Here is a 56,126-nt window from a genome sequence, read left to right on the forward strand (position 1 = left end):
CTCGCCGACGGTGCGGTCTCGCTGTTCGAGTACTGCCTCACGCGCACGGTGCGCACCACCGTGCAGGACGCGGCCGACCCCGCGTCCCGCAGCCGACCGGGCAGCACCACGGTGCGCCGGGCGACGGACGAGATCGTCACGGTGCTGGCGGCGCTGGCCACGGCGGGCAACCCCGACCCGGTCGCGGCCCGGCAGGCGTTCTCCGGTGCGTTCGCCCATCTCCGGACCGGCGCCCCGGTGCCCGACATGCCGGCGGGCGGCAGCTGGCGCCGGCTCGACGCGTGCTGGCCAGCACTCGACGGGCTGGCCCGCCTCGAGAAGCGGCTGCTCGTGGAGGCGATGGTGGCCGCCGTGCTGGACGACGGCAAGCTCACCACCCAGGAGGCGGAGCTGCTGCGGGCCGCGTGCGCGCTCGTGCACGTTCCGCTGCCCGCGCTCGTCGCCTGACGGGCCCCCGAGGCGGCGCTTCGCCCGTATCGTCACCCGGGCGCAGGCACCACACCTCGGGCCCGGTCGTCGACAGGCCGAGACCGCCGGCGAAGGAGAGGACCCCATGTCGTCGCCGTACGAGCCTTACGAGCCCTACCAGCGCGATGCCGACACCACGCCGGTCCCGGCACCCTCGGCGGGCAGCCGGGCCGGGGCGATCCTCGCCCACCTGTCCGCCCCGATCGCGGCGCTGCTGAGCGCCGGATCGCTCAGCCTGCTCGGGCCGTTGCTCGTGTGGCTGGCGATGAAGAACGACCCGTTCGCCCGCCGGGCGGCCGCGGGCGCGTTCAACTTCAACCTCAGCTTCTGGGTGCTCTTCCTGATCAGCTGGCTGCTGATCCTCACCGTCGTCGGGGCGCTCATCGGCATCCCGCTGATCGTCGTGCTGTTCCTGGTGTCCGCGTGGTGCCACATCAAGGGCGCTATCCGCGCGTCCGACAACCGGCCCTACGACTACCCGTTCCAGATCCGCGTGCTGTCCTAGCCGAGCCCGATTCGTAACAGCCCGAACGCCCCCGGCGCGCCCCCGGACCTGCCATGCTCCCGGGGCTAATTCATGACGTGGGGGGAGTCACGATGACAGATCCGCAGAACTGGGCCGCGCCCGGAGCAAACCAACCCGGGGCGCCGTATCCGCCGCAAGGCACGCCGCCGCCGGGCGCGCCCCAGAATCCCGGGTACCAGAACCCCGGGTACCAGCAGCCGGGATCGCCGTATCCCGGAGGCCAGTACCCGGGAGCCCAGTACCCAGGAGCCCAGTACCCAGGAGCGCCGGGCGGGCCGGGGACGCCGCCGGGACCGGGGGCGGTCGCGCCGAAGCCGGGCGTGATCCCGCTCCGCCCGCTCGGGGTCGGCGAGATCCTGGACGGCGCGATCGCCTACATCCGCGCGAATCCCGTGGCCACGCTCGGGCTGGCCGCGATCGTCGTCACCATCACGCAGCTGGTCGAGGTGCCGCTCGGCATCTTCGCCCTGGGCCAGCTCGCCGGGCTGACGGCGGCTCCCGGGGACCCCGCCGATCCCACGGCGATCGCCGGTGTGCTCGTCGGCTCGGTGGCCGGCAGCGCGGTCGGCGCGCTCGTGTCCTTCGTCGCGATCACGGTCCTGAGCGGGATGCTGATCGCGGTGCTCAGCCAGGCGGTGCTGGGGCACAAGATGTCGATCGGGGCGGCGTGGGCGGCCGTGCGGAGCCGCATCCCCGGCCTCGTCGGGCTCACGCTCCTGATCGCACTGCTGCTCGTGCTCGTCGCCGGGGTCGGTGTCGTCCCGCTGGTGGTCCTCGCGGTCATGCAGGCCAACGCGGCGGTCGTCGTGCTCGTCGGGGTGCTGTTCGTGCTCCTCTCATGGGCGGTCGCGCTGTTCCTCGGGGTCTCCTGGGCACTGGCCGCCCCGGCCTACGTGCTCGAAGGCGTCGGGGTGACGGCCGCGATGCGCCGGTCCTTCCAGCTCGTCCGGAAGCAGTGGTGGCGCGTCTTCGGGATCAGCCTGCTCGGCGGCATCATCGCGGTGATCATCGGGGCCATCCTCTCGCTGCCGTTCAGCTTCGCCGCCGACCCGATGAGCGACCCCATCGCCGGGGTGAGCATCGTCGGTCTCCTGATCACCAGCGTCGGCACGATCGTGGCGACGACCGTGACGGCGCCGTTCAGCGCGGGGATCACCGGCCTGCTGTACTTCGACCAGCGGATCCGGCGGGAGGGGCTCGACATCGAACTGGCCCGCACGGCCCAGCAGGGATGATCCGCAGCGGGGACCTCCCCGTCGACCTGGGCCGCGACGAAGCGCGGCAGGCCGCGGAGCAGGAGCTCGCGAAGCCGGAGTACGCCGCGGCTCAGCCCTCGCCGCTGGTCCGCGCAGTGGCGTGGCTGCTGGAACGGATCGGTGACCTGCTGGACGGGGCGGCGCAGCACGCGCCGGGTGGCCACGTCGGCCTGGTGGTGCTGGTACTGCTCCTGGCGCTCGGGGTGCTGGCCGTGCGGCTGCGGATCGGCCGGATCGGGCGGACCGTCGCGGGCGACCACGGTCTGTTCGACGCGAAGCCGGTACCGGCCGAGCACCACCGCCGCAGCGCGGACTCGCACGCCGCCCGCGGCGAGTGGGCCGAAGCCGTGCGCGAACGGCTCCGCGCCGTGGTGCGGGACCTCGAGGAGCGCGACCTGCTCGACCCCCGTCCCGGGCGCACCGCCGACGAGGCCGCTGCCGACGGTGGGCGCGCCCTCCCGGCGTGCGCCGAGCAGCTCCGGGCGGCGGCGCGCACGTTCGACGACGTCTGGTACGGCGGGGTACCGGCCACCGAGGCGATGGACGCGCAGCTGCGCGCCGTCGACGAGGCGGTGCGGCGCGCGCGGCCGGGCGTGCCGGCCGGGGCGGTGCGGTGACCGGCGTCGTCGCCGATCGGGGGGTGCGGTGGCGGGCGGTGCGCGCCCCGATCGTGATCGGTCTCGTCGTCGTGCTCGCCGGGCTGCTGCTCGCCCTGCTCGCAGGGCCCACGAAGCCGGGGTGGCTCGACCCGGGCTCGGCCGACCCGAACGGCAGCCGCGCGGTGGCCGAGCTGCTGCGCGGCCAGGGGGTCGCGGTCGACGTCGCGGGTACCGCGGCGGAGGTCGCGGCGGCCGGTTCGGACACCACCGTGCTCGTCCCGTTGGGCGGGTGGCTCACCCAGACCCAGCTGGCGGCCCTGCGGGACACGCGGGCGGATCTGGTCGTCGTCGCCCCCGGCCGGGAGCTGCTCGCGGCGCTCGCCCCGACGGCCGCGATCACGGCGGTGAACGAACCGGTGGACGTCCGGGAGCCTGCGTGCGACCTGGCCGAGGCGCGCGCGGCCGGCCCGGTCGAGCTGGGCGGGGAGCTGTACCGCGCCGCTGGCGCCGTCGGCTGCTACCCCTCCGAGGGAGGGGCGGCGCTGCTGCGGGTCACCGGGAACCGGACCGTCACGCTGGTCGGCGCGCCGGGCATCCTCCAGAACGGCGCGCTGGCGCGCGAGGGCAACGCCTCGCTCGCGCTGGCGCTGCTCGGCGCGAACCCGCGGCTCATGTGGTTCCTCCCCCGGCCGGAAGGCCCGGCCGCGGGTGAGGAGCGCTCGCTGGGCGAGCTCGTGGACCCCGGCTGGGTGTGGGCCGCCCTGCAGCTGGGGGTGGCGGCGGTGCTGGCCGTGGTGTGGCGGGGCCGGCGGCTCGGACCGGTCGTCACCGAGCCGCTCCCCGTCGTGGTGCGGTCCGCGGAGGCGGTCGAGGGCCGCGCCCGCCTCTACCGCCGGGCCGACGCCCGGGAGCACGCCGCGCTGGTGCTGCGCGAGGCCTGCCGAGCCCGGCTGGAGCCGGTCCTCGGGCTGCCGCAAGGCGCGGATCCCGCCGCGACGGCCGAGGCGGTCGCCGCCCGGACCGGGCGGCCGGCGGGCGCGGTGGCCGCGCTGTTGTACGGTGCGGCGCCCGCGGACGACGCCGGGCTGGTCGCACTGGCCGATGAGCTCGATCGCGTGGAGAGGGAGGTACGCCTGTCGTGACGCAGGACCTCACCCGGTCCCCCGCCCCCGCCGGCGGCCCGGACGCTGCGGCCGCCCGCGCCCGGGAAGCGCTGCACGCGCTGCGGCAGGAGGTCGCCAAGGCCGTCGTCGGGCAGCACGCGGCCGTCAGCGGCCTGGTCGTCGCCCTGCTCTGCCGCCGGCACGTGCTCCTCGAGGGCGTCCCCGGCGTCGCGAAGACGCTGCTCGTCCGCGCGCTGGCGCGCAGCCTCGCGCTGGAGAGCAAGCGCGTGCAGTTCACCCCCGACCTGATGCCGGGCGACATCACCGGTTCCCTGGTCTACGACGCCCACAGCGCCGAGTTCTCCTTCCGCCCGGGACCGGTGTTCACCAACCTGCTGATCGCCGACGAGATCAACCGCACGCCGCCCAAGACCCAGGCCTCGTTGCTGGAGGCGATGGAGGAGCGCCAGGTGTCGGTCGACGGCGTGGCGCGGGCGCTGCCGGAGCCGTTCGTGGTGGTCGCCACCCAGAACCCGGTGGAGTACGAGGGCACGTACCCGCTCCCCGAGGCGCAGCTGGACCGGTTCCAGCTCAAGCTGTCCGTCGCGGTGCCGGAACGGGACGACGAGGTCGCCGTGCTCGCCCGGCACGCGGCCGGTTTCGACCCGGGCGACCTCGACGCGGCCGGGGTGCGGCCGGTGGCGGGGCCGGCCGACCTCGACGCGGCCCGCGCGGCCGTGGAGCGGGTGACGGTGCGTCCCGAGGTCCTCGGGTACGTCGTCGACGTGTGCCGCGCCACCCGCTCGGCGCCCGCGGTGTCGCTGGGGGTCTCCCCGCGCGGCGCAACCGCCCTGCTCGCCGCGAGCCGGGCATGGGCATGGCTGTCCGGGCGGGACTACGTCACGCCCGACGACGTCAAGGCGCTCGCACCGCCCGCGCTGCGGCACCGGCTGCGGCTGCGCCCCGAGGCCGAGCTCGACGGCGTCACCGCCGACGGCGTCCTCGACGGGGTGCTCGCGGCCGTCCCCGTGCCGCGCTGAGGCCGCCACCGTGGCGCTCACGGGACGGACCGTCCTGCTCGCCGCGCTCGGCGCGCTCGTCGTCGGGCTGCTGCTCCCCAGCGCGTGGGGGCTCGCCGCGGTCGGGGGCGCCCTGCTCGCCGGGGTGCTCGCCGACCTCGCCCTCGCCGGGAGCGTGCGCGGGCTGGTGCTCGCGCGGTCCGGTGACACGGCCGTACGTCTCGGAGGCACGGCGCGTGTCGAGCTGGTCGTGCACAACCCCGGGTCGCGGACGCTGCGCGCCGTCGTGCGCGACGCGTGGCCGCCCAGTGCCGGCGCGACCCCGGTGCGCCACCGCCTGGTCGTCCCGGCCGGGGAACGGCGCCGCCTCGCCGTGACGGTGCGGCCCACCCGCCGGGGCGACCGCCGCGCCTCCCGCGTGACGGTGCGATCGTTCGGCCCGCTCGGGCTGGCGGCCCGCCAGGGCGCGCACGAGGTCGCGTGGACGATCCGCGCCCTGCCGCCGTTCACGTCGCGCAGGCACCTGCCGTCCCGGCTGGCCCGGCTGCGGGAGCTGGACGGCCGCATCGCGGTGCTCGGGCGCGGGCAGGGCACCGAGTTCGACTCGCTGCGGGAGTACGTCATCGGCGACGACGTCCGCTCCATCGACTGGCGAGCGACGGCCAGGGCGGCCGACGTGATGGTCCGCACCTGGCGCCCGGAGCGGGATCGGCACCTGCTCCTCGTCCTGGACACCGGGCGCACCGCGGCCGGCCGGGTGGGCGACGCGCCGCGGCTCGACGCGGCCATGGACGCGGCGCTGCTGCTCGGTGTGCTCGCCTCCCGGGCCGGTGACCGCGTCGACCTCCTCGCCTACGACCGCACGGTGCGCGCCGCCGTCGCCGGGGCCGGGGCGACGGAGCTGCTGCCCGCGCTCGTCGCCGCGATGGCACCCCTCGAGCCCGAGCTGGTCGAGACCGACGTGCGCGGCATGGTCTCCGCGGTGCTGGCCCGGACCGCGCGGCGGTCGCTCGTCGTGCTGTTCACCGGGCTGGACGTCGCGGCGGTCGAGGAGGGCCTGCTGCCCGGCCTGCCGTTGCTCTCCCAGCGGCACCAGGTCGTCGTGGCGGCGGTGGCCGACCCGCGGGTCGCGGAGATGGCGGCGGGCCGGGGCACGTCAGACGCGGTGTACGAGGCCGCGGCCGCGGAGCGGGCCCGCGCCGAGCGCCGGGGCGTGGCGCGGCTGCTGGACCGGCTCGGGGTGGTCGTGGTCGACGCGACCCCCGAACGGCTCGCGCCCGCCGTCGCCGACGCCTACCTGTCCCTCAAGGCGGCCGGGCGCCTGTAGGGACCGGTCAGCCCGCGGTCGGGGCGTGGTCGCCCGCCTCGCGGACCCGGACGTCCCCGGTCTCGCCTGCCCGTACCGCGCGCCGCCCCAGCACGGCGACGTAGGCGAGGAACGCCAGCTCCGCGAGCCCGCCGATGCCCACCCGGGCCCACGTCGGCAGCCCGGACGGGGTGACGAACGCCTCGATCACGCCGGACACGAGCAGGACGGCGGTGAGTCCGAGCGCCATCCCCACCGTCGCCCGCCCGCAGGCGGCGACGGCCTGCACCCGGGGCAGCGGACCGGGGTCGACAACCGTCCAGCCCAGCCGCAGGCCGGCGCCGGCCGCCACGAACACCGCGGTGAGCTCCAGCAGCCCGTGCGGCGTGATCAGGCCGAAGAAGAGGTCGAGCCGGCCGGCCGACGCCATCAGGCCGGCCGCGATGCCGAGGTTGAGGACGTTGGCCCACAGCACGTAGAGGACGGGCACGATGAGGATGCCCGACACGAGGCACACGGCCGCCACCCACGCGTTGTTCGTCCACACCTGCGCCGCGAACGAACCGGCGGGCGCCGACGAGTAGTACGCCTCGAAGTCCTCCTCGACCAGCCTGCGGATCTCCTCGGGCGCCGCGATCGCCCCCTGCACCTCCGGGCTGCCCGCCACCCACGTGGCGATCAGCCAGGCCACGCCGAGGCTCACCGCGGCCGCGCCCGCCGACCAGTACCTGCTGGCGTGGACGGCCGCCGGGAAGCCGACGGTGAGGAACCGGGCGGCGTCGCGCCACGCCGGGGTGTGCGTACCGGTGACCGCCGAGCGGGCGCGCGCGACCAGTGCGGAGAGCCGGCCCACCAGCGCCGGGTCCGGCGAGGAGGATCGGATCACCGACAGGTGCGTCGCCACCCGCTGGTAGAGGGCGACCAGCTCGTCCGCCTCCGGCCCGGACAGCCGGTTGCGCTTCAGCAGCAGCTCCAGCCGCTGCCATTCGCCGCGATGGGCTGCGGCATACGCGTCGACGTCCACGCTGGTCCTCCTGGTCCCCGGACCGGCACAATATCGAGATGAGCGAGATGATCACCGGGGACGCCGTCGTCCTCGAGCTGCGGCTCGCCCGGCTCGCCAGCCGGGCGGTGGCACTCGCCATCGATCTCGCGGTGATGGTGCTGGCGTTCCTGCTGGTGCTCGGGCTGGCCGCCGTCACGGGCGCCCTATACCCCACCGACCCCGCGCTGGCCGCCGCCATCGGCCTGGTCGTCACGATCGTCGTGTTCGTCGTCTACCCGGTCACCCTCGAAACCCTGACCAGGGGCCGGTCGCTGGGGAAGATGGCGCTCGGGCTGAGGGTGGTCCGCGACGACGGCGGCCCGATCCGGTTCCGCCACGCGCTGTCCAGAGGACTCGCCGGGTTCGTCCTGGACTTCGGGGTGTTCAGCGCGTTCACCGGCGCGGTGGGGCTCATCTCCTCACTGCTCTCGGAGAAGGGCCAGCGCGTCGGGGACCGCCTCGCCGGCACCGTCGTGGTGCGGGAGCGGGTGCCCGAGGTCCGCCCTTCCGAGGTGCTGGTGCCCCCCGCGCTGGCCGCGTGGGCGGCGTCCGTCGCCCTGTCGCAGCTGCCCGACGCGCTGGCGCTGTCGGCGCGGCAGTTCCTGCACCGCACCCGCGACCTCGACCCGCAGGCCCGTGCCCAGCTCGGCATGCGGCTCGCCGGTGAGGTCGCGGCGCACGTCAGCCCACCACCGCCCATCGGCACCCCCGCCGAGCACCTCCTCGCGGCGGTTCTCGCCGAGCGCACCCGGCGCGAAGGGGCGCGGCTGGGCGCCCACGGGTACCAGGGCGCACCGGACCACCAGGCCGCACCGGACCGGGAGCCCCCGCAGCACGTTCCCCCACCCGCGGGTGACCCGCCGCACGACGGGTTCGACCTTCCCCGCTGACGGAGCGGCGCTCACTCCTCCGTCGAGATGAAGACGTTCTTCGTCTCGGTGAAGGCGCTGACCGCGTCCGGGCCGAGCTCGCGTCCCAGCCCCGACTGCTTGAAGCCGCCGAACGGCGTCCAGTACCGCACCGAGGAGTGCGAGTTGACCGAGAGGTTGCCGCTCTCCCAGGCGCGGCAGACGCGTAGCGCCCGGCCGATGTCGCGGGTCCACAGCGACCCGGACAGCCCGTACTCGGTGTCGTTCGCGAGCGCGACGGCCTCGGCCTCGTCCTCGAATGCCATGACGGCGATGACGGGACCGAAGATCTCCTCCCGCCACTGCCGCGCGTCCCGGGTGACGGGCGCGAGCACCGTCGGCGGGAACCAGTAGCCGGGGCCGCTCGGTGCGGAACCGCGGAACGCGACGGAGGCGGTGTCGTCGACGTACGAGGAGACCTTTTCCCGGTGCGCCGCGGAGATCAGCGGTCCCATCGAGGTCGACTCGTCGGCCGGGTCGCCGACCGCATAGCCCTTCACCGCGGGTTCGAGCAGCTCCATGAACCGGTCGAGGACGCTGCGTTGGACGAGCACGCGCGACCGTGAGCAGCAGTCCTGCCCCGCGTTGTCGAACGCGGAGCCCGGAGCCGTGGCGGCGGCGCGTTCGAGGTCGGCGTCGGCGAAGACGATGTTCGCGTTCTTCCCGCCCAGCTCGAGCGTCAGCGACTTCACCTGGTCCGCGCAGTGGCGCATGATCCGCTTGCCGACCGCGGTCGAGCCGGTGAACACGACCTTGCGCACCAGCGGGTGGGTCACCAGGTGCTCGCCCGCCTCGCCGCCCGTGCCCGGCACGACCTGCAGCACGTCCTCGGGCAGCCCGGCCTCGGCGGCCAGCTCCTGCAACCGCAGCGCGGTGAGGGGCGTGTACTCGGCAGGCTTGAGCACGACCGTGTTGCCCGCCGCCAGCGCGGGCGCGAACCCCCACGCGGCGACCGGCATCGGGAAGTTCCACGGCACGATCACCGCGACGACACCGAGCGGTTCCTGGAAGGTGATGTCCACCCCGCCGGGAACGGGGATCTGCCTGCCGGTCAGGCGCTCCGGCGCCGCGGAGTAGTAGGCGAGGACGTCGCGGACGTTGCCCGCCTCCCACCGCGCGTTGCCGATCGTGTGGCCGGAGTTGCGCACCTCCAGCCGGGCGAGGTGCTCGATGTCGGCGTCCACGGCCTCCGCGAAGCGGCGCAGGAGCCGGGCCCGCTCCCCCGGCGCGACGTCGCGCCACCGCCCGAACGCCCGGTGGGCACGCGCGACGTGCGCGTCCACCTCCTCGCGCCCGCAGAACTCGACGGTCGTCAGCACCTTCTCGTCCACGGGGCTGATGACGTCGTAACTGCTCATCGTCATGAGCACACCTTCCCCCGAACGCTCCCGACGCCACTGCGGGGGCCCTGCCTGCGTCAGTCGAGGACGGCGATCGCCTCGACCTCGACGAGCACGTCCGGCTCGAACAGGTAGTCCACGCCGATCGCCGACAAGGGCGGCAACGGCTGCGGGATCCCGAGCTCGTCGACGACGCGCGCGATCCCCTCGACGAAGTCGTCGTACTTGTCCGGGCTCCAGTTCGTGACGAAGAACCGCAGGCGCACGACGTCGGCGAAGCTCGCTCCGGCGCCTGCGAGGCCGCGCGCGGTGCTGCGCAGCGCGTGCGCGAGCTGGCCGGCGAGGTCACCGGTCGCGACCGGGTTCCCCTCGGCGTCCCGCGCGATCTGACCGGCCACGTGCACCTGGCGAGTGCCCGTGCCGACGGAGACGTGGTGGTACGGAACCGGCGCGAACATGCCCTCGGGGGTCAGCAACTGCACTGCCATTGGTCATCCCTTCGACTCGATCAGGTATCCGATGTCTACCTGGTGTCCGAAGGGAACTTCAACGAGACTAGGTGTCATGGCCGAAACCGCTCCCGCCAGCCCCCAGCTCACCGAGCACCACCGCGAGCTGCTCGACCAGGTGCTCGACAAGTGGTCGCTCCAGATCCTCGACGCACTGTGCGGGCGGCCGTTGCGCTTCAACGACCTGCGCCGGGAGATCCCCGTCGTGACGCAGAAGTCGCTCACGGCGGCACTCCGGCGCCTCGAACGCAACGGGATGGTCGAGCGCGTCGTCACGAGCACCCGACCCGTCGCCGTCGAGTACCGCATCGCCCCGCTGGGGAAGTCGCTGCAGGACCTCATCGACGCGCTCCTGCACTGGACCGCGGAGACGCTGCCCGAGGTGGAACGAGCACGTGCCCGCTTCGACGATCAGGCGTAGCGGGGTGGCCAGGCGATGGCCCGGGCTGGTTCCGGACCGCCGCTAACGTCTCGGCGTCGCTCGCCGAGTTTCCCGTGGTGGTAGGCGCGACCAAATCCGCGCCCGTCTGAACGGCGCCCCGCCGCTACCCCCTCCAGCGGCGGGGCGCCCCCACCACTGAATTCCCGTTTGTGATCCGGCCGTCGGCCCGCCATTCTGGGCAGGTGAGTCGGTGCATGATCGTGGACGACTCCGAGCAGTTCCTATCGGTCGCCACCAAACACCTCATCCGCGGCGGATTGGACGTCGTGGCCACCGCGACCAACCACGGGGAGGCGTTGCAGCGGGTCGAAGAGCTGCAACCCGACATCGTGCTCGTCGACATCAACCTGGGCGCCGAGAGCGGCGTCGACCTCGCCCGCCGTCTGGTCGAACGGTTCCCGGACCTGCACTCCCGCGTCGTCCTGATCTCCAACATGGACGAGGACGACGTCGCGGACCTGATCGCGGACACCCCCGCCGCCGGCTTCCTGCCCAAGACCGTCCTCTCCGCGCAGGCCGTCGGTGATCTCGTGGATCGGAACCACGGCGGCTCTGCGCGCAACTAGGACGTCGTTCAGCCGTGTCGTGGCCGCGGCAGCCCGGACGGACGCGCCACCGGGCCCACGTCCGACTCGCGACCGGACCGCAGCGCCGCATGCCGCTGCCCCGGACCGGGGCCCGACCGGGCCGCGAGAGCGTCGGCGACCGCACCGGTGGCGAAGCCGTAGACCGCCTTGTGCAGCAGGTCCACGAGGAGCTCCGGCCGGGGCCACGTAGGCGGTGGTGCACCCACCCCCGTGGCGTTCTCCAGGATCTGGTCGTTCGTCAGGCGCACCACGGTGAACATCGCCGAGGCCACCGGCCCGCGCAGCCCCGCCTGCGCCATCACGCTGCGCAGCACGCCGACCAGGGCGGCCTGCCCGAAATGCATCGCCAGGTTCACCGGCACCGGCTGCCGGCGGGGCCGCTCGGCCGCCCCGGTCAGCCGCTCGAGGACGCGTGCCGGAACGTGCGAGTCAGGGCGCCCGCTGAGCCGCTGCTCGACCTTCTCCCCCACCGTCATCACGATCGCACCGATGGTCCCGGACACCAGCCCTTGCCACACCGCACGCCTCCACATGCCCGCCGGTTACCCGTCCCCCTCGGATCGTCACAGCACGAGACGGGAGTCGAACCCGCCACCGACGGCCGGCAACCGGCAAGTTCTGTGTCTGATCATGGTTCCGCGGGTAACTGTGCCTCGTGGAACCGTTCTTCACGCTGCGCCGGCTCCGTCGGTGACCGCGAACACCGATCCCGTGATGGCCGTCATCCGGCTCGAAGTCCCGGACGACGCCGACCCGCACGTCCTCGAGGCCGTGCTCACCCGGGCGATCTGCGGTGCCGCCAAGCTGCCGCTCACCGCCGAGGTCACGCTCGTGCCGAGTTGGCGCCGGAAGGCCAGGTGCGGGATGCGCCGGCACGCGTTCGTCGCCCTCCTGGGCTCGTCGGCCGCCGCGGATGCCGGTGATCTGATCCGCACGGCCAAGAAGGCGTCACGTGCCGCGGTGCGGGAACGGTTCGGATCCACCGCCTCGGCGAAGGTCCGGCCGGTCAGGACCGGCCCCGAGCTGCTCGCCTCCTGGTGCAGCGTCAGGGGAACGCCGCACCGGATGCAGCAGTAGGCCGGGGGCCGGGTGTCACTTGCGCCCGGTCACCGACGCCCAGAACCCGCAGCGGTGCTCGCCCTCGAGGTCGACCGGCCCGATGCCACCGGGGCCCGTGCCCAGCGACTGCACGTGCTCGCCCGGCGCCCCGAACCGCGGCCATGCGGGCAGCCCTTCGCCGTTGGGGTCCCCGCTGTGCGCGAACCGCGTCCAGTAACCGATCATCCGGTCCGAGAGTTCCTGCTGGGCGGGCGGGAGTGCGCCGCCCGCGTAGGCGCCCGAGAACAGGTACTGCAGCTCGCCGGCGTGGTAGGCGCCGGTCGGGTAGCCGGGGGTCGGTGTGTCGGCGAACCACGGGGCGTCCGCGTCGGCGAACTCGTAGGCGTAGGTCGGGCCGCGCCGGGCGAGCATGCGGTCGGCCTCGGCGGTCGGGCAGGCCCAGGCCCAGTCGGTCAGCACCGTCGCGAGCGCCCACGCCGTCGAACCGGCGTAGTCGCTGATCGGGTACTCGGTCGCCACGCGCGCGGCGCCTCCCTCGTCCAGCCCGAGGAACTGGCCGATGACGGCCCGGTAGTCCGCGGGCGCCACCGGGCCCATGACCTCCTCGACGCCCGCCTGGAACGTGACGTGCTCGTCGCGCGTGGTGCCGTGCAGGACCGGGACGTCGGCCGTGTCGCCGGCAGCCAGCCGCTGTGCCGGGTCGTCCGGGATCACGCCCCCGCCGTACGTCGGGCCGTACCCGTGCTCACCGCCGTCGGCCGACAGCAGCTCGGCCGTCGACTTCGACCGGAGGCACACCGCTGCCGTCGCCGGGTCGGCGCACCCGGCCTTGGTGGCCACGTCGATGCCCTGCTCGACCGCCTGCTCGCGGGGCTTCGCCCGCCACGTGTCGGGGAACGGCCACCGCAACGTGCACGGCCCGCCCGCATCCCCCTGCGCGGGCTCGTCCCGCTGGTCCCGTGTCGCATCTCCCGATCCCTCCGCCGATGTGCTCTCCGCCGGCTCAACCCTCCCGGCGGCGGCGGTGCCGGGACATGGAGCGCGCCGCCGCGCGGGGGTCGGGAGTGCCCTACCGGGCGGGCGGGGGCGCGCTGCTCGGACGTCGCGCGATCATGACCGGAGGGCTCGCGGCGGTCCCACCGCACCTGGTGAGCCGGGCAGGCGAGCCACCCGCAGGACCGGACGCCCAGGCCGTGCAAGGGTGCAGGTCATGATCGCGCAGGTACGCACGTCCGCCGGGATCGTCCGTGGGCGCTGGGAGGACGGCGTCGCCGTGTTCCGCGGCGTTCCGTTCGCCGCTCCACCGGTCGGGCCGAACCGGTTCCTCGCGCCCCACCCGGTGGCGCCCTGGGACGGGGTCCGGGACGCCACCCGGTTCGGCCCGCCGCCACCGCAACCGGGCCGGGCGACCGACGGCGACGAGTGGCTGAACCTCGCCGTCTGGACGCCCGACCCGGGACGGTCCGGGCTGCCGGTCGTGGTGTGGATCAGCGGCGGCACGTACCTGAACTGCGACACGGCGAACCCGCACCTCACCGGCGGGGCTATGGCCGCAGCCGGGGCGGTGGTGGTGAGCGCCAACTACCGCACCGGGACCGAGGGCTTCGCCCGGCTCGACGGCGCACCGGACAACCGCGGCCTGCTCGACCAGGTCGCCGCCCTGCGCTGGGTGCACGACAACATCACCGCCTTCGGCGGCGACCCGGGCAACGTCACCGTCCTCGGCCAGTCCGCCGGGGCCGGCTCGATCGCCGCGCTGCTGGTGATGCCGGCGGCGGCAGGCCTGTTCGGGCGCGCGATCCTGCAGAGCCTCCCGGGCACCTACTTCACCCCCGGCCTCGCCACCGACATCGCGGGCGAGATCACCGCCGAGCTCGGCCGGCTGCCGCGAGCCGATGATCTCGCGGACGTCGCGCCCGATGATCTCGTCGCAGCGGCCGCGCGCGTGACCGAGCGGTTGCCGCAGCGCGCGGAGCGGTGGGGGCCGGTGGCGTACACGCCCACCCCGTTCTCCCCGGTCGTCGACGGCGAGGTCCTGCCCGCACCCCCGTGGGCCGCGCTCGCGGGCGGAGCGGCCCGGGACGTCGACCTGCTGGTCGGGCACACCCGCGACGAGTTCGGCCTGCTCGCCCAGCGGCTCGGCGAGATCGACGACGCCGAGGTCGACACGTTGCTGGACGGACTGGCCCCGACACCGGGCGCGCGCCGTTACCGGGCGGCCTACCCGTCCCTCTCCCCCGACGAGCTGCGCGACACGGCGATGTCGGACTGGCTGTGGCGGATGCCCGCCCTCCACCTCGCCGAGGCGGCCCACGCCGGCGGGACGCGGGTGTGGCTCTACGAGCTCTGCTGGGGGTTCAGCTCCGTCGGCGCCTCGCACAGCCTGGACACCCTGCTCGTGTTCGGCACCACCCACATCCGGACCGGCCTCGTGGAGGCCGGCCCGCACGCCGTGGCCCGGGCCGACCGGCTGTCGGTGCTGATGCGCGCCGAGCACGTCTCGTTCGCCACCACCGGCGACCCGGGCTGGGCACGCTACCGGCCCGACCGGCGCGTCACCCGCGTGTACGACGCCGACCCCGCGGTCACCCGCTACCCGGAGGAGCGGTCACGCGAGATCTGGCGGGATCGCCGCTTCGGCGCCCTGGACCTGAGGAGATAGCGCCGGTCACGTCGCGGGCGTGGTGGGTGTGGCGATCTGGTGGTGGACGATCACGTCGAACCACTGCGCGGGCGCGCCGCCGTCGATGACGCCGTCGGGTCCGTGATCCGGCAGTCCGCGGAACGTGGCCGGGGAGTCCAGCCACTCCCGGACCGCGGGAGGCGCCGGCGCGCGCAGGTCGAGGGCGAACGTGGTGAGCCCCGCGTCCCTCAACGGGCGCTCGAAACGGTCGGAGCCGGGTTCGGGCAGGACCGCGTCCTGGCCAGGACCGAGGTTCGCCGCGCCGTGGCCGACGGTGCAACCGATGGACCGGTACTGCGGCCCGTACCAGCGGCGTAGGTGGGAACCCGCGCTCGCGAAGCGCATGTCCGGGCCGGGTGGGCCGCTGATCCGCAGCTGCGGCGCGTTGGCCGTGTGCGGGCTGGCCGCCCAGTAGACGGTCCGGTCGCCGGTGAGCTCGGTCCACCACCGCAGGTTCTGCGCCGCGTGCTCGTCGCGGTACCCGAGGCCGTCGGCGTCGGAGAGCTGGTAGTGCCGGTGGAACGAGACGATCTGCGCCGCGGTGTGGACGGCCAGCTGGTGCTCGCGGTCGGCCGGGCCGTGCGGGAGTGCGTCGACGATGTCGTGGGCCTGCTGGGCGTGGTCCACGTGGGGCTGCTTGTCGGGGACGCCCGCGTACCGCTGGATGTGCTCGTAGATGTTCGTCCCTGCGGGCCGGATCGCTGCGAGGTGATCGCGCAGGGCCGGCAGCCGCTCGGGCGCGACGCGGCCGACGTAGGTGTCGAGGGTGTCGTAGGCCTGCGCCGGGGTCGCGTAGTACTCGACCCCGACGAACTGCACCTGGTCGACGCGGTCGCTGTTGAACGCGCGCAGCCAGCGCAGCACGTCGGTGACCTCTCGGGACTGCCACTGCGGGCTCATCCGGCTCACCAGCTCCTCCACGCTGCCGGAGCCGGTGCGCAGGAATTTGTTGATCTCCAGGCCCAGCGTCCAGTCGTCCTCCCACGCCACCGAGCGGAACCCCAGCTGCTCGACCAGCAGGCGCAGGACCCGGTGCTTCAGGGTGATCTCCTCGGCCACACCGTGGGTCGACTCGCCGAGCCCGACGATCCGCGCGTCGCCGATCGAGCCGGCGAGCGGCGCGAGATCGGCCGGCTCGGGTCCGGGCACGACGCTGTCCAGCGGGACCGCGGTACGGGTGATCCAGTCGGTCACCGGCTCCTCGGCGGGAGTTGCGCCGCATCCGGCGAGCAACCCGACGACCGCGAGCACCGCCCCCGCGAGGGCCGGGAGAACGCGAAACGATGTCGAGGTCATGCGGGAAACCCTGGCGCGCGCCGATGATCCCGTCGTCGTGCCGGAGACGCGTCGTGGCCTACTCCCGGCGGCGTATCCGATGGGTGGTCAGACGCGCAGGAGCGCCTTGATCGCGCGGCGCTCGTCCATCGCCCGGTAGGCCTCGGCCGCGTCGTCGAGGGGCAGCTCCAGGTCGAAGACCTTGCCGGGGTCGATCCGCCGGTTCCAGATCAGGTCGATCAGCTCGGGCAGGAACCGCCGCACCGGCGCGGGCCCGCCGTGCAGGTGCACGTGGGAGAAGAACAGCTCCTCACCGGGGAGCTGGACGTCGTGGGCCACGCCGACGTACCCGACGTGCCCGCCCGGCCGGGTCGACCGGATGGCCTGCATCATCGACTCCTGCGTGCCGACGGCCTCCACGACCGAGTGCGCCCCGAGCCCGCCGGTCAGCTCCTTGATCCGTGCGACGCCATCGTCGCCGCGCTCGGTGACGATGTCGGTCGCCCCGTACTCGAGGGCGAGCTCCTGCCGCGGCTCGTGGCGGCTCATCGCGATGACCCGCCCCGCGCCGAGCTGCGTGGCGGCCAGGACCGCGAGCAACCCGACCGCGCCGTCCCCGACCACGGCCACCGTCCTGCCGGGACCGGCTTCTGCGGCGACCGCGCCGAACCAGCCGGTGCCCAGCACGTCCGACGCGGCCAAGAGGCTCGGGACCAGGTCGTCCGCGGGCACGTCCGGCGTGGCGACCAGGGTGCCGTCGGCCAGCGGGACCCGCGTGTACTCGGCCTGTCCGCCGGTCGCGGCTCCGGGCTGCCGCTGGACGCAGGAGGTCTGGTAGCCGGCCCGGCAGATCTCGCACGTGTTGTCCGACGCGAAGAACGAGCCGACCACGAACTGGCCCGGCTCGATCGTCCGCACCTCGTCGCCGACCGCCTCGACGATGCCGGCGTACTCGTGGCCCATCGGCGTCGGGCTCTCGACCGGGTCGATGCCGCGGTAGGGCCACAGGTCCGACCCGCACACGCACGTCGCGGACAGGCGGACGATCGCATCGGTCGGGGCGACGATCGCCGGGTCATCGCGCGTCTCCACCCGTACGTCGCCGGGGGCGTGCATCACGGCACCACGCATGGGGTCTCCTGTCGAACGGTCCCGGAGCGTCCGGGACGGATGGCCAGTTGATCGCGCAGTGGAGGGTGTACCCGCGGAGAACGCACCTCCCCTGGCCGGCGCGCTACTGCCGGCCGTCAGACGGCAACGGCAGGTCGTTCGCGGTGGCGATGGCCGCGACGAGCTCGGGCTGCTCGGCACGCAGGTGCTCGATCGCGGCGGTGAGATCGCTCGGCCGTTCACCCTCGCCGAGCATCCACCGCATCTCCGCGCGCGTCACCGGGATCTCGAAGCCGACGATCCTCGGCACCCGCCGCGCGATACCGGCGTCGCCGAGCTCGGTCATCCGCCACTCACCGGGCCGGCCCCGCTCGAGGTGCTCGACGAGCGCCCGGACGCACCGGAGCGTGTGCGCGTCGTCTCCCGACAAGGTGGGCCTGCCGTGCACGTGGACTGCGACGTAGCACCACGTGGGTGCCATGTCGCGTCCGTCGTACCAGGACGAGGACAGGTAGCCCTGCGGACCGTGGAACACCGCGACGCTCGGGGCGCCCGCGGCGAGCGCCTCCGTGTGCGGGTTGGCTCGCGAGAGGTGACCGATGACGACGGCGCGGTCCCCCGGTGCGGCCGACAGCAGCAACGGGAGGTGCGAGACGTGGATCGTGTCGCCGAACGGCGTGACCAGGGTGGCCAGCGGATGCCGGGCCACGAGGGCGGCCGCGTCCGCGTCGACGGCGAACGGGTCGAGGGCACGGTGCAACTGGGCCTCCCTGACGTTCCGGACACTACAGACGGCGGAAGCCGGGCCGCGCCGCCACGGCGACGGCGCCCGTCCAGGCCACGGTCGCGTTGCTCCAGAGCACGTAGAGCGCGAAGCCGCCGACGCCGAGCAGGCCGAGCACCGGCTGCGCCAGTACCACCATGCCCCAACCGGCCAGCACGACGAGCGAGAGCAGCGTCAGCGGAGCCCGCCGGACCGCCAGCCAGGCCGACGCCCGCAGCAGCGCGGGCAGCGGCAGGCCCGGCACCCCGCTGAGGCCGGTGAGCGCGAGGAGCGCGGTCGGCACGCCGAGCAGCACGAGCACGGCCAGGACGGGACCGATCACGGCGGCCCACGGCGTGCCCCAGACGGCGTGGACGTCCACGATCACGACGAGCAGCAGGGTGCACAGCAGCGCCCACACCGCGGAGGCCCGCCCGGCGTGGCGGCGCACCCCGTGCCAGGCGTCGCGGAACGGCGCGGGAACCCCCCGCTCCCGCGCCGCCGCGAACGCGTGGAACGCGGCGGCGATGCCGGCACCGAGCGGGAGCGCGGTGACGAGCAGGGCCGGCCACGCCGTGAGGGGGTCGGCGAGCAGCGTGAGCGCGGCGACGAGGGGCAGCACCGCGACGCCGAGACACGCCGCCGCACCCAGCCCGAGGTAGGCGACGGCGAAGACCGCGTCGTATGTCTCCGGCCGCCGCAGCACGGCGCGCAGGTCGTCCCTCACCCCTTGAGCCCGCTCGTCGCGATGCCCTGGATGAAGTGCCGCTGCCCGAGCAGGAACACGAGCACGACCGGGACCACCGAGATCACCGAGCCCGTCATGATCATCGCGTAGGCCGCGTCGTACTGCCCGACGAACGAGCGCAGCCCCAGCTGGACCGTCCACAGCTCGTTGCTCGTGAAGTAGATGAACGGGCCCATGTAGTCGTTCCAGGTCGCCACGAACGTGAGCAGTCCGAGGCTCGCGATGGCCGGGCGGGACAGCGGCAGCATGATCCGCCACCAGATGCGGTACTCGCTCAGCCCGTCGATGCGCGCCGCCTCGATCAGCTCGTCGGGGATCGACTGGTAGTACTGGCGCATCAGGAACACACCGAAGGCGCCGAAGGCCTGCAGCAGGATGATCGACAGGTGCGTGTTCACCAGGCCGAGCTTCTCCATGATCAGGTACTGCGGGATCATGTAGGCCTGCCACGGCACCGCGATCGTCGCGAGGTAGGCGAGGAAGAGCCAGTCCCGGCCGGGGAAGCGCAGCTTGGCGAACCCGTAGGCGGCGAAGCTCCCGGTGAGCACCTGCAGGAACGAGATGGTGATCGCGAGGAACGCCGAGTTGCGCAGGTAGGCGAGCATCGGGATCTGCGTCCAGATGTCGGCGTAGTTCGACCAGACGAACTCGCGCGGGATCCACTGCGTCGGGACCGTGAAGACCTGGTTGTCGTGCTTGAGCGACGAGGAGATCATCCACACGAACGGCACCAGCACGAGCAGGCACAGGCCCGCCAGCAGGACGGAGTGGACGGCCGCCCGGACCCGGGCCCGGCCGGGCGGGCGCCGCGGACCGCTCGGGGCGTTCGTCGTCGGCTTCCGCGCAACGGGTGCCGTGAGGTTCGCGGTCATCGGTCCTCCCGGTGTCGCTGGATCACGAACTGCAGCACCGTGAACCCGGCGACGAGCACGAAGAGCACGAGCGAGATCGCCGAGGCGAGGCCGAAGCGCCCCTCGCGGATGCCCTCCTCGTAGATGAGCTGGGAGAGCACCTTCGTCGCGCGGCCGGGCCCGCCGTCGGTCATCACCACGATGAGGTCGAAGACCTTGAAGCTCGCGACGGTGCACATGATCAGCACGAAGAAGGTGGTCGGTCGCAGCCCGGGCAGCGTGATGTTCCGGAACCGCTGCCACGCGTTCGCGCCGTCCACCCTGGCCGCCTCGTAGAGCTCGGTCGGGATCGTCTGCAGGCCGGCCAGGAAGAGCACCATGTAGTAGCCCATGTCCCGCCAGACGCTCGCGACGATCACCGCGGGCATGGCCCACGCCGTGCTCGACGTCCAGCCCGGCGGGTCGGTCACCCCGACGAACTGCAGGAACTGGTTGACCGGCCCCGAGGTGGGGTTGAAGAGCATGTTCCACACCACCGCGACCGCGACCAGCGACGTGACGTACGGCAGGAAGAACGCCGTGCGGAAGAAGCCGAGGCCGGACAGCGTGCGGTTGAGCAGGAGCGCGAGGCCGAGCGAGACCACGATGGTGAGCGGGATGTGCCCCGCCGCGTAGTAGGTGGTGTTCCAGAGCGCGATCCAGAACGTCGAGCTGCGGAACATCCGCTCGAAGTTCTCGAACCCGACCCATTCCGGGTCGCCCCACGGGCTCCACTCCATGAAGGACAGCGCGAGCCCGAACACCATCGGCACCAGCGTGAGCAGGGCGAAGCCCAGGAAGTTGGGCAGGATGAAGCTCCACCCGGTGAGGGTGGGGCGCAGCGAGCGGCGTCGCGTGCCGGCCGCGGGTTCGGGCGGACGTCGCTTCCGCAGGGCCGGTGCTGTGCTGCTGACCGTCTCAGGGGTCACCGTCATGGCATCTCCTCGGCGGGCCCGCCCCCTCGAACGGGCCCGCCCGTCCGGGTCAGAGGACCTCGTTCTTGACGCGGTCGCCTGCGTCCCGGATCCCGTCGGCGATCGACTTCTGGCCCGCCATGATCAGCTCGTGCTCCTCGTTGAGGATCGTGTCGATGTCGCTGGTCACGTCGCTGACCGGCATCTCGAGGACGACCTTCTTGTTCTCGGTGAAGGTCGTCCTCGACAGCTCGTCGGCCGGCAGCGCCGTGAAGGCGGCCGTGACGGCGTCGGAGCCGTAGGCGGGCACGACGCCGATCCCGGCGAGCACCTTGGCGCCCTCCTCACCGGTCGCGAACCTGATGAACTCCTTCGCCACCTCGACGTTCTTGGCCTTCTCGTTGACCGCGAACGCCGTCGGCGAACCGAAGGTCGCCGTCTCACCGCCGGAGCTGATCTGCGGCATGGGCGCCATGCCCCACTCGACAGAGCTCGTGCCGCCCTCGATCGCGGCCTTGATGCCCGCGATGTACCAGGTGCCCATCGGGAGCATCGCGGTCTGCCCGGTCTCGAACATCGACCGGTAGTTGACCTTCTGCGTCTTGGCCGTCCCCCAGTCGAGAGCGGCACCGGCGTTCTGCAGGTCCAGCGCCAGCGCGTACTGGTCGGAGAAGAACTCGTAGTCGCCGCTGAGCTGGTCACCGCCGGTCTGCGCGGCCGCGGTCGCCTGGACGACCGAGCGCCAGATGTGGTGGTAGGTGCCGTAGACCTTCTGGCCGTCGGGGGTGGTGCCGCTCGTCAGCTTCTTCGCGAGCTCGCTGTACTGGGCCCAGGTGAGGTGGTCCGGGTAGGGCAGGCCGGCCTCGTCGAAGAGCTTCTTGTTGTAGTAGAGCACCCAGAAGTCCTGGCGGTAGGGCACCGCGGCGTACTTGCCGTCGATGTCGAACGGCTCGAGTCCGGCGATCTTGTCCTTCTCCAGCCCGCCGACGAAGTCGGTGAGGTCGAGCAGCTGGCCGCGGTTGGCGTAGCGGGCGTAGTCGATGACGTTCTTCATCGTCAGCACGTCGGTGGTGTCACCACCGGCGAGCATCGTGGCGACCTTCTCCGGGTAGTCGTCCGCGAGGATCTCGACCGGCTGGATCGTGACGTTCGGGTGCGCCGCCTCGAACGCCTCGAACAGGGCGTTGAACTCCGGGGTCTTGTCCAGGTTCCAGGCCGACACGGTGAGGGTCACCGGAGCCGACGGGTCCACCGTCTCGGAGGCGGGTGACGAGCAGCCCGCGAGGGCGACGGCGCTCGCGGCCGCGATCGCGGCGAGGGCCGATGGGTAGCGCTTCATTGCGTCTCCTCTTGTCTGTCGGAGGCGGGTGCGGGGTCTCGGGGAGCGGGCGGGGCTCAGGAACCGTGGCCCACCTCCGGCAGCTCGACCCGGCTCGTGACGCCGTCCGGCCAGGTCACGGCCGCGTGCCCGGCCTCGAACGCGACGGCGGGTGGCGCGACCGCAGCGGGGTCGCGGGACAGCAGGACCCCGGCCGCGTACCAGCGCCCCGCCTGCGCAGCACCCGCGCTCGCGCGCCACGGGATCTCCGTGGTCGCGGAGATCGGCGTCGCGTCGGGGATCGTGACGACCCCGTGCTCCGGGAGCCCGCCCAGGTCGACGACGTGCGAGATCGCACCGCCGGGTGCGACCGGCCAACCCGTCACGCGCAACGGACCGTTCGCGCCCGCCCCCTCGACCCGGGCGAGCCGCACCTCCCACGGACCACGCACGATCGAGCCCACCAGGATCTCGGGTCCGGCAGTGATCTCCCCGATGCGCCCGGAGCCGTGGTCGGGCTGACCGGGGGTGGGCACGACCCAGTGCGCCCGGCCGATCGAGAACCCGTGGGCGGCCCCGTCGGTCGCACCGATCGCGAGGGTGCGGAACCCCGCCCGGTGGGAGGCGCGTCCTTCGTGGTCGAGGAGGCTCACGCTGGAGTCGAGCGGCTCCTCCCAGCCCGCCGCCGACAGCACGGGGCTCGTGGCGGTGGAGTAGCCGATGCGCGCGTAGAGCGGTGGGTCGGAGACGAGCACGCCCTCCCGGCCGTGGTCGGTGCCGTGGTTGACGACGCGGACGATGCCGTCGGACCGGGTCCCGGCGACCAGCCATCCCGGCGCCGGCATGACTTCGATGACGTCGCCGCCCTCGACCGGTAGTGGCTCCTCGCGCGCCGTCCACACCGGGTGGTCGGCGGGGAGGGCGAGACCCGCCATCCCCTTGAACGCCCAGTACGGGGAGCCGGGTCCGGAGTACCGCTGCGCGATGGGGCGCCACGCCCCGTGCCAGCCCAGCGGGAGCAGGCCCTGCTCGTCCGGCACGCCGCGGTCGAGGAAGTGGCGCAGGACGCCGCTCGCGGCGCGGCGCAGCTCGCCCGGGGAGAGCGCGGTGCTGCCGGCGATCGCCCCCGCCCAGAAGGGCGCGGCGGCCGCGAAGCGGTAGGTGAGGCTGCGGCCCTGGAACAGCGGCCCGCCGTCCGCCCCGACGAGCGCCGCCGCTTGCGGGAGGAACGCGTCGAGCCGGGCGAGGTAGCGCTCCCGCAGCTCCTCGGCGCGCTCCTCCCCCGCGGCCATCTCCAGCCAGATCACGGGGTAGAAGTGCAGGGCCCAGCCCGCGTAGTGGTCGAACGCCCGCTCGGGGCCGTCGGCGAACCAGCCGTCGGCCCGCACGAAGCTCTCGTGCACCGCGAGGTCGTGATCGAGGTCGGCCCGGCTCCAGGGGCCGCCGACGCTGCGGAGGAACGTCTGCGTGACGATCCGGAACCACACCCAGTTGATCGGTGGCACCGCGGCGCCGACCAGCTCGGCGAGGTAGTCGACGACACGGTCCCGGGTCCGCTGGTCGAGCCGGTCCCAGATCCGCGTCCTGGTCAGGTGCAGTCCGAGGGAGAGCGCCGCGGCCTCGACCTTGGCCTGGTCGTGCTCCCCGGGGCGGACCCAGCGCCCGGGGTTGCCCGGGTCGACGCCTGCCGCGATCCCCTCGGCGTACCACTCGGCGAGCTCGGTGCTCGTCGCGTCCTCGGTGCCCGCGATGCGGAAGGCCGCGCCCATGAAGCTGCGCGCGAACCCCTCGAGCCCGTCGACGCGCGTGCCGTAGCCACCGGGGTCACCGGGCGGCGTGATCGTCGCGTGGTCAGCGCTCGCCCAAGGACGCAGGGCGGTCAGCAGCCGGTCGGTGGTCGCCAGCCAGTCGGCGCGGTCGAGCCCGGTGCAGGGCGCGAGCCCGGTCATGCCGCCACTCCGAGATCGGCCATGGTCACCTGGGCGGTGAGGGCCTCGCCGCGCACCCACCGCTCCAGCTCGTCGAGCGCGGCGTCGGTGAGCCGGAGCGTCTCGCTGCCGAGCGAGCCGGAGACGTGCGGGGTGATCGACACGTTGGGGAGGTCGTACAGCGGGGAGTCCTCGGGGAGCGGCTCGGGCTCGGTGACGTCGAGAACGGCGTCCAGCCGCCCGCTCGAGCACTCGCGGGTCAGCGCGTCGGTGTCGATGAGCGCACCGCGCGCGGTGTTGACGACGGTCGCGCCGTCGCCGAGCAGGGCGAGCTCGCGCGCGCCGATCATCCCGACCGTCTCGGGCAGGAGGGGCGCGTGCAGGCTCAGCACGTCGACCGAGCGGAGCAGCTCGTCGAGACCCGTGAGCCGGGCACCGGCGCCGGCGACGGCGGCGGGGTCGGCGTACGGGTCGTAGACGAGCACCTCGGTGGTGTCGAGCTGTTGCAGCTGGGCCACCACCCGGCGCCCGATGCGGGAGTAGCCGACGATGCCGACGCGCCGCCCGTAGTTCGTGTACCGGTCCGAGTGGAGCTGGGCGCGCCACCCGTTGCGGAACAGCCGGGGGACGCGCGCGAGGTACTGGGCACGCTTGCCGGCCAGGACGATCTGGGCGTAGGTGAACTCCGCGACCGGGATCGCGTTGGCCTCCGCCGCGGATGTGATGACGATGCCGCGCTCCCAGAGCTCCTCGCTCACGAGGTCGCGGACCGTGCCCGCGGCGTGGAAGACCGCACGCAGCTTCGGCATCCGGCGAAGCCGCTCCGGGGTGAGGGTGGGCGCTCCCCACGAGGTCACGAGCACCTCGACGTCGGTGAGGCGATCAGCGAGCGCCGGGTCGTCGAGGTCTGCGGCCGCCACCGGCCGGCCGAGGCGACAGAGCGAGCCGATCCGTTCCAGGCGCTGGGCGTCGAACTGGGTGGTGAACGTGTCGGGCCACATCAGGAGGAGTGCGCACGGCCGCTGCGGGTCGCTCAATCGGTCGCTCCTCGTGTCCCGTCCGGATGCTTGCGCCACCGGTGGGATGCACCATTACGATCCGTTCGATCACGGTCAAGCTTCTCGAACAGAAACGAACATGGTCGCTCACAGTCGATCCACCGTCGGGCCCGCCCGCCTGTCCGAGCTGCCTGCGCAGGTGGTGCCGTGAGTGCCCGGCCGGGTCCGATGTTCGCCATCGCCCGCCAGGAACGCATCATGGCTGAGCTGCGCCGCACCGGATCCGTCGTGGTGCGCGACCTCGCCACCGAGCTCGGCGTCACCGAGATCACGATCCGCCGGGACATCACCGCACTCGCCAACCGCGGCCTCGTCACCCGCGTGCACGGCGGCGCGACCCTGCGCAGCGCGCTCGACACCACGGTCGCGCGCGTCCCCGACGCATCCGGACCGCCGCTCTACCGGATCGGCATGGTCGTACCGTCGCTCAGCTACTACTGGCCCCAGATCGTCAACGGCGTGCGCGCCGCGGCGGCGTCGGGGCGCATCCAGCTCGTGCTGCGCGGCGCCTCGTACGACCCGGTCGACCAGCGCAGGCAGATCGCAGCGCTCCTCGAGTCGGGCGTCCACGGCCTGCTCGTCGGGCCGGAGGTGAACGGCAGCGACGGGCTCGCGATCCTCACCTGGCTCGACGCGCTCGACGTGCCGGTCGTGCTCGTCGAGCGCCGCGCTCCGCACTCCGCGGCGTTGCGCAGGCTCGAGTGGGTGAGCACCGACCACGAGCTCGGCGCGAAGATGGCGGTCAACCACCTCTACGAGCAGGGCCACCGGCGGATCGGCCTCGCGCTCGCCCGGGACTCCCCCACCGCCCCGCAGCTGCGGCGGGGCTGGGAGCAGGCGCTCGCCGAGCTCGGGCTCGACACCGAGGTGGTCGCCGCGACGCTCACCGACGTCGAGGGCAGCGAGCGCGAGGAGCGCTTCGGGGAGATCGTCGCCGCGTGCCGGAACACCCGGACGACCGCGCTGATCGTGCACGCCGACCCGCAGGCGATCCTGCTCGAGCACTACTGCACGGACCAGGGGGTGGAGATCCCCCGGGACCTCGCGATCGTCGCGTACGACGACGAGATCGCCGAGAACGGAACGCCACCCGTCAGCGCGCTGCGTCCGGCGAAGGAGCACATCGGGCGACTAGCGCTCGAGACGATGACCAACCGGCTGCGCGAGCCGGGCCGCCCGATCCAGCGCACCGTCGTGCTCCCCGAGCTCAACGTGCGCGAGTCCTCGGCCTCGCGCCGCAGTGGGTGACCGCGGGAGTCACACCTGGTTGCCGACCTTGAACCCGCGTGGAGGCGTTTCGGTCTCCTCCGCGCGCGTGTAGGAGAAGCCGTCCGCGCCGACCGTGACGTCCGCTTCCCGGGACTCGGTGCGTCGGGTCAGGGGGCGGGGTCTGCCGTCCAGGTCGAGCACGGTCGAGGCCTCCGCGTACCAGGAGGGGACGACCGGGTTGCCCCACCAGTCGCGGCGCTGGTTGTCGTGGACGTCCCAGCGCACGACGGGGTTGTCGGGGTCGCCGGTGTAGTAGTCGTGGGTGTAGATCTCGATGCGGTGACCGTCCGGGTCGCGCAAGTAGAGGTAGAAGGCGTTGGACACGCCGTGCCGGCCGGGGCCGCGTTCGATCATCTCCGATCGACGGGCGGCCCCCAGGTGGTCGCACAGGTGCAAGATCTGGCTGCGCTCGTGGGTGGCGAACGCGATGTGGTGCATCCGGGGCCCGTCGCCACCGGTGAGCGCGACGTCGTGCACGGTCGGCTTGCGGTACAGCCAGGCGGCGTAGACCGTGCCCTCGGCGTCCGCGATGTCCTCCGACACCTTGAATCCGAGGTCCTCGTAGTAGCGCTGGGCGGCCGGGACGTCCGGCGTGACGACGTTGAAGTGGTCGAGCCGGCTGATCGCGCCCGCGCCGTGCAGGTCGTAGCGCTGGGTGAGGCGCTCGACGTGCTCGGCGTCGTGGAAGAACTCCACGGGGAAGCCGAGCGGATCCTCGATCCGGACCGCCTCACCGATGCCGCGGGTGGCCCCGGCGGGCACCCGCTCCACCCGCACGCCGAGCGCCCGGTAGTACTCCTCGGCGCGGTCCACCTCGGCCGCCGAACGCACCCGGTAGGCCAGCCGCGCGCACGCGGCCACGTCGCCGCGACGCAGCACGAGCGAGTGGTGCAGGTACTCCTCGAACGCGCGCAGGTAGATCGCCTCGGGCTCCTCTGCGGTGACGACCAGGCCGAGCAGGTCGACGTAGAACCAGCGCGCGGCGGCCAGGTCGGTGACCACGAGCTCGGCGTACGCGCAGCGGATCACGTCCGGTGGTGTGGGCACGTCAGCTCCCTCCGAAGCGGGGGGTGTGCACGTCGCCGAGCGTGACGTGCACGGCCTGCTCCTCCGTGTAGAAGTCGATGGAGCGGTGGCCGCCCTCGTGGCCGAGGCCGGACGCCTTCACGCCGCCGAACGGGGTGCGCAGGTCGCGCACGTTGTGCGAGTTCAGCCAGACCATGCCGGCCTCGATCGACTGGGCCACGCGGTGGCCCCGGGTCAGGTCCCGCGTCCAGACGTAGCCTGCGAGCCCGTACTCCACGTCGTTGGCGAGCGCGATCGCCTCCGCCTCGTCGGCGAACGGGGTGAGCGCGGCGACCGGGCCGAAGATCTCCTCCTGGAAGATCCGCGCGGTGGGCGGCACGTCGGCGAAGACCGTCGGGGCCAGGTAGTTGCCCTCCGGGAGGTGCTCGGGGCGCGCGCCACCGGCGACCAGCCGGCCCTCCTCCTTCCCGATCTCCACGTAGCCCAGTACGCGCTCGTGGTGCTCCGGGTGCACCAGGGCACCCACCTCTGTCCTCGGGTCGTGCGGGTCGCCGACGACGATGTTGCGCGCCCGCTCGGCGAAGCGCTGCACGAACTCGTCGTAGACGCCGCGCTGCACGAGGATGCGCGAGCCGGCGGTGCAGCGCTCACCGTTGAGGGAGAACACGCCGAACAGCGCCGAGTCCAGCGCCGCGTCGAGGTCGGCGTCCTCGAAGACCACCACCGGGGACTTGCCGCCCAGCTCCATCGAGAGCCCTTTGAGGTGCGCGGCGGCGGCGCGGAAGATCGTCTGCCCGGTGGTGGTCTCACCGGTGAACGAGATCAGCCGCGTGCCGGGGTGTTCGACGAGCGCGGCGCCCGCTTGCTCGCCGATGCCGTTGACGAGGTTGAACACGCCATGGGGCAGCCCGGCCTCGGTGAAGATCTCCGCCCAGAGGCTCGCCGAGAGCGGGGTGAACTCCGCGGGCTTGAGCACCACCGTGCAGCCCGCCGCGAGCGCCGGAGCGAGCTTCCAGGACTCCAGCATGAACGGCGTGTTCCACGGCGTGATCAGCCCCGCGACGCCCACCGGCTTGCGGTTGACGTAGTTGATCTGCCGGCCGGGCACCTTGTAGGCGTCGTCGGTCTGGCCGACGACCACGTCGGCGAAGAACCGGAAGTTCTCCGCGGCCCGCTGCGCCTGGCCGAGTGCCTGGGTGATCGGCAGGCCGGTGTCGAACGTCTCCAGCTCGGCCAGCCGCGCGTCCCGCGCCTCCACCAGGTCGGCGATCCGGTCGAGGACGCGCGCGCGGGCGCGCGGCGCCATGGTGGGCCACGGACCTTCGGCGAAGGCGCGCTGGGCGGCGGCCACCGCGGCGTCGACGTCCTCGGCCTGCCCGGCCGCCGCGGTCGCGTACGTGCGGTTGGTGACGGGGTCGAGCACGTCGAACGTCGCCCCGCCGACCGAGTCGCACGGCTTGCCGTCGATGAAGTGCTGCAGGTGGGCCGGGAGGCCTGCGGGGATCATGCAAGCACCTCGACCGGGGTGAGGTACTGCTCGGCGGCCGCGGCGAGGGCACGGACCTTCGCCTGGCCGCTCTCCGTCAGCGGGATCAGCGGCGGTCGGACGTGGTCGCTGCCGATCAGCCCGCGCTGCTTCATCAGCCACTTCGCCGGAGCCGGGTTGGTCTCGACGAACAGCAGGTCCACGAGCGGGTGCACGCCGTAGTGGATCTCCCTGGCGCGCTGGGCGTCGCCTGCGACCGCGGCGTCGTACATCTGCGCCACCGCGGCAGGTGCGATGTTGGCCAGCGCCGAGACGAACCCGGCCCCGCCCAGCGGCAGGATCGGCAGGCACAGCAGCTCGATGCCCGACCAGACGAGCAGGTCGGGCCCAGCGGCGTGCAGCACGCGGGAGAAGTGCTCGAAGTCCTTGGTGGTCTCCTTGACGCCGACGAAGTTGTCGTGGTCGCGGAACAGCCGCCCGACCGTCTCCGGCGCGATCTCCACGGCCGTCCGGGACGGGACGTTGTAGGCCACGATCGGCAGGTCGGGGAACTCCCGCGCCACCGTCGAGTACCACACGTACAGCGCCTCCTGCGTCGGTCGCGCGTAGTACGGGGTGATCACGAGGGCGGCGTCGGCCCCGGCGTCCCGGGCGGCCGCGGTGAGCTCGAGGGTCTCGGCGAGCTTGGCCGAGCCGGTGCCGGGCAGGAACGGCACGCGGTCGTCGACCTCCGTGGCCACGACGCGGATGGCCTCGGCGCGCTCGGCGATCGACTGCGCCGACGGCTCCCCGGTCGAACCACCCAGCGAGATGCCGTGGGAGCCGGAGGCCAGCTGCCAGCGCACGAGCCCGCGCAGGTCGTCGTGGTCGACGTCGCCGTCCTCGGTGAACGGGGTGACCAGGGGCGCGATCGAGCCGCGGATCTGCGCGGGGTCGGAGCGGAACCTCATGCTTCTCCGTTCGTGTGCTGGAGGACGGCGTGCAGGGTGGCCTCGCGGTGGGCCCGGGTGGCGGCGTCGATCTCGGCGGCCGGCGCGCCGCGCGCGATCAGATCGAGGATGGCGTCGTGCTCGCGCACGGCCTCGGCCGCCCGTTCGGGCACGAACGAGAACACCGACGACCGCAGGGCAGACACGCGCGTCCACCCGCGCTCGACGAGGTCGAGCAGGTGCGGGTTCGGGCACGGGTCGGTGAGCACGCGGTGGAACTGCTGGTTGAGCCGGCTGTGGCGGAGCGGGTCGAGGTCGTCGAGGCCGTCGCGCATGGCGTCGTTGAGCCGCCGCGCCTCGGCGAGGGCGGCGTCGGACAGCCGGCAGGCGGCCATGCCGGTGGCTGCGCCCTCGACGACGGCGAGCGTCTCCACCGTCCAGCGGTACTCGACCGGATCCAGCCCGCGGACGGTCGCGCCGACGTTGCGCACGACCTCGACCAGGCCCTCGGCCTCCAGCCGACGCACGGCCTCGCGCACCGGCACCGTCGACACGCCCAGCTCCTTGGCCAGCGTGCCGAGCACCAGGCGGTAGCCGGGGGTGTAGGCGCCGTCGCGGATGCGGCGGCGGATGAGGTCGTGGGCGAGGTCGACCTTGGACGCGGTCGGGATGGTCACCGGGACTCCTCGTAGCGCTGCCGCCACTGCCCCGCAAGGGGGTACAGGCCATCGAGCCCGGCACCGTCGGCCACCCGGCCTGCGATCCACGCCTCCTCGTGCTCCTGCTGCTCCGCCCCGGCGAGCACCTCCTCGACCAGTCCCGGCGGGATCACGACCGCACCGTCGTCATCGGCGACGATCACGTCACCGACCTGCACGGTGGCCCCACCACAGGCGATCGTCACGTCGGTCTCCCACGGCACGTGCCGCCTGCCCAGCACCGCCGGGTGCCGGCCCGACGTGAAGACGGGCAGGTCGAGGGCGGCGATCGCGGCGGCGTCCCGGGCGGCCCCGTCGGTGACGATCCCGGCCGCCCCGCGGACCTGGGCCCGCAGCGCGAGGATGTCGCCCAACGTGCCCGCGGTCGGGTCGCGGCGAGCCTCCATGACGAGCACCTCGCCGGGGAGGATCGTGTCCACGGCTCGCTTCTGGGCGTTGTAGCCCCCGCCGCGCGAGGCGAACAGATCGGGCCGGAACGGCACGAACCGCAGCGTGCGCGCGGTGCCGACCAGCCGACGGCCCGGCACGAGCCCGCGGACGCCGTCGATGCTCGCATCGTCGAAGCCGCGCTTGCGCAGCTGCACCGACAGCGTCGCGACGGCGACGTGGTGCAGCCGCTCGCGCAGCTCGCCGGACAGAACCGGCTGCGTCACGGGCGGGGCGCCCCATGCGTCGGCGCGCACGGCCTCGTCGACGTACGGCGGCGAGCCCCACGACGCGAGCGGGGGGCCGTCGACGACCCTGGTGCGCAACCGGCCGGTGTTCCGGCTCCCGTCGACGGTGCCGACCTCCACCTCGACGACCTGCCCGGGCGCGGCGACCGACGCTCCGGCCGGGGTACCGGTGAGGACGACGTCCCCCTCCTCCAGGGTCAGCATGCGGGACAGGTCGGCCACCAGGTGCCCGAAGCCGAACAGCAACGTGGCGCTGGTGTCGTCCTGCACGAGCTCCCCGTCCAGCCACGTGCGCACCCGCAGCCCGGCCGGGTCCAGCTCGGCCGCGGGCAGCAGCGCCGGTCCGAGCGGGGTGAAGCCGTCACCGCCCTTGGAACGCACGTTGGAACCCCGGTCGGCGGTGCGCAGGTCCTGCAGGCCGAGGTCGTTGGCCGCCGTCACCCAGCCCACGTGGGACCAGCCGTCGTCCGGCCGCACGTGCCGCGCGGGCCTCCCGATCACCAGCGCGATCTCGCCCTCGAACGCGAGCAGCTCGGTACCCCACGGCCGCTCCACGACCCCGGAGCCGGCCAGCGACGAGGACGGCTTCAGGAAGTACGAGGCCGCGTCCGGGGTTCGTCCGCGCTGCGCCGCGCGCGACGGGTAGTTGAGGTGGACCGCGATGATCTTGCCGGGGCGCCTCCCGAGCACCTCGGTCACCGCGTCCCGGCCCGGTCCACCCAGGCCGGCGGCACCCGGTCCGTCCATGTACGGACTCCTTCGCATGCGGCAGATCGTCTACGGGATCGTATATCTTCTCCGCATACGATGCGACCATCCCGTCGACAGGAAAGCCGATCAGCGAGCGGTTCTCATCCGGCGGCGGTGAGCAGCGCCGTCAGGTGCTGCACGGCCTCCGGGGAGCCGGTGAGCACCAGCGCGTTGTCGCTCACGGCGGCAGCGACCGTAGCCTCGCCGGAAATGATCGCGCCGAGGGTGGCGGCATCGGTCGTGGCGGTGGCAGCCGGGCCGTCGGCATTCGCGCGACGCAGACGCAGCCGCCCGTCGACGGTCTCGGCCGTGAAGGTCTCGTCGTCGACGCGGATCTCGTACACCTGGTCGTCCGGCGGGCCGCCGCCCGCGGAGTGCGCGGCCATGATGCTCAGCATCATGGAGTCGATCCCGAGCCGGCCGCCCTCGGGCCGAGGTGCCCGGGAGCCCCAGCGCCCAAAATGCAGCAGCACCGGCTCCAGTTCCCGACCCCACGGCGTGAGCTCGTAGACGTGCACGCGGAGCGGCGGGCCCAGCTCGCGGCGCTCCACGATCCCGTGGCCCTCGAGCTCGCGCAGCCGCTGGCTGAGCACGTTGGCACTCACCGAGCCCAGACCGGCCCGGAGATCGGCGAACCGCTTCGGCCCGAGCAGCAGCTCGCGGACGACCAGCAGCGCCCACCGCTCACCCACCACGTCGAGGCTGCGAGCCACCCCGCACGGGTCGCCGTAGCTCCGGCCGGCATCCACATCGGAATCCTAGCTCGGAACGCATGGTTGCCTTCCAGGATCAGCACTCCTAATTTAGGACCATGACGATTCCCGATCAGCTGCCGCAAGGCGATCTGCGGCTGCTCGACACCGAGACGGCCCGGTTCCTGCTGGCCGCGCCCGTACCAGCGCACCTGGCCTGGGTCGGCCGAGACGGCAACCCACGAGTCACCCCGATGAACGCGGTGTGGACGGGGGAAGAGCTGGTCATGGGCGCCTTCGCCGGCGCGTTCAAGGTCGCCGACCTCGCGGCACGACCGGACGTGGCCGTCAGCATCGACGTGAACGACGGGGCGCCGCAGGTGCTGCTGCTGCGCGGCCCGGTGACGCTCCTCGAGGTCGACGGCGTGCTGCCGGAGTACGTGGCGGCCGGGCGCAAGGTGCGCGGCAGCGCGGAGACCGATCCGTTCGTCGCCGCGATCGACCGGCCGGGCCTGCGCTCGGTGCGGATCGGACTGCGGCCGACCTGGGCCGGGATCGTCGACCACCGCAGCCGGTTCGCCGAGCGGACCCCCGCCCCCGTCCTCGCCGCCCTGCAAGGCAAGGCATGAGCGCCGTGGCCACCGGACGAACAGCGCTCGACGGACGCACGGTGCTGGTGGTCGGCGGGAGCTCCGGCATCGGAGCCGAGGTCGCCCGGCGGGCCGCCGCCGCGGGAGCACATCTCGTCGTCACCGGGCGCGACGAGGCCAAACTCGCCGCGGCCGCCGCCCGGATCGGGACCGAACGCACCGCAGCCTTCGACGCGCACGACGAGGACGCGCTCCGCGGCTTCTTCACCGATGTCGGCGCGGTCGACCACGTCGTGTCGATGATCGGCGACTCGATGTCCGGCGGGTTCATCGACACCACGCCGGAGACCATGCGTCACGTCGTCGAGTCCAAGTTCCTGACCAACTGGACGATCGCGCGTCTCGCCGCCCCGCTCGTGCGCGCCGGCGGCAGCGTCGTCTTCACGTCGGGAACCGGCGGGCGACCGCACGACACGTCCGCCTCCACCGTCGCCAACCTCGGGCTCGGCGCACTTGTGCAGGGTCTCGCCGTCGAGCTCGGGCCGGCCGTGCGCGTGAACGCGGTCGCCCCGACGTTCATGGACACCCCGTTCTGGAGCGGGCTGCCGCGCGCGCAGTTCGAGCAGATCCGGGCCGGGTTCGTCACCAAGGTCCCGCTCGGCAGGCTGGGGACGGTGGAGGAGGTCGCCGAGGCCTACCTCTACCTCATGACGGCCACGTTCGTGACCGGCCAGGTCCTCGCGGTCGACGGCGGGGTGTCCGTCACGGCATGACGCGACGGGTCGTGCTGCTCGCACGATCATCGGCCGCTGATCACCGGCAGTGGTGCTCCTCAGACCACTGCCGGCAGGCCGAAGCGCTCCACGAGGCCGGCATCGCCCACGGCGAGTATCTGGGCGATGCCGGACGCCGTGGGGGCGAGCACACCGATGCCGTAGGCGTGGTGCCGTCCGTCCTCACCGAGCACGTACGCCGCTGCGGCCGGCTGGCCGTTCGCCGTGGTCGGGACCATCTTCCAGGTCCCGGGCGCCCCGATGACGCGCTCGAGGAGCTGCATGCAGGTCGCCTTCCCCGCGAACCACGTCCCGGACGGGACCATCTCCAGTGCGGCGTCCGTCCGCAGCGCCTTCTCCAGCGCGGCCGTGTCGGCGTTCTCGAACCCCGTGACGTACTGGTCGAGCAGCTCACGGGCGCGCGGGTCGTCCGGCTCCAGCAGCGCCTCCCTGGTGGGCGCGACCTCCTCGAGGCGGGTCCTGGCCCGCTGGAGAGCGCTCTTGACCGCGACGGTGCTCATGCCGAGCATCTCGGCCACGTCGGACGCGGGGAACGCGAGGACGTCGCGCAGGATCAACACCGCTCGCTGCCGGGCAGGGAGGTGCTGCAGGCTGGCGATGAGGGCGAGCCGGATGCCCTCGCGCGACGCGACGATGGCCGCGGGGTCGCGGGACTCGGGCAGCGCGGCCTCGTCCGCGATCGGCTCGATCCAGGGCCCCGGACCGTCGGCGTTCGGCTCGGCGTCCGGGTTCGTGCTCGGCGCGCCGAGGCCCGAGGGGAGCGCGCGGCGGCCGCGCTGCTGGAGCGCGGTCAGGCAGGCGTTCGTGGCGATGCGGTAGAGCCAGACCCGGAGCAGGTCCTTGTGCTCGAGGTTGCGGTAGGCCCGCCAGGCCCGCAGGTAGGTCTCCTGGACGACGTCCTCGGCCTCCTCCCACGTGCCCAGCATGCGGTAGCAGTGGCCCATCAGGGCGCGGCGGTACGGCTCGGCGGCTCGGGAGAACTCCGCCTCCTCCGGCGCTGCGTCGACGTTCGCGCTCATCGGTGCCTCGATCCTGGACCACGGCTCATACCTGTCTAGACCCGACCGGGCGCCGGAAGGAATCGGTCCGCACCCCGCTCCTCATGCTCGCAGGGCAGCCCCGACGAAGCTGTCGGCGTTCTCCTCGGCGAACCGGGCGAACGTCGTCGGCTCGATGCCGAACGCCAGGTGCGTGGACAGGTCCACCACCGAGGTCGTGCACCTGCTGCGCTCCACGAACTGCTCCTCCAAGAGATCGACCACGTGGGCCGGCAGGCCGGCCGCCGCCATCGCAGCAAGTTTCTCGCCCATCGGGACGTCGACGTGCCGGAACCACTCACCGGTGGCCGCGGAGACCCGATCGGCCACCTCCGCCATGGTGAGCGCCTCCGGACCGGTCATCAGGAAGCTGCGGCCCTCGTAGCCGTCCCGTGCGAGCAGCTCGACGGCCGCCTTCGCGACGTCCCCCAGATCGACCGGTGCGAGCGAGCTCCTGCCGATGGGCATCGTCAATGCGCGATCACTCGGGTCGAACCCGGTGATCGAGCCCGGCAGGTAGTTCTGCATGAACTGGCTGGGCCGCAGGTGCGTCCACGCGAGCGTCGACCGCTCCAGGTACCTCTCGATCTGCCCGTGCCAGCGCGTGCCCCGGAAGACCTCCGGGTCGAACCCCTCCCCCGACTCCTTGCCGGAGAGTTTCACGACACGGGCGACACCGGCGACCTCGGCCGTGTCGATGAAGCTGATCTGGGTGTCCACCATCTGCTCGGTCGGCGAGGAGATCAGCAGGGCCCGCTCCACCCCGTCGAGGGCGGGCAGCAGCTCGCTGCGGCGACGCATGTCGCCCACGACCGGTTCGATCGTCGGCAACCCGGCGAGCGCGGCCGCCTTCCGCGCATCCCGCACCAGTGCGCGGGCCCGTACCCCCTGCCGCGCGAGCTCGCGCACGACGGCGCTGCCGGCCTTCCCGGCCGCGCCCGTCACCAAGATCATGATCTTCCCTCACCGGGCGCCGTCGAGTAGTTCAGCACCACCACACCGGACTTCCGCACGTGGCTGCCGATCAGCGTCAGTGGCGTCTTCGGGTTCTGCCGGAACTCGCCGTGAGCCCCACCCGCGATGACCGGGTGCACCGAAAGCCGCAGCTCGTCCAGCAGTCCGTGCTCGAGCAGGGTGTTGCCCAGCCGGCCGTGCCCGAAGAGGACCAGGTCCTTGCCGCCCTCCCCCTTCAGCTCGGTGACCTCGTCGACGACGTCGCCACGCACGACGACCGAGTTGTTCCACTCGGCCGCTTCGAGCTTCGAGGAGAAGACGTACTTGCGCATGCCGTTGATCGCGTCGGCGAAGTCGCCGGTCCGCCCCGGCCACACCCCGGAGAGGTTCTCGTAGATCCCCCGTCCCATCAGCATCGCGTCACACCGGTGCATCAGCTCGGCGGCCTCTTCGTGGAACTCCTCGTCGAAGTAGGGCAGCGCCCACCCGCCCGGTTCGTTCGTCACCCCGTCGGCCGAGATCAAGGTGGACTGGATGATGTTGCGCACCGCGCTCACCGCTTGAAGACGTAGCTGCCGTCGACAGCCGGGGAGAGGAACTCGGCCGCGAACTGCCGCACCCGCTCGGGGTCGAGGCAGTCGTGGAAGCTGACGAGCAGCTCCTGCACACCGGCGTCCTCGTAGGCGGCCAGCCGCCCGCGGATGGTCTCGAGCGTGCCGATCAGCCCGTAGGAGGCGAGATCTCCCGGGAAGACGGCGGGCGCCCACGGGGGGACCTGGGCACTGGCCTCCTCGTCGCTGTCGGCGATGATGCAGTAGGAGGTCGAGGTCCGGTGGATCTCCTCGTGGGGTCGGCCCACCTCCTCGCAGTGCCTGCGCAGGATGGCGTCCTTGCGCTCGAACTCCTGCGGTGAGGTCTGGATGTTGCAGGCGTCGCCGAGCTCGGCGACGGTCCTCAGGGTGACCTTCTCGCCGCTCCCGGCGATCATCATCGGCGGGTGCGGGGCCTGCACCCCCTTCGGCTCGTTGATCGCGTCGCGGACCTGGTAGTACCGGCCCTCGAACGTGGTCGTCGGCTCGGTCCACATCGATCGGATGATCTGTGCAGCTTCCTTGAGCCGGGCGAGGCGCTCGGGGGCGGCGGGGAAGTCGTAGCCGTAGGAGAGGTACTCGGCCTCGTACCACCCGGCACCGATCCCGAAGGTGAACCGGCCGCCCGACAGCACGTCGAGGGTCGAGGCCATCTTGGCCTGGACGGCGGGGTTGCGGTAGCTGACGCCGGTGACCATCTGGCCGATCCGGACCCGATGGGTCTCGCGCGCGAGTGCCGCGAGCGTGGTCCAGCACTCGAACATGTAGGCGGGCGTCGGCGGGAGTGTCACGAAGTGGTCCGGCGCCCACACGGTCTCGTATCCGCTCTCGTCCGCGGTCCGGGCCAGCTCGACGATGGTCTCGAAGGCTGCGACCGGGTCGGGGTGTCCGGCGAACTCGTGACCCAGACCGGTGGGCAGGTAGAGGCTGATCTTCACGGGCGTCCTTCTCCTGACGTAGGCATCGGGACGCACACGCGCACGTCCCTCCACCAAAGACCCGGGAGACGCGCCGGAGGAATCGGGCCGACGGCCGACCCTGCCGGCCCTGTGCTGAACCCGCCGGTGCTCAGGGGGCGACGGCAGGCAGGCGCAGCTCGTGCCGCCCGGGCCGGAGGGCGGTGTCCGCCAGCCCCGGCAGCCGCACCGTCGCGACGGCGGTCTCCGGGACCTCGACGTCCAGCTCCCACCCGCCGTCGGAGCGCCGCCAGGCCACCGCGGCCCGTCCGCGGACGGTCGTGTGGGCGATCCGCGCCCATCCGATCCGGTCGTCGACGATCGGCGCGACGTCGAACGTCGCCCACCCGGGGCCGGTCGCGCGCAGGCCGCCCACCGCCTGCTGGATCCACGCCGCCGCGGCGCCGAGGAAGTAGTGGTTGTGGGAGCGCGCCGTCTCGTCCCACGACTCCATCAGCGTCGTGGCGCCTGCGTCGCGCCACACGCCCCAGCCCGGCCGGTCCCGCTGGGTGGCGACGGTGACGGCGAGGTCGGGACGGCCGTGCGCGGCCAGCACCGGCATCAGGTGCTTCGCCGCGACCGCGCCGCAGTCCAGGTGGCCCTTCGTGCGGTGCTCGATGTCGGTGAACAGACCGTCGGCCACGGCGGCGACGTGCTCCGCGGGCACGGCGCCGAACGCAAGCGGGAGCACGTTCATCGCCTGCCGGTACCCGACCGCCGGATCGCGGTAGGTGCCGGAGGCGGCGTCGAAGAAGCGCCGGTGGTACGCCGCCGCCACGCGCTCGGCCGCCGCCCGGTACCGCTCGGCGTCGGCGGTCTCCCCCAGCTCGTCGAGGACGTCGGCCGCCCGGCACGCGACGTGGCGCAGCATCATCGTCGCGGTCGGCATCGGCCCCTCGGGGGCGAACATGTGGCCGGGCGAGAGCCAGTCGCCCCAGCTGCCGTGCACCCACAGGCCGTCCGGGGCGAGGTCGAGCAGCCGGTCGGTGTAGGTCCGGATGGGGTCGGCGTAGCGCTCGAGGACCGCGCGGTCGCCGTACTCGCGGTAGAGGTACCACGGGATCAGCACCATCGAGGCGCTCCACGCGGGGTCGGCCGCCCGGCCCCAGTCCGGGGTGGGCACGATCTGCGGCACCATGCCGTGCTCGTCGCGCGCGTCGACGTGGTCGTCCATCCACTTCCCGAACGACGCGCGCAGGTCGACGTGGTGCAGCACGGCCTCGGTCGCGAGGTGGGCGTCGGCGGTCCAGCCGTTCTTCTCGTACACCGGGGTGTCGGTGGGCACGCCGTGCAGGTTGTTGAGGAACGTCCGAGCGGTGGCGGCGTCGATCCAGGTCAGGACCTCGTCCGCGCACTCGAACTCCCCGACGCGCGACACCGCCGTCTCCAGCCGCACCGCCCGGACCGCGGTGACCGTCGCCCGACCGAGAACCTCCACACCGGCGTACCGGAAGCCCTTGTAGGAGAACCGCGGCTCCCAGGTGACCTCCTCGCCGGTATCGGCCAGGACGAAGCGGTCGACCTGCGCCTCCCCCGCGGCCAGCACGTTCTCGCAGCGGACGGACCCGTCCGGCTGGAGCCCTTCGGCGTAGCGCACGACGAGCTGCGCGCCTGCGTCGCCGACCACGGTCAGGCGGATCCGGCCGGCCAGCACCTCCCCGAAGTCGTGCACGACGATCTGCCCGTCCAGCGCCGTGCTCGACACGGGCGTGAGCAGCTCGCTGCGGCGGACCGGCGGAGCGGTCGCGGGCCGCAGCTCCCCGCCCGGCGGCGCCACGACGAGCGCCGGCTCCCAGGCGGCACCGCGGGCGTGGGCCGGGTCGGTGGTCTCACCCGTGTAGAGCAGGTCGGCCGTCACCGCGCTCTCGGCCGCCTCCCAGCCGGGGCCCGAGGCGACGACGTGGCGCTCCCCCGCCCCGTCGACGTACTCCAGCTGCACCAGCGCCACCGGCTCGCGATGCCACCGGACGAAGTTCCACGCCCAGGTGTTCGCCCCTCGGGCGGAGTGGAAACCACGGCCGAGCTCGGCGGTGAGCGTGTTCTCCCCCGCCAGCAGGAGCGGGGTGACGTCGTGGGTCCGGTACAGGATCGTGCGGTCGTACGTCGTCTGCGCGGGTTCCAGCACGTCGTCGGTGACCGGACGCCCGTTGACCAGGAACTCGCCGTACCCGAGCCCGACCGCGGCGATCCGGGCCGCCCGCACCCCCTCCGGGACGGTGAACGTCGTGCGGAACACCGGGTTGGGCGCGGGGACGGTCTCCACCCCGATCGCCCGCACTCCCGGCTCCGGGGCGCCGTCGCGCAGCGCGTTACCGGCTACCGGGAGCGGCGAAACGCCGTCGTCCGGTCCGGTCGGCGCGGGCTCGGACAGCGTGTGCCAGCCGATCCGGCCCTGCTCCCCCCGCAGCCGCAGGAGGTACTCGCCCGCAGCGACGGGCTCGGGGAGCTCGAGGAAGTGGGCGAAGCGGTCCCACCGGAAGACGCCCTGCTCGACGACCTGACCGGCCAGGACGGTGCCGTCAGCGGCGCACAGCTCGAGACTGCCGCGCACCTCGACCCCCGGCTCGCTCACCAGGTCCAGCCCCACGGCCGTCACCGGGCCCGGCGCGGTGAACGTCTGTCCCACCCAGTGGCCCGGCTCGACCCAGGCCACGTGATCCGAAGCCAGGGAGAGCACCATCCGGCGGGCCGGATCCGTGCGCTTGCCGATCCACTGTGCTGACCACTGGGCCGTCCACTCGACGGGCGTCACGGCGGCCTCCTCATCGAGCGCGGTGGCCCGACGACCGGACCGACCACGAGCAAGGCGGGACGCTAACAACGCTTGGAACGTTTCACAACGGCCTGGAGCGGCGCGTCACCGCAGCACGAGGTCGACGAGCAGACCAGGGTGGTCGGTCTCGTCCAGGTCGATCTTCCTGCTGCCCCCCATCACGAACTCGGGCGTCGCCACCACGTGCTGCTGTCCGTCGTCGTCGGCGAGCACCGAACCGGGCGGGAGGCACCCGGCCAGCTCGGGGCTGTCGCCCGACCCGAGGTTCAGGTCGCCGCCCACCACCAGTGGGGCGGCCCCGTCCCTGGCCCGCATGCCCGCCACGACCGCGCTGAACAGGTACCCGCACTGGGCACTCGCGACCTTCCGCACGGTGTAGGCCAGGTGCGTCGTGCAGACGGCGACGGCCGGGCTGGCGCCGACCTCCATGCACAGCCACGCCCGTTCCTCGGGGTCGTCCGGGTCCTGGGCCGGGTAGATCCCGCCTTCGGCGGTCGTCCCGGGCAATGCCGACCACCGCGAGACGATGCCGATCCCGTACTGCCGGCCGTTGCGGCAGCGGTAGGGCTGGCCGGTGCGCCCGTTCCGCGCGGCCTGGAACGCTGACCCGACCCCGCCGCCGGGTACGACGTCGCCGAGCGCCCGCTCCAGGGCCGGCACGTCGTCGTCGCAGACCTCGTTGAGGGTGACCAGGTCGGGTCGCTCCGCGCGGATCACCTCGGCGGCCTCTGCCGTCGACCGGCCGGTGTAGCAACCGGCGATGCCACTGCTGCACAGGTTCAGCTGCAGCACCCGCACCGGCGTCTCCGGCGCGCGGGCCGGGGTCGTCGGAGCGGGCGCATCCGATCCGCTCGCCGTCGTGGTGCAAGCGGCCAGGAGCCCGGCCACGCAGGCGACGAGCGCCAGCCGCAGCCCACCCCTCCGCACCCGGCAGGTGTACCACGACGGGTGCGGCCCGGAGCGATCAATGGACGCTCGGCTCGGCCGGCGGTCCCGTCACAGCCGCACGCGCGCCGGTGCGTTCGGCCCCGATCCCGGCAGCGACCACGAACCCGACCCCGGCAACGGCGCTCCAGCCCGGCACCTGCTGCAACCCGACCAGGCCCACGACCAGCGCGATCGCCGGCTCGAGCGCCATCAGCGTGCCGAACGCCGCGGTGGTGAGCCTGCGCAGCGCGAGCATCTCCAGGCTGAACGGCACCACCGGGAGCAGCACGGCGATCCCGAGCCCGACCAGCAACAGCTGCAGGTCGAGGGCGCCGAACACCGCCGGCGCGTCCGTCAGCGCCACGAACACGGTGGCGGTGAGGCCCGCGACCGGCATCGAGACCGCGAGGCCACGCAGGCCGGTCGCCTCGTCGCCGACCTTCTGCGTCAGCACGATGTACGCGGCCCAGCAGGCCGCCGCCGCCAGCGCGAAGCCGACACCGGCCGCGTCGATTCCGCCGTGCCACGGCTCGGTGAGCAGCAGCACCCCGGCCGCCGCGACGAGCGCCCACAGGCGTGCCCGCCCACGGCCCCGTGCGACCGCCACACCGAGGGGGCCGAGGAACTCCAGAGCGCTCGCGGTGCCGAGCGGGATCCGCGCGACGGCCGCCATGAACAGGAAGGTGAGCCCGGCCGTCACCACACCGAGCAGGACGCAGGTCAGCAGGACGCGGCGGCTGAACCCGCGCAACGGGGGCCGGACCACGACCGCGAGCAGCAGCCCCGCCCACGCCAGCCGCAGCCAGGACGTGCCGTCGGTGCCGAGCCGGTCGATCAGCCCGACGGACACGGCGAGGCCCACCTGGACGCAGAGCATGGCGACGACCGCGAGGGTCACACCGGAACGCGGAGAAGTGCTCACGCCGTCCAGTAGAGGACACCCGGACCGTTCATGTCCACGTGACTTCGCCGCACATACCGTTCATGATTCGTGAATGGAGACGCGCCGCCTGGAGCTGCTGGTCGCACTGGCCCGCCTCGGCTCGATGCATGAGGTGGCCGACGAGATGGGGGTCACCACGTCCACCGTCTCGCAGCAGATCGCGGCGCTCGCCAGGGAGACCGGCACCGCCCTGCTGGAACCGGTCGGACGCCGGGTCCGGCTCACCCCGGCGGGGCGGCGGCTGGCCGACCACGGGGTCACCATCCTCGCCGCCGTCGAGGCGGCCCGGTCCGACCTGGACCCCGAGGCCGAGCCCGCGGGCACCGTGCGGGTCTCCGGCTTCGCGACGGCGATCCGGCGCTCGCTGCTCCCGCTGCTCGCGTCGCTGGAGGGCACGCAGGTCCGGATGCTGATCGCCGAGCACGAGCCGGGTGAGGCGTTGGACCTGCTCGCCGAGGACGCGATCGACCTCGCACTCGTCTACGACTACGCGCTCGCACCGCGGATCTTCGAGGACCGGTTCGAGGTCGTTCCACTGTGGACGACGCGCTGGGGTCTCGGGGTGCCGGCGGGGTCCGCGGCGGGAGGTCTGGCCACCGTCGCGACGGTCGACCGGTACCGCGACCACGACTGGATCGTGAACTCCCGCAACGACGCCGACGAGAAGGTGGTCGCCGCCCTCGCCGCGCACGCCGGTTTCACGCCGCGGATCGCGCACCGGGCGGACAGCCTCGACCTGGTCCAGGACCTGGTCGCCGCGGGCCTCGGCGTCGGCCTGCTGGCGGAGGGCGTGCCCGAGCGGGCCGGCGTGCGCCTGCTCCCCCTGCGCGGTCCGGACGTCCTCCTCCGGGCCTTCGCGGTGGTCGTGCGGGGCCGGGCCGCGTGGGCACCCCTCGCCCTGGTCGTCGGCAGGCTCAGCCGGACCGGGAACGTCATCGGTCAGTAAGCAGTCGCGGGCCTTCGGCAGCGGCTCCCGCCGCGACGATCACTGCGTGCGTGATGTGCTGGAACCCCGACCGCCGGAGGCCCACGGGCCCGGGCGGGTCGCGCTGGTCGTGCTGGCGAAGGCGCCGGAGCCGGGCCGGGTGAAGACCCGCCTGTGCCCGCCGGCGGAGGCGGCGGAGGCGGCCGACATCGCCGCCGCTGCGCTGCTGGACACGCTCGACGCCGTCCGGGCGACGGCGGGCGGGCGCCCGGTGCTCGCGCTGACCGGCCGGCTGGACGCGGCGGCGCGCGGGGAGGAGCTCGCGGGCGCGATCCGCGACCTCCCGGTCGTCGCCCAGCGCGGCGCCGGCCTGGGCGCCCGGATCGCGGCGGCCCACGCGGACGCGAGCAGGTGCGCACCCGGCCTGCCGACCCTGCTGATCGGGATGGACACGCCGCAGGCCGATGCCCGCCTGCTCGATCGCTGCGTCGACGCCCTCCTCGGGCCCGCCGGGCCGGACGCGGTGCTCGGCCCGGCGACCGACGGGGGCTGGTGGGTGCTGGGCCTGCGTGACCCCCAGGCCGCGCAGGTGCTCGCGCACGTGCCGACGTCACGCCCGGACACGGGGCAGCGGACGCTGCACGCGTTGCGCGCGGCCGGGTTGCGCGTCGTGCTGGCCCCGACGCTGCGGGACGTCGACACGGCAGCGGACGCGGTGGCGGTGAGCCGCGCGGCCGCCGGCACCCGGTTCGCGGCCGCCGTCCGGGCGGTGCCGGCACTGGGGCGGGGTCGCGGGTGCTGACATCGGGTTTCGACCAGGCGCTCGCCGGCGCCGCCGCGTGCCTCGTGCGCCGCGACGGCGTGGAGCTGGAGCTCGCGGTGCAGCGGTGGCACGCGCCGGCCGCAGGCGAGGACGGGTGGCTGCTCGACCGGTGCGCCGGATCCGCGATCGACCTGGGCTGCGGGCCCGGCCGGCTCGTCGCGGCGCTGGCGGCCCGCGGCGTGCGCGCGCTCGGTGTCGACATCTCGCGCGTGGCCCACGAGCAGTGCAGGCGTCGCGGCGTGCCGATGGTGTGCCGCGACGTGTTCGCCCCGCTGCCGGACGAGGGGCGCTGGCGGCACGTGCTGCTGGCCGACGGCAACATCGGCATCGGCGGCGACCCGCTGCGGCTGCTCCGCCGGGCCGCGCGGCTGCTGCGCCCTGGCGGCACGCTGCTGGTCGAGACCGACGGAGCCCCGCACGCGTACTGGTCCGGGACGGCCCGGCTGCGCACGGGTGCCGGGCCCGGTGCGCCCGTGCCGTGGGCGGGTGTCGGCTCGGCGGCGCTCGCCCGGATCGCTGCGGCGGCCGGGCTGCGGGTGACCGCCGGATACCGGGGCCGCCGGACGTTCGTCGAACTGGTGCGGATCGAGCCCGACGGCTCCTTACCGTCCGCGAACGCTCGGCTCCGGCGCCCGCCGCGTGCGTCGGACCGGACCTAGCCTGCGTGAGTGCGCGTTCTGATCACCGGCGGCGCCGGTTTCGTCGGGTCCCACGTCGCCGACCGGCTGGCCGCCGGTGGGCACGACGTCGTCCTGCTCGACGCCCTCCTCCCCCAGGCCCACGGTGCCCGCCGGCCCGCGTGGACCAGCGCGCACCCGTTCGTCCACGGGGACGTGCGCGACCCGGACGTGCTCGCCACGGTGCTGCGCGGTGTCGACGCGGTGTGCCACCAGGCGGCGATGGTCGGTCATGGCGTCGACGCCTCGGACGCGCCCGCGTACGCCGCGCACAACGACCTCGGCACGGCCGTGTTGCTGGCCGCGATGCACGCAGCAGGGGTCGGGCGGCTGGTGCTGGCCGGCTCGATGGTCGTCTACGGGGAGGGCCGCTACGACTGCGCCGAGCACGGCACGGTCCGGCCGTCGCCGCGCCTGCCGGCCGACCTCGACGCGGGGCGCTTCGACCCGCGCTGCCCGGAGTGCCTGCACCCGCTCGCCCCGGGACTCGTGCCCGAGGACGCCCCGCTGGAGCCGCGGTCGACCTACGCGGCCACGAAGCTGGCACAGGAGCACCTCGCCGCCGCATGGGCCCGCCAGACCGGCGGCACCGTATGGGCGCTGCGCTACCACAACGTGTACGGCCCGCGGATGCCGCGCGACACCCCGTACGCCGGGGTCGCGTCGATCTTCCGCTCGGCGCTCGAGCGCGGGACGGCACCCCGCGTGCTGGAGGACGGCCGGCAGCGTCGCGACTTCGTCCACGTCACCGACGTCGCGGAGGCGAACGCGCTCGCGCTGGCCCGCGACCCGGCCGCGGGCACGTGCGTGCCGGTGAACGTCTGCTCCGGCGAGCCGCACACCGTCGGGGAGCTGGCCGCCGCGCTCGCCGCCGCGATGGGTGGGCCGCCGCCGGTCGTCATGGGTGGGAGCCGTCCCGGCGACGTCCGGCACGTCACGGCCGACCCCACCCGGGCCGGGGAGCTGCTCGGGTTCCGGGCCCGGACCGCGTTCGCCGACGGCATCGCCGCGTTCGCGACCGCGCCGCTGCGCGCACCCGCCACGGCCGGCTGAGGTAGCCGGTCAGTCGGGGCGGGCCGCGAGGGGCAGGTCCACCTCGAACCGGCAGCCCGGGCCGTGGTTGACGACCCGGATCCCGCCGCCGTGCGCCTCGACGAGGCCGCGCGCGATCGCCAGCCCCAGCCCGCCGCCCGCCTCCTCCCCGGGGGTGCGGGCACTCCCACCGCGGAAGGCGACGTCGAACACCCGCTCCAGGTCGGCGTCCGCGATGCCACCGCACTCGTCGTCCACCCGCAGCCTCGCCCGCCCGTCCTGGACGTCCGCGGCGACGACCACGGTGCCGGCGGGTGGGGTGTGGCGGATCGCGTTGGAGAGCAGGTTGCGCACCACCCGGGCCAGCTCCGGGTCGCTGCCCCGCACGACGGGCCAGACGCATCCACCGTCCGCACGCACGACGACACCCTTGCGGTTCGCCGCGACCGCCTCGGCCGCGACCGCCTCCGAGACGACGTCGTGCAGCGGCACCGCCGAGAACGTGAGGCGCATCGCCCCCGAGGTGATGCGCGAGAGCTGGAACAGGTCCTCGACCATGCCCGCGAGCCGCACGGTCTCGCGCCGGATGCGGCGTGCGTACTCGGCGACGTCGTCGGCGTCGGAGATCACACCGTCGGCGAGCCCCTCGCTCATCGCCCGGATCCCGGCGAGCGGGGTCCGCAGGTCGTGGCTGATCCAGGCGACGAGCTGGCGGCGCGCCGCCTCGGCGGCCCGCTCCGCCTCACGCGCCTCGTGCAGCCACATGACGTCGCGGGCGATGCCCCGGCCGAGCATCATCGCTGCGGGCACCGTGACGGCGGCCACCACCGCGCACACGACCACCGCCCCGGCCAGCTGCGGCGTGTACATGAACCCGCTGACGCCGATCACGCCCGCGAGCGCCGCGAGCACCGGGACGAGCGCGAGCACGATCACCGCGGCCGTGATCGAACGCAGGCGCATCCGGTGCAGCAGCAGGGCCCCCAGCAGCGCGACCGGCACCGAGCAGGCCACCGCGACCGGGACGGCGGCGAGGAGCTGCGCGATCACGGCCCGGCCGACCCGGCCGGCTCGTCGACGCCGTCGTAGCGGTAGCCCACGCCCCACACCGTCGCGATCCGCGCCGGCCGCGTCGGGTCGGGCTCGACCTTCTCCCGCAGCCGCCGGACGTGCACGGTGACGGTCGACTGGTCGCCGAAGTCCCAGCCCCACACCCGTTCGAGCAGCTCGGGGCGGGTGAACACCTGACCGGGCCGGCACACCAGGAACGCAAGGAGGTCGAACTCGCGCACGGTCAGCGCGAGCTCCCGCCCCGCGAGCGTGGCCCGCCGGCCCGGGATGTCGACGTGGAGGTCGCCGTCGACCACCGGTTCCAGGCCCGCGTCGCGGGCCGGCAGCTCGCGGGCCCGCCGCAGCACCGAGGCCACGCGCAGCACGAGCTCCCGCGGGCTGAACGGCTTGGTGACGTAGTCGTCGGCGCCCAGCTCCAGGCCGAGCACCCGGTCCTCCTCCTCACCGAGCGCCGTCAGCATGATGATCGGGAGCCCGTCCGGACGACGACGCAGCCGCCGGCACACCTCGAGCCCGCCCAGCCGGGGCAGCATGAGGTCGAGCACCACCACGTCGGGGCGGCGCGCGGCCACGGCGGCCAGCGCCCGCTCGCCGTCCCCCGCCACGTCCACCCGGTAACCGGCGCGATCAAGGTAGCGGGTCACGACGTCGCGCACCGTGACGTCGTCGTCGACCACCAGCACCAGCGGACGGTCGGTCGTCGCAGCTCCCACGGGGTCCGAGGCTAGCCACCGGCCGGAGCCGCAGGGCCCCACGTCACCGGACCGTAAGCGCGCACACCCGCCCTCGTCGTCCGCGCGTCCCTAGCGTCCGGACCATGAACCGCGCCTGCGACCCGGTGGACGTCGTGCTCCCCTGCCTCGACGAGGCCGAGGCGCTGCCCGGCGTGCTCGCCGCGCTCCCGCCCGGGTTCCGCCCCATCGTCGTCGACAACGGCTCGACCGACGGCACGGCCGACATCGCGGCCTCGCTCGGGGCCACGGTCGTGCACGAGCCCCGCCGCGGCTACGGCGCCGCCGTGCACGCCGGGCTGCTCGCGGCGACCGCAGACGTCGTCGCCGTCCTCGACGCCGACGGCTCGGTCGATCCAGCCGTGCTGGCGCTCCTCGCGGCCCGCCTGCCGGGCGCCGATCTCGTGGCCGGCCGGCGGATCCCGTCCGGACGGCGGGCCTGGCCGTGGCACGCGCGTGCCGGCAACGCGGCGCTCGCTGCCCTGCTGCGCCGCCGAGGGGTCCCGGTGCGGGACATCGCGCCCGTGCGGGTGGCGCGCCGCGGCGCGCTGCTGGAGCTGGGCATCACCGACCGGGCCTTCGGCTACCCGCTCGAACTGCTGCTGCGCGCCGGTGCGGCGGGTTGGCGGATCGTCGAGGTCGACGTCGCCTACCGGCCCCGTACCGGTGGCCGGTCGAAGGTCTCCGGATCGGTGCGCGGCACCCTGCGCGCGGCCCGCGACATGGCGGCGGTGCTGGCGTGACGAGCGGCCCCGACGGCTACGGCTTCCCGGCGCCGCTCTGGCGGCTGATCGCGCGGCGCCGCCCGCCGCTGCCGCGCTGGCGCAGCCCGCTGCGGGGCCCGTGGCTGACATCGGTGCTCGGGCTCGTCCTGCTCGCCGGGCTGCCGGTCGTCATCGTGACCGGGCTGCTGAGCTACGTCGCGTACGGCCCGCAGCTGGGTGGCGCCATCCCCGGCGACGTCGGCCTGCTGCACCTGCCGGTCTTCGACTGGCCCACCCGACCGTCGTGGCTCTACCGGCTCACCCAGGGCCTGCACGTCGGGCTCGGGCTCGTGCTCGTCCCGGTCGTGCTCGCCAAGCTGTGGTCGGTCGTCCCGAAGCTGTTCGCGTGGCCGCCGGTGCGCTCGCTCGCCCAGGCCGCGGAACGCCTGACCCTGCTCCTGCTCGTCGGCAGCATCCTGTTCGAGATCGTCACGGGTGTCCTCAACATCCAGTACGACTACGCGTTCGGCTTCGGCTTCTACGCCGCGCACTACGCCGGTGCCTGGGTCTTCCTCGGCGCGTTCGTCGCGCACGTGGCGCTCAAGCTGCCGCACGCGCTGCGCGGCGCCCGTTCTCGCTCGCTGCGCCGCGAGCTGCGCACCCCGCTCGCGGCGACCACCCCCGATGCGGACGACGGGTCGGGGCTGGTGGCGGAGCACCCGGCGCCGCCGACGATGAGCAGGCGGGGCGCGCTCGCCCTCGTCGGGGGCGGTGCGCTGCTCGTCGCGGGCCTGACCGCGGGCCAGACGGTCGGCGACGCCGTCCGGGGCACCGCGTTCCTGTTGCCCCGCGGGCGCACGACCGCAGGCGCCGACGGCGGGCCGAACGACTTCCCGGTGAACAAGACGTTCGCGGCCAGCCGCATCACAGTGGCGGACGTCGGCCCGAGCTGGCGACTGCAGCTGACCGGCGCCGGCGGCCGGGAGCTGGACCGGGCGGCTCTGGCCGCGCTGGAGCAGCACACCGCACGGCTGCCGATCGCCTGCGTCGAGGGCTGGTCGACCACGGAGGCCTGGTCGGGGGTGCGGCTGCGGGACCTCGCCGCGCTCGCCGGCGTCCCCGAACCGGCGTCGGCCGTGGTGCGCTCGCTGGAGGACGGCGCGCGGGCCGCGCTCACGGCAGGCCAGGTCCTCGACCCGGACTCGCTGCTTGCACTGCGCGTGAACGGCGCCGACCTCGCCCCCGACCACGGGTTCCCGGCGCGGGTCGTCGTGCCCGCGCTGCCGGGGGTGCACTGCACGAAGTGGGTCCGCTCGATCGAGTTCCGGAGCATCTGATGCAGCGTCTCCACCACCGTCTCGACCACCTCTACGGTGCTGGTCCCGGCCACCTGGCGGCCGTGCTGGCCTGCCTCGCCATCGCCGCGGGCGCGGTCGTGATCGTCGCGGACGACCCGGCGTGGCCGGTGATGCTGGCCTGGTTCCTGGCCGCTGTGCTGCTGCACGACTTCGTGCTGTTCCCGCTGTACGCAGCGGGCGACCGGCTGCTGACGGCGGCCACCGCCCGGCGCCGCTCACGGGTGCCCGTCGTCAACCACGTGCGGGTGCCGCTCCTGGGCGCCGGGCTGACGTTCCTGCTCTTCCTGCCCGGCATCCCCGGCCGCGGCGAGCCGACCCTGCGGGCCGCGTCGGGCCTGGAGCCGACCCCCGTCCTGGGTCGGTGGCTGCTGCTGGTCGCGGCGATGGCCGCCGCCTCCGCGCTCGTCCACCTCGTGCGCATGCTGCGCCGGCCCTCACCACACCGTGAGGAGCAGGTGGTTCACCGCGAGCGCGAGAACCGCCTGGGCCGCGAGCCAGAGCCCGGCCCACCGCCGCGGTAGCAACGCGCACGGGACTACCAGCCAGACCACGAACGGCAGCCAGATCCGTTCCACCTCCCCCTTCGACATCCCGGAGACGTCGGCCAGCACGATCGCCGCCACCGCCGCGACCGGGAGCAGTGCCGCCGCGGCCGGGAGCAGCCGGAGCCGGAACCGGCCCAGCCCGGCGACCACGGCCGGCCCCGCGGCGAAGGCCACCGCCGCGAGGTTGGCCCAGACGAAGTACTCGTACGGCCGGGTCCGCGCGACGCTCGCCGCGTAGATCACCCGGACGTCGGCGAACCCGGTGAACCACCAGAACCCGGCGACGGTGAACGCCGCGACGACCAGCGCGACCCCCGCGAGCGCCCAGCCCCCGGCCGGCCACGCCCGGGTCGCCAGCACCACCGCCAGCGGTAGCAGCGCGCCCAGCACCATGCCGTAGGAGAGGTAGAACGCGCCGCCCAGCAGCACGCCGCCCGCGACCGCCGCAGCAGCGCCCCCCGCACCGCACCGGCTCGCCCCCACCGCGACCAGCGCCACCGCCCACGCGAGCACGCCGGCGAACATCCCGTCCGCCGAGACCCCGACCCACACCGCGCCCGGCAGCAACACGGCGAACGGCAGCACGCGACGCGCCGTCTCCTCGGCCCCGAGCGCACGCAGCGCGACCGCCACCGCAACACCGGCGGACGAACCGACCAGCACGACGAACACCCCGGTCGGCCCGCCGCCGCCCAGCCCGGCCCGGTCGAGCAGCACGAACACCAGGAACGCGCCCGGCGGGTGCGCACCCACGTGCGTCGTCCAGAACCCGGGCCGGTCGGTGAGGATGTGCTCGGAGAACGTCCGCAGCATCTCCAGCACGCCATCCACCCGCGGCACGTCGTGCAGGTACTCCTCGCCGCTGGTCAGCCGGCCGACGACGCCGCGCTCCCACCCGTCCACGAGTGCCAGCGCGAGCGTCCAGGCCGCAGCCGCGAGCCACGCCCCGGCCAGCAACGGACGCCACGGCATCCGGTCCGCCAGCCGCGGCCCGTACCCCACCACCGCCACGGCGACGGCCACCGCCGCCGGTGTCCCGGGCCCGATGTGCGGCTCCCAGTGAGCGAGCAGGGGCGGGAACCCGAGGAAGATGTCCACGCCCGAGCGCAGCAGCCACCACCCGACCAGGGCAGCGGTGACGACGAGCAGCGCGGCGGCCCCGACATGCCCGAGGTCCCGCCGTCCACCATCCGTCCCGAGCCGCCTCACGGGCGGCGACGTCATCGGTCGCGGCACTCCCGGAAGCTAGCGATCACCGCCCGCCGCAACCCTTACGATCCGCGGAGACATCCGGCGCCCAGCGTCGGACGGGTATCGGGGGTTGGATGTGCCCGTGCCCGAGATCGTCCCAGCGCCGTTCGCCCCGCGCGGCACGCGGGGCGAGCCGTGGCTGGTCGCGGTGCCCGGGCTGGGGCTCTCGGCCGCCGTGCCACGCCGGACCTTCGACCGGCTGACGCGTCCGTCGCGGGTGGTCGAGCTGCCCGCCTTCGGCCGGCCCGCCCCGCCCGGTACCGCGCTGGCCCCCGGCAATCTCGCCGGGCAGCTGCTCGCGCGGCTCGAGGCGCTCGCCGTCGGACGCGCGGTGCTGGTCGGTCACTCCGCGAGCTGCCAGCTCGTCGCCGCTGCGGCCGCGAAGGCGCCGGAGCGCGCTGCCGGGCTCGTGCTGATCGGCCCGACCACCGACCCACGTGCGAGCAGCTGGCCCGCGCTCGCCGGCCGCTGGCTGCGCACCGCCGGTCACGAGTGGCCGGGCCAGGTGCCACAGCTCGTCCACGACTACACCCGAACCGGGCTCGGCGCGATGCTCCGCGGGATGCGGGCGGCGCGCCCCCATCGCATCGACGAGACACTCGCCGCCGTCCACTGCCCCGTGCTCGTCGTGCGGGGCCTCTACGACCGGATCGCCCCGGCCGACTGGACCGCCGCCCTCGCCGCCGCGACACCGCACGGGCGGGCACACACCCTGCCCGCGGGGGGCCACATGGTGCCGATCACCCACCCCGCCGCGCTCGCCGCGGTGATCGAGGAGTTCCTCAGCGCGATCGACGACCCGGACCCCGACGACGAGGTCACCGACCTGGCCCGGACGTGACAGGACGTTCGGCCGGTCCTCGGGCCGGTCGAAGCGGTGAGGACCCCGACCGGAGCAGGCTCTCCCCCGCGATCTCCCGCAGCTCCGCGCACGCGGCGACGACCGGTGGGGTGTGGGCGACGGCGTCGCGGACCACGACGAGGATCGACCGCACCGGCACCGGTTGGACGACCCGCACGGCACGCGTGCCCGCGGGGAGCTGGATGGCACCCAGCTCGGGCAGCACGGTGATCCCGATGCCGGCCGCGACGAACGCGAGCGCCGTGGGGTAGTCGTGCGCCTCGACGTGGAACGGCGGCCGGAAGCCGGCAGCGGTGCACGCCTCGACCAGGTTGCGCCGGCACCAGCCGCGGGCGAAGTCGTTGTCCACCCACCGCTCCGCCGCGAGCTCCGCCAGCTCGATCTCCTCGCGGCCGGACAGGGGGTGGCTCTCCGGCAGCACGACGACGTACGGGTCGTCGAGGAGGTGGTGGGCGGTGAAGCCGGGCCAGGCGGCGAAGTCCGGGCGTTCGACCGCTATCTCGACGTCGGACCCGTCGGCGGGGTCGTCCGGCAGCCAGTCGCGCAGCGAGAGGTCCAACCGGACGCCGGGGAACTCCTGGGTCAGCCTGCGCACCACCCGCGGCAGCCACGCCGCGCCGACGGAGGCGAAGTAGGACAGCGACAGCGCGCCCGTCCGGCCGGCTCGCAGGTCGGCGACCACCGCCTCTGCCTCGCCGAGCCGGTCGAGGATCGCGTCGGCCTGCTCGGCCAGCAGCAGCCCGGCGGCGGTCGGCCGCAGCCCCCGCCCGGCCCGTTCGAACAGGACCAGCCCGGTCTCCCGCTGCAGGGCCGTGACGTGCTGGCTCACCGCGGACGGGGTGTAGCCCAGGTTCGCCGCGGCGGCCTGCACGGAGCCGCTCGCGACCACTGAGCGGAAGATGCGCAGGCGGTGGGTGTCGAGCACCCCTCGACCATACAGTCGGACTGAATCCAACTGAAGAGATACGCGCTGGTACTGAACGATCGTGGCGCCCAAGCTGGTGCCATGAGGCGCTACCAGCAGTTGCTCCCCCTCGCCGCCGCCGCGACGACCGTCGTCTTCTGGGCCTCGGCGTTCGTCGGGATCCGCGCGGTCGGCCACGAGCTGTCACCCGGCGCACTGGCACTGGGCCGGATGCTCGTCGGATCGCTCACCCTGACCGCGATCGTGCTCGTCGTGCGCACCCGCAGGCGGGCTGCGCCGACGGTGCCGCGCGGGCGGCTGCTCGGCGCGGTCGCACTGTGGGGTGCCGCGTGGTTCGGGCTCTACAACCTGGCGCTGAACGCCGCAGAGCGCCACCTCGACGCCGGCACCGCGGCGCTGCTGGTGAACGTGGCCCCGGTGGTGGTGGCCGTGCTGGCGGGCCTGCTGCTCGGGGAGGGCTTCCCGGCCCGGCTGCTGGCCGGGATGGCTATCGCGTTCGGCGGGGTCGTGCTCATCGCGACCACCACGTCCGCGGGCGGCACGGACGTCGCCGGGGTGCTGCTCGGACTGCTCGCCGCCCTGGTCTACGCCGGTGCCGCCGTCGCGCAGAAGCGGCTGCTGGCTCGGGTGGACGCGCTGACCGTCACCTGGATCGGCGCCGTCGCCGGGACGGTCGCGCTGCTGCCGTACCTGCCCGCACTCCTCACCGAGCTGGCCACGGCCTCCGGCGCGACGGCGGCCGGGATCGCCTACCTGGGCGTCTTCCCGACCGCAGTCGCGTTCCTGACCTGGGGCTACGCGCTGTCCCGGACGACAGCGGGCCGGCTCGCCGCCGCCACCTACGCCGTCCCGCCGATCGTCGTGCTGCTGTCCTGGACCCTGCTCGGCGAGTTCCCGGCGCCGCTCGCGCTGGCAGGCGGGCTGCTCTGCCTGGCGGGCGTGGCCGTCGCCACCCGCCGCGGCCGTCCGGCCGCCGCATCGCAGCCGAGCGGAGCGGGGACCGCAGCGGTGGCCGTCAGGACCGGTCGTTGAGGAACGCCACCACCGCGTCCACGAACTCCACCGGCCGTTCGACGTTCGCCAGGTGCACCGTGGGCAGGACGGTGTGGCGCGCGCCGGGGATGGCAGCGGCGAGCTCCTTCCCGTGAGCGGCGGACGTGACGGTGTCGTGCTCCCCCGCGATCACCAGCGTCGGGTTGCGGATGAGCGTGGCCGTGCGGCGCAGGTCGCCGTCGCGCACCGCGGCCCAGCTGCCGGCCACCCCCTCGCGCGGCGTGGCCAGGAGCGTGCGGCGGAACCCCTCGACGACGTCGTTGCCGTCCTCCAGCATGTGGGCCGGGAACCAGTTCTTCAGGAACACCTCCGCGGTGGCCCGCATGTCCGGGGCCGCCAGCAGCTCGGCGATCAGCGGGTCCCACTGCTGCGGCGGACCGAGGTGCGCGGCGGTGTTGGAGAGCACCAGGCGGTCGACGCGCTCCGGCTGGTGGATCGCCAGCCACTGCGCGACGAACCCGCCGAGGGACAGGCCCAGCACGTGCACGCGCGGCAGGCCCAGTGCGTCCAGCAGCTCCACGACGTCGCGGCCGAGCCGGTCCAGCGAGTACGGGCCGGCGGATGCGTCGGAAGCCCCGTGGCCCCGCGCGTCGTAGCGCAGCAGCCGGAAGTGCTCGGTGAGAGCCGGCACCTGGCCGTCCCACATGTGCAGGTCGGTGCCGATGGAGTTCGAGAGGAGCAGCACCGGCTTGGCCGGCTCGCCGTCGAAGCGGTAGGCGATGCGGACGCCGTCGCCGGTGGTGATGGAGGTGAGGGTCTGAGGGCTCATGCCCTCAGCCTAGGAACGGCGTTGCAAATTGCTATTACAAAGATCGGACCGGCTCTGTAGGCTGCTCGAACAATGTCCAGCTTCACGCTCCACGAGCTGCAGTGCTTCGACGCCGTCGTGAGCGACGGCGGCTTCCAGGCCGCCGCCGAGCGGCTGCACCGCTCGCACCCCTCGGTGTTCGCGGCGGTGGCCAAGCTCGAGCACCACCTGGGCCTGGACCTGTTCGACCGCTCGGGCTACCGGGTGCGCCTCACCGAGGCCGGACTGGCCTTCCACCGGAAGGTGCGCCTCCTGCTGCACGAGGCCGAGGAACTGCAGACCTACGCCTCGCAGCTCGCGATGGGCCAGGAGGCCGAGCTGCGCGTCGTGCTCGGCGACCTGTGCCCGCTGCCGCCGGTGCTGGCCCTGCTCAGCCGCTTCTTCGCGCGGTGTCCGCAGACGCGCCTGCACCTGCAGTTCGAGGCGGTGACCGGCCCGTGGGAGCGGCTACTGGAGGACGAGGCCGACCTCATCGTGCACCGCGTCCCCAAGAGCGACGTGCGGATGGAGTGGATCGATCTCGGCCGGGTCGCGATGGTGCCCGTGGCCGCGCCCGGGTTCCTGCCCTTCGACCCGACCACCGACCTCACACCGCAGCGGATGCAGGCCTTCACCCAGTGCGTGATCCGGGACTCCGCGCGGCACCCCACCGAGCAGGGCCACTTCCTAGTCGAGGGCGCACCCCGCTGTTCGGTGCCCGACCACCTCATGAAGAAGGAGCTGATCCTGCACGGCATGGCGTGGGGACACCTGCCCCGGTTCATGATCGAGCCGGAGCTGCGCGACGGACGCCTGCTGTCCGTGGCCGGCCGGCACTTCCCCGGCGTGGTCGAGGATCTCGCGGCGGCGCGCAGGCGCGACCGGCCGCACGGGCCGGTCGCCGACCAGCTGTGGGACTTCCTGGCCGGCGAGGCACCGGTCCTGCAGCCGAGGCTCGGCCGCGTGCCGAGGGCGAAAGGCGCCCCGGTGCGCTAGTGCGCCGGCGCCATTCCCCGGCGTGCGGGACTTGCGTTCCGCGGAACGGTTCTTGCGTTGGCGCGCCGTTCCCGGCTCGGGCGAGAAGGCGTCAGACATCGCCACGGCTTCACCTGTTTCCACCGGCTCGCGTCGACCTCTTGCGTGGCATGGTGGCCGGGTTGGCATCACTACCGAATATTGTGGTTGCTTTGGCGGCCGTTCCCGGCGCGGGGGCACGGCGGTTCCCGACGAGACCGTCACTGCGGAGTGGGCGCGGACTGTCCGGTGGTCCCGAACCCGCTCCCCATGATCACCACGACGTGACTGCCTTACGCCGCGTTCCGCGGAACGCAGTCCCCCTCCCCCTCCTCCTCGGCATCAAAATTGTCGGACCCGGATGCCATCCTGGAGTCGAACACAATCCGATATCAGGGGTTTCCG

The 56,126-nt window shown here is 73.8% G+C and carries 57 protein-coding genes (1 of these 57 cut by a window edge); 25 read left to right on the top strand and 32 right to left on the bottom strand.

What is annotated here, in order from left to right; all coding sequences use genetic code 11:
• From FB388_RS18370 to FB388_RS18400, 7 genes are all read left to right on the top strand, one after another.
• Window positions 1-447: the 3' end of a M48 family metallopeptidase gene (locus FB388_RS18370; protein ID WP_142103439.1), read on the top strand. 1,422 nt of this gene lie to the left of the window's left edge; only the last 447 of its 1,869 coding nucleotides appear in the window; the start codon falls outside the window, past its left edge; its stop codon occupies window positions 445-447.
• Window positions 448-553: 106 nt separating this feature from the next.
• Entirely contained in the window at window positions 554-973 is a 420-nt protein-coding gene (locus tag FB388_RS18375; RefSeq protein ID WP_142103440.1) for a DUF4870 domain-containing protein, read from the top strand.
• A 341-nt stretch (window positions 974-1,314) separates the two neighbouring features.
• Window positions 1,315-2,229 carry a DUF7847 domain-containing protein gene (locus FB388_RS18380; protein ID WP_142103441.1) on the top strand — a complete coding sequence of 305 codons (915 nt, stop codon included), beginning with the start codon at window positions 1,315-1,317 and terminating at the stop codon, window positions 2,227-2,229.
• Entirely contained in the window at window positions 2,226-2,867 is a 642-nt protein-coding gene (locus FB388_RS18385) for a DUF4129 domain-containing protein (protein ID WP_142103442.1), read from the top strand. Before FB388_RS18380 ends, FB388_RS18385 begins: the two co-directional genes overlap by 4 nt.
• Complete coding sequence (locus FB388_RS18390; RefSeq protein ID WP_142103443.1) at window positions 2,864-3,991, top strand: DUF4350 domain-containing protein; 1,128 nt, start codon at window positions 2,864-2,866, stop codon at window positions 3,989-3,991. The genes FB388_RS18385 and FB388_RS18390 overlap by 4 nt, the downstream gene beginning before the upstream one ends.
• Before the next feature lie 71 nt (window positions 3,992-4,062).
• The gene (locus FB388_RS18395; RefSeq protein ID WP_246122580.1) at window positions 4,063-4,992 is read left to right on the top strand and encodes an AAA family ATPase; all 930 of its coding nucleotides are present in this window, start codon (window positions 4,063-4,065) and stop codon (window positions 4,990-4,992) included.
• 10 nt (window positions 4,993-5,002) lie between these two features.
• Window positions 5,003-6,298: a DUF58 domain-containing protein gene (locus FB388_RS18400; RefSeq protein ID WP_142103445.1), complete on the top strand. Its 1,296-nt coding sequence runs from the start codon at window positions 5,003-5,005 to the stop codon at window positions 6,296-6,298.
• Window positions 6,299-6,305: 7 nt separating this feature from the next.
• On the opposite strand, the gene FB388_RS18405 is transcribed toward FB388_RS18400, so the two are convergent.
• Window positions 6,306-7,301: a stage II sporulation protein M gene (locus FB388_RS18405; protein WP_142103446.1), complete on the bottom strand. Its 996-nt coding sequence runs from the start codon at window positions 7,299-7,301 to the stop codon at window positions 6,306-6,308.
• Between the two features lie 38 nt (window positions 7,302-7,339).
• On the opposite strand from FB388_RS18405, the gene FB388_RS18410 reads away from it, so the two are divergent.
• Window positions 7,340-8,212, top strand: coding sequence for an RDD family protein (locus tag FB388_RS18410; protein ID WP_142103447.1), 873 nt, complete (start codon window positions 7,340-7,342; stop codon window positions 8,210-8,212).
• Between the two features lie 11 nt (window positions 8,213-8,223).
• Here FB388_RS18410 and FB388_RS18415 read toward each other — a convergent pair whose 3' ends face one another.
• Both FB388_RS18415 and FB388_RS18420 read right to left on the bottom strand, forming a co-directional pair.
• Window positions 8,224-9,588, bottom strand: coding sequence for an aldehyde dehydrogenase family protein (locus FB388_RS18415; RefSeq protein ID WP_170225912.1), 1,365 nt, complete (start codon window positions 9,586-9,588; stop codon window positions 8,224-8,226).
• A 59-nt stretch (window positions 9,589-9,647) separates the two neighbouring features.
• Window positions 9,648-10,058, bottom strand: coding sequence for a RidA family protein (locus FB388_RS18420; protein WP_142103449.1), 411 nt, complete (start codon window positions 10,056-10,058; stop codon window positions 9,648-9,650).
• Window positions 10,059-10,134: 76 nt separating this feature from the next.
• On the opposite strand from FB388_RS18420, the gene FB388_RS18425 reads away from it, so the two are divergent.
• Window positions 10,135-10,500: a winged helix-turn-helix transcriptional regulator gene (locus FB388_RS18425; RefSeq protein WP_142103450.1), complete on the top strand. Its 366-nt coding sequence runs from the start codon at window positions 10,135-10,137 to the stop codon at window positions 10,498-10,500.
• Window positions 10,501-10,715: 215 nt separating this feature from the next.
• The gene (locus tag FB388_RS18430) at window positions 10,716-11,087 is read left to right on the top strand and encodes a response regulator transcription factor (protein ID WP_142103451.1); all 372 of its coding nucleotides are present in this window, start codon (window positions 10,716-10,718) and stop codon (window positions 11,085-11,087) included.
• A gap of 8 nt (window positions 11,088-11,095) precedes the next feature.
• On the opposite strand, the gene FB388_RS18435 is transcribed toward FB388_RS18430, so the two are convergent.
• Window positions 11,096-11,641 (bottom strand): hypothetical protein, encoded by a 546-nt coding sequence (locus FB388_RS18435; protein ID WP_142103452.1) that lies wholly within the window; start codon window positions 11,639-11,641, stop codon window positions 11,096-11,098.
• 157 nt (window positions 11,642-11,798) lie between these two features.
• Here FB388_RS18435 and FB388_RS18440 point away from each other — a divergent pair, with 157 nt between their 5' ends.
• Window positions 11,799-12,185 carry a hypothetical protein gene (locus tag FB388_RS18440; RefSeq protein WP_142103453.1) on the top strand — a complete coding sequence of 129 codons (387 nt, stop codon included), beginning with the start codon at window positions 11,799-11,801 and terminating at the stop codon, window positions 12,183-12,185.
• Between the two features lie 15 nt (window positions 12,186-12,200).
• On the opposite strand, the gene FB388_RS18445 is transcribed toward FB388_RS18440, so the two are convergent.
• Window positions 12,201-13,076 (bottom strand): carboxylesterase family protein, encoded by an 876-nt coding sequence (locus FB388_RS18445; RefSeq protein WP_142103454.1) that lies wholly within the window; start codon window positions 13,074-13,076, stop codon window positions 12,201-12,203.
• Between the two features lie 301 nt (window positions 13,077-13,377).
• Between FB388_RS18445 and FB388_RS18450 the strand changes: the two genes are divergently transcribed.
• Window positions 13,378-14,829: a carboxylesterase/lipase family protein gene (locus tag FB388_RS18450; protein WP_142103455.1), complete on the top strand. Its 1,452-nt coding sequence runs from the start codon at window positions 13,378-13,380 to the stop codon at window positions 14,827-14,829.
• 6 nt (window positions 14,830-14,835) lie between these two features.
• On the opposite strand, the gene FB388_RS18455 is transcribed toward FB388_RS18450, so the two are convergent.
• The 9 genes from FB388_RS18455 to FB388_RS18495 form a co-directional block, all read right to left on the bottom strand.
• The gene (locus tag FB388_RS18455; protein WP_142103456.1) at window positions 14,836-16,146 is read right to left on the bottom strand and encodes an erythromycin esterase family protein; all 1,311 of its coding nucleotides are present in this window, start codon (window positions 16,144-16,146) and stop codon (window positions 14,836-14,838) included.
• A gap of 87 nt (window positions 16,147-16,233) precedes the next feature.
• The gene (locus tag FB388_RS18460; RefSeq protein WP_142103457.1) at window positions 16,234-17,256 is read right to left on the bottom strand and encodes a zinc-dependent alcohol dehydrogenase family protein; all 1,023 of its coding nucleotides are present in this window, start codon (window positions 17,254-17,256) and stop codon (window positions 16,234-16,236) included.
• A 103-nt stretch (window positions 17,257-17,359) separates the two neighbouring features.
• Window positions 17,360-17,995, bottom strand: coding sequence for an FMN-binding negative transcriptional regulator (locus FB388_RS18465; RefSeq protein WP_142103458.1), 636 nt, complete (start codon window positions 17,993-17,995; stop codon window positions 17,360-17,362).
• A 25-nt stretch (window positions 17,996-18,020) separates the two neighbouring features.
• On the bottom strand, window positions 18,021-18,725 hold the full coding sequence (locus tag FB388_RS18470) for a ferredoxin-NADPH reductase (protein WP_142103459.1): 705 nt from the start codon (window positions 18,723-18,725) through the stop codon (window positions 18,021-18,023).
• Entirely contained in the window at window positions 18,722-19,618 is an 897-nt protein-coding gene (locus tag FB388_RS18475; protein WP_142103460.1) for a carbohydrate ABC transporter permease, read from the bottom strand. The genes FB388_RS18470 and FB388_RS18475 overlap by 4 nt, the downstream gene beginning before the upstream one ends.
• Window positions 19,615-20,571 carry a carbohydrate ABC transporter permease gene (locus FB388_RS18480; protein WP_142103461.1) on the bottom strand — a complete coding sequence of 319 codons (957 nt, stop codon included), beginning with the start codon at window positions 20,569-20,571 and terminating at the stop codon, window positions 19,615-19,617. Before FB388_RS18480 ends, FB388_RS18475 begins: the two co-directional genes overlap by 4 nt.
• Before the next feature lie 49 nt (window positions 20,572-20,620).
• Window positions 20,621-21,889, bottom strand: coding sequence for an ABC transporter substrate-binding protein (locus tag FB388_RS18485; protein ID WP_142103462.1), 1,269 nt, complete (start codon window positions 21,887-21,889; stop codon window positions 20,621-20,623).
• A gap of 56 nt (window positions 21,890-21,945) precedes the next feature.
• The gene (locus tag FB388_RS18490; RefSeq protein ID WP_142103463.1) at window positions 21,946-23,817 is read right to left on the bottom strand and encodes a DUF2264 domain-containing protein; all 1,872 of its coding nucleotides are present in this window, start codon (window positions 23,815-23,817) and stop codon (window positions 21,946-21,948) included.
• A complete protein-coding gene (locus FB388_RS18495) occupies window positions 23,814-24,833 on the bottom strand; it encodes a hydroxyacid dehydrogenase (RefSeq protein ID WP_246122163.1) in 1,020 nt (339 codons plus the stop codon). Before FB388_RS18495 ends, FB388_RS18490 begins: the two co-directional genes overlap by 4 nt.
• A 168-nt stretch (window positions 24,834-25,001) precedes the next feature.
• On the opposite strand from FB388_RS18495, the gene FB388_RS18500 reads away from it, so the two are divergent.
• On the top strand, window positions 25,002-26,102 hold the full coding sequence (locus FB388_RS18500; RefSeq protein WP_211362094.1) for a LacI family DNA-binding transcriptional regulator: 1,101 nt from the start codon (window positions 25,002-25,004) through the stop codon (window positions 26,100-26,102).
• Window positions 26,103-26,111: 9 nt separating this feature from the next.
• Here FB388_RS18500 and hpaD read toward each other — a convergent pair whose 3' ends face one another.
• The 6 genes from hpaD to FB388_RS18530 form a co-directional block, all read right to left on the bottom strand.
• On the bottom strand, window positions 26,112-27,170 hold the full coding sequence (gene hpaD / locus FB388_RS18505; RefSeq protein ID WP_142103464.1) for a 3,4-dihydroxyphenylacetate 2,3-dioxygenase: 1,059 nt from the start codon (window positions 27,168-27,170) through the stop codon (window positions 26,112-26,114).
• Window position 27,171: 1 nt separating this feature from the next.
• Complete coding sequence (hpaE, locus tag FB388_RS18510) at window positions 27,172-28,656, bottom strand: 5-carboxymethyl-2-hydroxymuconate semialdehyde dehydrogenase (protein ID WP_142103465.1); 1,485 nt, start codon at window positions 28,654-28,656, stop codon at window positions 27,172-27,174.
• The gene (gene dapA, locus FB388_RS18515) at window positions 28,653-29,585 is read right to left on the bottom strand and encodes a 4-hydroxy-tetrahydrodipicolinate synthase (RefSeq protein WP_142103466.1); all 933 of its coding nucleotides are present in this window, start codon (window positions 29,583-29,585) and stop codon (window positions 28,653-28,655) included. Before dapA ends, hpaE begins: the two co-directional genes overlap by 4 nt.
• Window positions 29,582-30,235, bottom strand: a complete 654-nt coding sequence (locus tag FB388_RS18520) for a GntR family transcriptional regulator (RefSeq protein ID WP_425468582.1) — start codon at window positions 30,233-30,235, stop codon at window positions 29,582-29,584. Before FB388_RS18520 ends, dapA begins: the two co-directional genes overlap by 4 nt.
• Before the next feature lie 2 nt (window positions 30,236-30,237).
• Window positions 30,238-31,704 carry a fumarylacetoacetate hydrolase family protein gene (locus FB388_RS18525; RefSeq protein WP_211362095.1) on the bottom strand — a complete coding sequence of 489 codons (1,467 nt, stop codon included), beginning with the start codon at window positions 31,702-31,704 and terminating at the stop codon, window positions 30,238-30,240.
• 104 nt (window positions 31,705-31,808) lie between these two features.
• A complete protein-coding gene (locus FB388_RS18530; RefSeq protein WP_142103468.1) occupies window positions 31,809-32,456 on the bottom strand; it encodes a winged helix-turn-helix transcriptional regulator in 648 nt (215 codons plus the stop codon).
• A gap of 62 nt (window positions 32,457-32,518) precedes the next feature.
• Here FB388_RS18530 and FB388_RS18535 point away from each other — a divergent pair, with 62 nt between their 5' ends.
• Both FB388_RS18535 and FB388_RS18540 read left to right on the top strand, forming a co-directional pair.
• The gene (locus FB388_RS18535) at window positions 32,519-33,028 is read left to right on the top strand and encodes a pyridoxamine 5'-phosphate oxidase family protein (protein WP_142103469.1); all 510 of its coding nucleotides are present in this window, start codon (window positions 32,519-32,521) and stop codon (window positions 33,026-33,028) included.
• The gene (locus FB388_RS18540) at window positions 33,025-33,762 is read left to right on the top strand and encodes an SDR family oxidoreductase (RefSeq protein WP_142103470.1); all 738 of its coding nucleotides are present in this window, start codon (window positions 33,025-33,027) and stop codon (window positions 33,760-33,762) included. Before FB388_RS18535 ends, FB388_RS18540 begins: the two co-directional genes overlap by 4 nt.
• Window positions 33,763-33,821: 59 nt before the next feature.
• Here FB388_RS18540 and FB388_RS18545 read toward each other — a convergent pair whose 3' ends face one another.
• The 7 genes from FB388_RS18545 to FB388_RS18575 form a co-directional block, all read right to left on the bottom strand.
• Window positions 33,822-34,802, bottom strand: coding sequence for an RNA polymerase subunit sigma-70 (locus FB388_RS18545; RefSeq protein WP_142103471.1), 981 nt, complete (start codon window positions 34,800-34,802; stop codon window positions 33,822-33,824).
• Between the two features lie 81 nt (window positions 34,803-34,883).
• On the bottom strand, window positions 34,884-35,774 hold the full coding sequence (locus tag FB388_RS18550) for an NAD(P)H-binding protein (RefSeq protein WP_142103472.1): 891 nt from the start codon (window positions 35,772-35,774) through the stop codon (window positions 34,884-34,886).
• Window positions 35,771-36,322 (bottom strand): dihydrofolate reductase family protein, encoded by a 552-nt coding sequence (locus FB388_RS18555; protein WP_170225720.1) that lies wholly within the window; start codon window positions 36,320-36,322, stop codon window positions 35,771-35,773. The genes FB388_RS18550 and FB388_RS18555 overlap by 4 nt, the downstream gene beginning before the upstream one ends.
• 5 nt (window positions 36,323-36,327) lie before the next feature.
• Window positions 36,328-37,302, bottom strand: coding sequence for an LLM class F420-dependent oxidoreductase (locus FB388_RS18560; RefSeq protein WP_142103474.1), 975 nt, complete (start codon window positions 37,300-37,302; stop codon window positions 36,328-36,330).
• Window positions 37,303-37,432: 130 nt separating this feature from the next.
• On the bottom strand, window positions 37,433-40,072 hold the full coding sequence (locus FB388_RS18565; RefSeq protein ID WP_142103475.1) for a family 78 glycoside hydrolase catalytic domain: 2,640 nt from the start codon (window positions 40,070-40,072) through the stop codon (window positions 37,433-37,435).
• A 105-nt stretch (window positions 40,073-40,177) separates the two neighbouring features.
• A complete protein-coding gene (locus FB388_RS18570; protein ID WP_142103476.1) occupies window positions 40,178-41,020 on the bottom strand; it encodes an endonuclease/exonuclease/phosphatase family protein in 843 nt (280 codons plus the stop codon).
• Between the two features lie 37 nt (window positions 41,021-41,057).
• Window positions 41,058-41,942: an EamA family transporter gene (locus tag FB388_RS18575; RefSeq protein ID WP_246122165.1), complete on the bottom strand. Its 885-nt coding sequence runs from the start codon at window positions 41,940-41,942 to the stop codon at window positions 41,058-41,060.
• 73 nt (window positions 41,943-42,015) lie between these two features.
• Between FB388_RS18575 and FB388_RS18580 the strand changes: the two genes are divergently transcribed.
• Genes FB388_RS18580 through FB388_RS18595 form a run of 4 tightly spaced genes read left to right on the top strand, consistent with a single transcriptional unit; the run spans window position 42,016 to window position 45,441 of the window.
• The gene (locus tag FB388_RS18580; protein ID WP_142103477.1) at window positions 42,016-42,909 is read left to right on the top strand and encodes a LysR family transcriptional regulator; all 894 of its coding nucleotides are present in this window, start codon (window positions 42,016-42,018) and stop codon (window positions 42,907-42,909) included.
• A 46-nt stretch (window positions 42,910-42,955) separates the two neighbouring features.
• Window positions 42,956-43,690: a TIGR04282 family arsenosugar biosynthesis glycosyltransferase gene (locus tag FB388_RS18585; protein ID WP_246122167.1), complete on the top strand. Its 735-nt coding sequence runs from the start codon at window positions 42,956-42,958 to the stop codon at window positions 43,688-43,690.
• The gene (locus tag FB388_RS18590; protein WP_142103478.1) at window positions 43,684-44,370 is read left to right on the top strand and encodes a class I SAM-dependent methyltransferase; all 687 of its coding nucleotides are present in this window, start codon (window positions 43,684-43,686) and stop codon (window positions 44,368-44,370) included. The genes FB388_RS18585 and FB388_RS18590 overlap by 7 nt, the downstream gene beginning before the upstream one ends.
• A 9-nt stretch (window positions 44,371-44,379) precedes the next feature.
• Window positions 44,380-45,441 (top strand): NAD-dependent epimerase/dehydratase family protein, encoded by a 1,062-nt coding sequence (locus FB388_RS18595; RefSeq protein WP_142103479.1) that lies wholly within the window; start codon window positions 44,380-44,382, stop codon window positions 45,439-45,441.
• Window positions 45,442-45,450: 9 nt separating this feature from the next.
• Here FB388_RS18595 and FB388_RS18600 read toward each other — a convergent pair whose 3' ends face one another.
• Together FB388_RS18600 and FB388_RS18605 are read right to left on the bottom strand one after the other, a co-directional pair.
• Complete coding sequence (locus tag FB388_RS18600; RefSeq protein WP_246122169.1) at window positions 45,451-46,470, bottom strand: sensor histidine kinase; 1,020 nt, start codon at window positions 46,468-46,470, stop codon at window positions 45,451-45,453.
• Window positions 46,467-47,204, bottom strand: coding sequence for a response regulator transcription factor (locus tag FB388_RS18605; RefSeq protein ID WP_142103480.1), 738 nt, complete (start codon window positions 47,202-47,204; stop codon window positions 46,467-46,469). Before FB388_RS18605 ends, FB388_RS18600 begins: the two co-directional genes overlap by 4 nt.
• A 104-nt stretch (window positions 47,205-47,308) precedes the next feature.
• Between FB388_RS18605 and FB388_RS18610 the strand changes: the two genes are divergently transcribed.
• The 3 genes from FB388_RS18610 to FB388_RS18620 are packed head-to-tail and all read left to right on the top strand — an operon-like array spanning window position 47,309 to window position 49,805.
• A complete protein-coding gene (locus tag FB388_RS18610) occupies window positions 47,309-47,965 on the top strand; it encodes a glycosyltransferase family 2 protein (protein WP_142103481.1) in 657 nt (218 codons plus the stop codon).
• Window positions 47,962-49,263, top strand: coding sequence for a molybdopterin-dependent oxidoreductase (locus FB388_RS18615; RefSeq protein ID WP_246122171.1), 1,302 nt, complete (start codon window positions 47,962-47,964; stop codon window positions 49,261-49,263). Before FB388_RS18610 ends, FB388_RS18615 begins: the two co-directional genes overlap by 4 nt.
• A complete protein-coding gene (locus FB388_RS18620) occupies window positions 49,263-49,805 on the top strand; it encodes a hypothetical protein (RefSeq protein ID WP_211362096.1) in 543 nt (180 codons plus the stop codon). Before FB388_RS18615 ends, FB388_RS18620 begins: the two co-directional genes overlap by 1 nt.
• Here the strand turns inward: FB388_RS18620 and FB388_RS18625 are convergent.
• The gene (locus FB388_RS18625) at window positions 49,719-51,053 is read right to left on the bottom strand and encodes a hypothetical protein (RefSeq protein ID WP_142106111.1); all 1,335 of its coding nucleotides are present in this window, start codon (window positions 51,051-51,053) and stop codon (window positions 49,719-49,721) included. The genes FB388_RS18620 and FB388_RS18625 overlap by 87 nt on opposite strands.
• A gap of 109 nt (window positions 51,054-51,162) precedes the next feature.
• On the opposite strand from FB388_RS18625, the gene FB388_RS18630 reads away from it, so the two are divergent.
• Window positions 51,163-51,921, top strand: a complete 759-nt coding sequence (locus FB388_RS18630; RefSeq protein ID WP_170225721.1) for an alpha/beta fold hydrolase — start codon at window positions 51,163-51,165, stop codon at window positions 51,919-51,921.
• Here the strand turns inward: FB388_RS18630 and FB388_RS18635 are convergent.
• Complete coding sequence (locus tag FB388_RS18635) at window positions 51,899-52,867, bottom strand: LysR family transcriptional regulator (RefSeq protein WP_142103483.1); 969 nt, start codon at window positions 52,865-52,867, stop codon at window positions 51,899-51,901. The genes FB388_RS18630 and FB388_RS18635 overlap by 23 nt on opposite strands.
• An 81-nt stretch (window positions 52,868-52,948) precedes the next feature.
• Here FB388_RS18635 and FB388_RS18640 point away from each other — a divergent pair, with 81 nt between their 5' ends.
• Window positions 52,949-53,899, top strand: a complete 951-nt coding sequence (locus FB388_RS18640; RefSeq protein ID WP_142103484.1) for a DMT family transporter — start codon at window positions 52,949-52,951, stop codon at window positions 53,897-53,899.
• On the opposite strand, the gene pcaD is transcribed toward FB388_RS18640, so the two are convergent.
• A complete protein-coding gene (pcaD, locus tag FB388_RS18645; protein ID WP_142103485.1) occupies window positions 53,883-54,689 on the bottom strand; it encodes a 3-oxoadipate enol-lactonase in 807 nt (268 codons plus the stop codon). The genes FB388_RS18640 and pcaD overlap by 17 nt on opposite strands.
• 72 nt (window positions 54,690-54,761) lie before the next feature.
• Here pcaD and FB388_RS18650 point away from each other — a divergent pair, with 72 nt between their 5' ends.
• Complete coding sequence (locus FB388_RS18650) at window positions 54,762-55,703, top strand: LysR family transcriptional regulator (RefSeq protein ID WP_142103486.1); 942 nt, start codon at window positions 54,762-54,764, stop codon at window positions 55,701-55,703.
• Window positions 55,704-56,126: the final 423 nt, after the last annotated feature.

The sequence above is a fragment of the Pseudonocardia cypriaca genome (assembly GCF_006717045.1).
GTDB lineage: Bacteria > Actinomycetota > Actinomycetes > Mycobacteriales > Pseudonocardiaceae > Pseudonocardia > Pseudonocardia cypriaca.

Coding starts and splice junctions, on each gene's coding strand:
- FB388_RS18420 (WP_142103449.1), bottom strand. CDS start 10,058: ATGGCAGTGCAGTTGCTGACCCCCGAGGGCATGTTCGCGCCGGTTCCG.
- FB388_RS18455 (WP_142103456.1), bottom strand. CDS start 16,146: ATGACCTCGACATCGTTTCGCGTTCTCCCGGCCCTCGCGGGGGCGGTG.
- FB388_RS18545 (WP_142103471.1), bottom strand. CDS start 34,802: ATGAGCGCGAACGTCGACGCAGCGCCGGAGGAGGCGGAGTTCTCCCGA.
- FB388_RS18385 (WP_142103442.1), top strand. CDS start 2,226: ATGATCCGCAGCGGGGACCTCCCCGTCGACCTGGGCCGCGACGAAGCG.
- FB388_RS18540 (WP_142103470.1), top strand. CDS start 33,025: ATGAGCGCCGTGGCCACCGGACGAACAGCGCTCGACGGACGCACGGTG.
- FB388_RS18625 (WP_142106111.1), bottom strand. CDS start 51,053: ATGACGTCGCCGCCCGTGAGGCGGCTCGGGACGGATGGTGGACGGCGG.
- FB388_RS18535 (WP_142103469.1), top strand. CDS start 32,519: ATGACGATTCCCGATCAGCTGCCGCAAGGCGATCTGCGGCTGCTCGAC.
- FB388_RS18550 (WP_142103472.1), bottom strand. CDS start 35,774: ATGATCTTGGTGACGGGCGCGGCCGGGAAGGCCGGCAGCGCCGTCGTG.
- FB388_RS18415 (WP_170225912.1), bottom strand. CDS start 9,588: ATGAGCAGTTACGACGTCATCAGCCCCGTGGACGAGAAGGTGCTGACG.
- FB388_RS18480 (WP_142103461.1), bottom strand. CDS start 20,571: ATGACGGTGACCCCTGAGACGGTCAGCAGCACAGCACCGGCCCTGCGG.
- FB388_RS18375 (WP_142103440.1), top strand. CDS start 554: ATGTCGTCGCCGTACGAGCCTTACGAGCCCTACCAGCGCGATGCCGAC.
- dapA (WP_142103466.1), bottom strand. CDS start 29,585: ATGAGGTTCCGCTCCGACCCCGCGCAGATCCGCGGCTCGATCGCGCCC.
- FB388_RS18580 (WP_142103477.1), top strand. CDS start 42,016: ATGGAGACGCGCCGCCTGGAGCTGCTGGTCGCACTGGCCCGCCTCGGC.
- FB388_RS18450 (WP_142103455.1), top strand. CDS start 13,378: ATGATCGCGCAGGTACGCACGTCCGCCGGGATCGTCCGTGGGCGCTGG.
- FB388_RS18650 (WP_142103486.1), top strand. CDS start 54,762: ATGTCCAGCTTCACGCTCCACGAGCTGCAGTGCTTCGACGCCGTCGTG.
- FB388_RS18525 (WP_211362095.1), bottom strand. CDS start 31,704: ATGGACGGACCGGGTGCCGCCGGCCTGGGTGGACCGGGCCGGGACGCG.
- hpaE (WP_142103465.1), bottom strand. CDS start 28,656: ATGATCCCCGCAGGCCTCCCGGCCCACCTGCAGCACTTCATCGACGGC.
- FB388_RS18640 (WP_142103484.1), top strand. CDS start 52,949: ATGAGGCGCTACCAGCAGTTGCTCCCCCTCGCCGCCGCCGCGACGACC.
- FB388_RS18410 (WP_142103447.1), top strand. CDS start 7,340: ATGAGCGAGATGATCACCGGGGACGCCGTCGTCCTCGAGCTGCGGCTC.
- FB388_RS18460 (WP_142103457.1), bottom strand. CDS start 17,256: ATGCGTGGTGCCGTGATGCACGCCCCCGGCGACGTACGGGTGGAGACG.
- FB388_RS18620 (WP_211362096.1), top strand. CDS start 49,263: ATGCAGCGTCTCCACCACCGTCTCGACCACCTCTACGGTGCTGGTCCC.
- FB388_RS18475 (WP_142103460.1), bottom strand. CDS start 19,618: ATGACCGCGAACCTCACGGCACCCGTTGCGCGGAAGCCGACGACGAAC.
- FB388_RS18425 (WP_142103450.1), top strand. CDS start 10,135: ATGGCCGAAACCGCTCCCGCCAGCCCCCAGCTCACCGAGCACCACCGC.
- FB388_RS18485 (WP_142103462.1), bottom strand. CDS start 21,889: ATGAAGCGCTACCCATCGGCCCTCGCCGCGATCGCGGCCGCGAGCGCC.
- FB388_RS18610 (WP_142103481.1), top strand. CDS start 47,309: ATGAACCGCGCCTGCGACCCGGTGGACGTCGTGCTCCCCTGCCTCGAC.
- FB388_RS18435 (WP_142103452.1), bottom strand. CDS start 11,641: ATGTGGAGGCGTGCGGTGTGGCAAGGGCTGGTGTCCGGGACCATCGGT.
- pcaD (WP_142103485.1), bottom strand. CDS start 54,689: ATGAGCCCTCAGACCCTCACCTCCATCACCACCGGCGACGGCGTCCGC.
- FB388_RS18490 (WP_142103463.1), bottom strand. CDS start 23,817: ATGACCGGGCTCGCGCCCTGCACCGGGCTCGACCGCGCCGACTGGCTG.
- FB388_RS18430 (WP_142103451.1), top strand. CDS start 10,716: ATGATCGTGGACGACTCCGAGCAGTTCCTATCGGTCGCCACCAAACAC.